Below are 56809 nucleotides of genomic sequence, written 5' to 3'. Positions count from 1 at the left end.
ACCGCCCGTGCCACCCCGGAACCGTCCCGGATCCCCGGTCCCTTCGCCCGGCGGCCGCTCACGGCCGCCGCGGGCTCAGTGCCGGTGGGTGGCGTCGGGCTGTGCCGGGTCGGCGGGGTGCTCGTACCCCGGCATGAGGACGACCGAGCCGGCGTGCCGCGCGTCGAGCCACCGGGCGAAGGCCCGCTCCGCGCTCTCCTCCGCCAGCTCCGCGAGTATCCGCTCCCGCACGGACGCGTACGGCTCCCGCCGCGCCGCCTCGATCCGCTCGACGACCAGGGTCCAGGGGCCGCCGGGGCCCTGCACGGGCCCGACCGTCTCGCCCTCGCGGGCCGCGAAGACCGCGTCCTCGATCGGCCCGGCGATCTGCCCGCGCCGGACCGGCCCGAACGGACGGACCCAGCGCGTCTCCGGCGCGGTGAACCGGTCGAGGTTGCGCAGGTAATAGCCGCGCGCCTCGTCCTCCGACGGTGCGCGGCCGGCGGCGAGCGCCCGGCACACCGCCCTCGCGGCCGGCGTCGTCATCAGGACGGCGGCCGCGACGCCGCCCGCCCGGAGAGCGGCGGCCGGAGTGAGGAACAGGCCGGCGCTCTCGGACGGACCGGCGCTCTCGGGCGGGGCCGTGAGCGGGCCTGGGGGCCCCACCGGCAGGCCGAGGCGGGCCGCCTCCTGCCCGGCCAGCGTCTCGGCCACCATGACCTGCACTACCCAGCGGCGCAGATTGCGGCCCTCGGCCGTCCCCGGGTCCGGCAGCCGGGCCGCGAGCGGGCCGCCGCGCAGCAGGCGGAGCCGCCGGTCGACCTCGGCGACCGCGATCACCTCCTCCCCCACCATCGCCGCGATCACGCCACCGGCCAGGGGAGCATCCGGGCCGCTCACGGTCCGACCTCGACCTCGATCGTGTCCGTGTAGTGCAGCCACCCGGCACAGGCGATCTTCACCAGCGCCCACCAGCGGCCGGGGCGGACGCCCGGCGGCACGCGCACCGGGAAGCACACCTCCGCCTCGTCCTCGGGCGGCACGACAACGCCGGTGTTCCACTCGGGGAACATCCCGAACGTCTGCCAGGGGCTGACGAGCTGCGCCCGCACGGAAACCGGCGACCGCGCCTCCGAGCTCAGCCGGACGACGATCTCCGCCCGTTCGCCGGGCATCAGCCGCAGGTGAGGCGGGTGACCGAGACCCTCCAGCGTCACCTCCGGCCCCGGCGACCGCCGTCCGCCCTCCCCCGGCCGGAACACGTGCAGCCGGGTCACGTCCTCGTACGTCTGGCCGCCGGACTCGGTGCGCGCGGCGAGCAGATGGAGGCCTCCCTCGGCGCCGGGAGGCGGGGTGAGCCGCACCGGCACGGTGGCGTGGCCTCCCGGAGGCAGCACGTACGGCCGGACGGCGGGCGCCACCGACCAGCCCTCGGGGGCGATGAGCGTGACCACGCCCTCCGCCCGGTCCTCCGTGAGGGCGGAGGCGATGGTCAGCGTCAGGTCGACCGGCCCCCCGACGTCCACGTCGGACGGGGACAGGTGCACGGCGACCGGCAGATCGCCCATCGGCGCGGGCCCGGTGTTGTCCAGCCAGTAGCGCGTGCGGACCGGCTGGTACGGCTCGGCCCCCGGCACCTCCGGCACCTCGCGCACCTCCCGCACGGTCCCGCCGTCCGTCCCCGCGCCGTCCGTCTTCGCGCCGTCCGCGGGCGGCCCGGGACGGAGCGGAGCGACCAGTGTGACGATCTCCATGCCGTCGAGCGCGCCGGGGGCGTCGCCGGTGACGTTCTCCAGCAGGCCGGCCCGCCGCCACGCTCCCAGGGGGAGCGTCGTGGCGACCGACAGCGGGACGGTCCGGCCGCCGGCCTCGTACACGCGGGCGGTCAGCGCGGTCACCGGGCCGGGCGTCCGGCCCGAGGCGATCGGGTTCCCGGCCGCCTTGAGCGCGGTGAGGACCAGGCCGGGGCCCGTCTCCAGGAACGACCGCGACTCCCCCGCCGGCCCGTCCTCCTCCACGGTCGCGAGTAGCGGGTGGTTGACGTCGTGGCCGAGCCGTACGAGATCCGCCGCGCGCCAGTCGCCGGGGGCGGCCGCCAGGGAGCACTCGAACGTGTGCGTCCAGTGCTGGAGCTGGAAGTTCGAGCCGTCGGGCGCGGCGCGGCGCGGCGGGTCGATCCACACGCCGGACGGCCAGCCGGTGCACGACCGCATGAGCGACACGTGCAGCGCCCCCGACGGATCGACCGCGAAGCCCGGGACACCCCGGTTGATCAGCCCGATCGTGTAGTCGTCGAGACAGGTGCCGGGCTCGGACTCCGTCACCACCTCCACGGCCGAGTCGGCGAGGTCCGCGACCAGCTCCTCGACCGCCCCCTCGCCGCAGACCACGAGGACGGGAAGGTCGCGGAGGCCGGTCAGGTCCGCGCCCGGCACCCACACCTTCTCCAGCGGCTCGTCCGCCGGCACCCACAGGCGGGCCCGGCCCTCGGCGGCGAGACGCGCGCGCAGTTCCGCGGCCTCCGCGTCGTCCAGCAGCGCGGCGACGAACGGGTTCTCCTCGGGGGTGCCGACCGCGATGCGCACGTCGGGCAGGTTGGAGTCCACGGCGAGGTCGCCGTACCGGGGGCCGGGCCCGGTGGAGCACGTCGAGGTGACGCCCTGCCGGACGAGCGCCACGGCCAGCTCCTTCAGCCCCGCGGCTTCGCCACCGGGCGGCGCGACGATCTCGGCGACGCCGATCGCCCGCGCGCCGAGGGGCCGTCCGGCGGGCGAGCGCAGCACGACGCGGGCGGTGGACGACAGCGCGAACCAGTTGTGCGCGGGGTTGTCCAGCGTCCAGGGGTGCTCCGCGGAGTCCACGTCGATCAGGCCGAACCCGCGCCCGACGACGGCGCCGGCGACCTCGCTGACCGGCAGCGCCCCCGGCACGCGTACCGGCCAGCGCAGCCGGAGCAGCACGTCGGAGCCGTGGAACTCGTCCACGTGGGTGGTGAGGTCCACCCGCGGCAGCCCGTCCCACAGGGTGATCTCCTGTGTGTAGGCGACGGGCCCGATCGTGCCGGTGACCGTGATCCGCCGGCCGGCCGGGCACTCGGCGACGGTCACCTCCGCCGGGGCCCCGGCCGACCCCGTCACCCCGCCGCTCGGCACCAGATGCCAGGGGCCCTCGCCGAAACGCGGATGCGCGGGGTGCTCGTCGTAGACGAGCAGCTCGTTGCCCGTCCGCCCCCGCTGCAGCAGCTCGCGGCCCTCGACCGTGAGGCTCGACACCGTCCCGCCGCGCTCGGGGTCGACCTCCACCGCGTGCGTGGCGTTCCCGATCCGCGTCCCCTCGCGTACCACCCAGCCGATCGGGGCGGGCTCGGCGGTGGGCAGCAGCCGGAACGTCCGGTATCCGAGCGCGGGCACGGCGGCGGCGACGAAGACCGCGTCCACGGCGGCGAGACTGCCGTCGGGGTGCCGCTCGGGATGCTCCAGCAGCAACCCGCCGCCGGACTCGAGCCGCACGCCGTACGCCCCCGGCTCGGGCAGCGTCAGCCGTACGCGGACGAGGTCGGTCCTGGGCCAGGAGGAGGGGTTCCAGACGGCGACGCCGGTCAGGCCCTCGCCGAGGCGGCGCAGCGACGCGTCGAGGATCCGGCCGCCCAGGTCCCAGGCCTCCCGCCAGCCCGTCATCAGGTCCAGGTAGACCTGGTCCGACTCCGATCCGGTGATGCCGTCGTGGTGCGCGCCGTACGCGATCTGCCGCCAGGCCTTGTCGAGGGCGGCGTGCGGGTAGGGCGCGCCGAGGGTCGCGGTGGCGACGGCGGCGAACTTCTCGGCGTCGGCGAGCCGCGTCTCGGCGTGCCGCTGGGCCTGCTTGGTGTCGATGTACGACACGTCCTTGCCGGTGTAGACCGGGTTCATGTCCCGCGTCTGCGGCGTCAGGCGGACGCCCTCCTCCCGCACGGCGGCGAAGAACTGCCGCGGCAGCCCGCAGACGAACCGGGGCGAGACGTAGCGGCGGTTCCAGTCACGCTGGATCTCCATGACCCACTTGTTGGGCGGGGTGTAGTCGGTGCCGACGGGCAGCAGCACGTTGCGGGTCGCGGCGACCTTCTTGAGCAGCGTGAACAGCTCGTAGACCGCGGCCTCGGCCTGCTCCAGCGTCGGCGCGGAGTCCATCCACCACCCGGCGCTGTAGTGGGCCGGCATGTAGTGGGTGGTCACCCCGCGCCCCGACGGCGACACCCACTCGAACTCCGAGGGGAACTGCATCACCGACGGGTCGCCCCAGCCGCCGCCGGCGAGCATCGGGCCCCACTGGTGGTACGGCCCGCGCGCCCACGAGCTGGAGGTCAGCCCCGCCTCGGCGGCCAGCCCGGGGAACTGCGGATCGTGCCCGAACGCGTCGAGCTGCCAGGCCGTCGCCGGATCGCCGCCGAGCACGTCGCGCTGGAACCCGATCCCGTGGACGATGTTGCGGATCGTCGCCTCGGGCCCGGTCAGGTTGGTGTTCGGCTCGTTGTAGGTGCCGCCCATGATCTCCAACCGGCCCTCGGCGAGCAGGCGGCGCAGGTACGCCCGGTCCTCGGGATGGGCGTTCCAGTACGGCTTCAGGTAGTCGACCTCGGCGAGCACGAACGTGTAGCCCGGCTCCCTCCTGGCGGTCTCCAGGTGAAGCCGGACGAGGTCGAACCCCGCGTGCTGGAACTCCTGCCGGTTCGCCTGCGCCGCGCCGCCCGCGTGGTCCCAGGTGGCGGTGTAGGCGGCCTGGGTGTTCCACCACACGGGGTCGTAGTGGAAGTGGGGGATCATCCAGACCGTCCAGCCCGGCTCGGACACGAGCAGCTCCCCCTCAGCCGTGCACCGCTCCCGGCCGGCGGCGGCCCGCACGGTGATCGGGACGCGTGCGCCCGGGACGGCGGCGGGCGCGGCGACCTCCACGGGGACCTCGACGACCACGGGCACCCCCACCACCATGCCGGGGGGACCTCCGTCCGCCCTGTGCTCGCCCCGCACCCCCGGGCCGGTCACCTCGACCACCGGGGACGCGTCGTCCGGCACCTCGCCGAGGACGACCCGGACCACCTGGCGCGGGCCCTCGCCGGAGGCCGGACGGACGAACAGCTCGGTGGACTCGACGGCGGTGACGCGCATGCGCACCCCTAACTGCGGCTCCCCACGGCGGCCGCTGGGGGGACAGGTGACGGTCGAGACATCCCCCGCCCGCGCGGGCCTCACCCATGTGATCTTCGCAAGGCGCGCCGCCGGGGACAGTGCCGTACGCTGACCATGATCAGCGATCAGCCGTCCCGCCCGAGAGGAGACCCGACGATGTCGGTGTGCGTGGCGATCCTGCAGGCCAAGCCCGAGCACGCGGACGAGGTGGAGGCGGCCGTGCGCGGCATCGCCGCCGCCACCCGCGACGAGAAGGGCGCCCTGGCCTTCGTGCTCCACCGGCAGGGCCCGGACAAGTTCATCATCTACGAGAAGTACGTCGACGACGACGCCCGCGAGGCCCACTTCGCCACGCCGTACGTCTCGGGTCTGGTGGCCCGGTTCGGGGAGCTGCTCGTCGCCGAGCCGCAGATCGAGTTCGCCGAGGAGCTGACGGGTTTCATCCGCTGAGGCGGGCCGCGGCCTCCCCGAGGAGGCCGGAGGCGCCCTCGGTGACGGGCTCGCCGTGCCCGAAGCAGGCGATCTCGACGTCGAGGGCCGCCTGCCGCGCGAAGGAGGCGACCGCGCCGGCCGGGTCGGCGTTGAACACGCCCAGGATGACCTGCCCGTCGGGGGTGCGCGCGATCGTGTCGCCGGTGAACAGCACCCCCGCCTCCGGCAGGTGGAGCGCGAGGCTGCCCGGAGTGTGACCGGGGACGGCGAGCACGTGCGCCGCGCCGCCGAAGTCCAGTGTGTCGCCGTCGTCCAGCTCGCGGTCGACGCGCACGGGCGGCGCGGGCACCTGCGGCATGCCCTCGTGCACCCGGTCCCACAGCTCCCGCTCCCAGCCGGACAGGATCGGCGGGGGCCCCGCGGCCTCGCCCCGGATGTACGGCGCGTCGTCGCGGTGGGCGTACACGGTGACGTCACCCCAGGACGCGACCTCGGCGGCCGAGCCGGTGTGGTCCTCGTGGAAGTGGGTCAGCACCAGCCGCCGCACGTCGGACGGGGCGTGCCCGAGCGATCGGACGGCCTGCTCGATGAGCGGCGCGGAGCCGGGCAGCCCGGAGTCGATCAGCGTGAGGCCGTCGGGATCGCGCCACAGGTAGACGTGGCCCACGGGGAAGCGCAGGAAGTAGAGGTGGGGAAGCAGTCGCACCAGGTCCATGTGGCGACGTTAGAGCGATCGCGCCTCCCGTCCGCGTGATCTTCGCTCGCAGCGGATCCGCCCGCGGCGGAAGCCGGGCCGCGCGACGTGAAAGTTTCCTCGCGCGTGGCTGGTGGCGAGTGTCCGGGAGTCGTGTCGATTGACCCGAATTCCCGCCGATTCCTACGGTCGGCAGGAATTTCGAGGGAGGAACCATGACATCCCGGCTGAGGCCCGTCTGGGTCACCGCGCTCGTGGCGCTGCTCGCCGCGGCGCTGAGCGTCGTCTTCACCGCCGATCGCGAAGCCGCGCGGGCGGCGGACGCACCGTACAAGGATCCCGCCCTTCCGGTGGCGGCGCGGGTGGACGACCTGCTGTCCAGGATGTCGCTGGACGACAAGGTCGGGCAGATGACCCAGGCCGACCGGTCTGCCCTGACGACGATCTCCGACGTCGCGACGTACCGGCTCGGCTCGATCCTGTCCGGCGGCGGCTCGGCGCCCTCGCCGAACACCGCCTCGTCCTGGGCCGACATGTACGACAACTTCCAGCGGCAGGCGCTGTCCACCCCGCTCGGCATTCCGATGATCTACGGGGTCGACGCCGTGCACGGCCACAACAACGTCGTGGGCGCCACGATCTTCCCGCACAACATCGGGCTGGGGGCGGCCCGCGACCCCGACCTGACGGAGCGGGTCGGGCGGGCGACGGCCGAGGAGGTGTCGGGCACCGGGATCGACTGGACCTTCGCGCCCTGCCTGTGCGTGGCCCGCGACGACCGCTGGGGCCGGACGTACGAGTCCTTCGGCGAGGACCCGCAGCTCGTCACCCAGATGACGACGATCGTGGACGGCTTCCAGAAGGCCGGGAACGCCTCCATCCTCGCCACCGCCAAGCACTACGTGGGCGACGGCGGCACCACGGGCGGCAGGGACCAGGGCAACACCGAGCTGAGCGAGGCCGACCTGCGCGCGATCCACCTCGCGCCGTTCAGGGCCGCCGTGCAGCGCGGCGTGGGCAGCGTGATGGTCAGCTACAGCAGCTGGAACGGCACCAGGATGCACGGCAACAAGTACCTGATCACGGACGTGCTGAAGGGCGAGCTCGGCTTCACCGGCTTCGTGGTGACCGACTGGGCGGGCATCGACCAGCTCGACGGCCAGACCGGCTTCACCGCGAGCGAGATCACCACCTCGATCAACGCGGGCGTCGACATGGTCATGGTGCCGACCGACTACAAGAAATTCGTCTCGCTGCTCAAGCAGGAGGTGCAGGCCGGGCGCATCGCGATGTCGCGGATCGACGACGCCAACCGGCGCATCCTGACCGAGAAGTTCAAGCTGGGACTGTTCGAGAAGCCGCTGACCGACCGCTCCTACACCTCCACCGTGGGCAGCGCGGCGCACCGCGCCGTGGCCCGCGAGGCCGTACGCAAGTCGCTGGTCCTGCTGAAGAACGCGGGCAACGTGCTCCCGCTCGGCAAGAGCGGCGGCAAGATCTTCGTGGCCGGCAAGAGCGCCGACGACATCGGCAACCAGAGCGGCGGCTGGACGATCAGCTGGCAGGGCTCGTCCGGGAGCACCACCACCGGCACCACCATCCTGCAGGGCATCCGCGACGCCGTCGGCTCCGGCACGCAGGTCACCTACAACCGCGACGGCAGCGGCATCGACTCGTCCTACCGCGCGGCGATCGCCGTCGTGGGCGAGACGCCGTACGCGGAGGGACGGGGCGACCGGACCGGGTCGATGGGCCTGGACTCGACCGACCTGGCCACGCTGCAGCGGCTCAAGGCGTCCGGCGTGCCGCTGGTGGTCGTGCTCGTCTCCGGCCGGCCGCTGGACATCGCCGGTCAGCTCGACCAGTGGAACGCGCTGGTGGCGGCCTGGCTGCCGGGCACCGAGGGCCGCGGCGTGGCCGACGTGCTGTTCGGCGATCACGCCCCCACGGCGAAGCTGCCGATGACCTGGATGCGCAGCGCCGACCAGCAGCCGATCAACGCGGGAGACGGCAAGCAGGCGCTGTTCGAGTACAGCTTCGGGCTGACGTACACAAGCTCCAGCCCGTCCCCGTCGCCCTCTCCGTCCCCCAGCCCGTCGCCTTCGCCCTCCCCGTCCCCGTCACCCTCGCCGTCGCCCAGCCCGTCGCCCAGCCCGTCGCCCAGCGCCAGCCCTTCGGCGCCGTCCGGCGGGTGCGTGGTGACGTACAAGGTGAACGACTGGGGCAGCGGGTTCACCGCGGACGTGACGATCACCAACAGGTCGTCGAGCCCGGTCGACGGGTGGAGGCTCCAGTGGACCTACGCCGGCAACCAGAAGGTCACCGGCTACTGGAACTCGACGGTCACCCAGTCGGGCCAGCAGGTCACCGCGTCCAACGCCACCTGGAACGGGACCATCGGCGCGGGCGGCGGCACGGCGAGCTTCGGCTTCCAGGGGTCCTACAGCGGCGCCAACGCCGCCCCCGCCGCGTTCACGCTCAACGGGACGGCCTGCGCCACCGGATGACGGCGCCCCGAGGGGGCGGGGACGCCGCGGCTCAGAACGTCTGGACCAGCGCCACCCCCGCCCCCGCGGCGAACAGCACTATGCCGACGGCGAGGAAGATGCCGCCGAGGAGCGTTCCACTGCCCGCCGCGCTGTCGATCCGGATCCGCGTCGGCTTGGCCGGGTCGTACAGCACCAGGACCTCCTCACCCGGCCGGGCGGGCGGCGGGTTGCTCCCGTAGGTGGTCTCGGCCTCGACCTGCTGGCCGTACATCGTGGTGAAGCGGATCGTGGGGTAGTAAACGGTCCCGTCGTCGGACCGGCTCGCCCGCAGCCCCACGACCAGGCCGGAGGTGCGCTGCGCCCGGCGGCGGAACTCCCTCGCGTTCATCGTGATACCGCCGCCGATGAGGCCGAAGAGGAGTCCGATGCCCGAAAGGATCAGGGTGATGAGAGCGGTTTGTGACACGATCGGACTTTAGGGCCCCGCGCTTGCGATGGGCTTGCACCGTTCCCAAACCGCGACCGTCCCGCACCGCGACGGCGCGCGTACGGATCAGGGACGCATCCGCATGAGCGTCTCGGCCACGTCGACGACCGGCTCACCGAGGTCGAAGCGGCTGAACAGATGGATCTGCTCGCCGGCGTCGATCTCCAGCAGCTCGGTCGTGAGGCCGTAGCGGCGGTGGGAGTCCACCCGGATGCGGTCCACATCGTTCCAGGAGATGCGTTCCCGCCCGGCGATCCCCGAGACGACCAGCCCGTCCTCCCCCGCCGCGAGCCGCACCGGCGCGACCAGGTCGCGGCCGGTCAGCAGGCCGATCCCCAGGGCCGCCACGCCGGCGAGGAAGAGCTGCGCGCCGTCGCCGGCGACCGCCAGCACACCGCACAGCACGGTGCCCCCGGCCTTCAGCGCAACGATCCCGCGCGGCACCCGCCATTCGTGCCGCGGCTCCTCAACTCCCGCCATCGAGGCAGCGTAACCAATGTGAGGTCCTTTCGCGGCTCCTTCTCCGCCGCTCGCGCCCCGCGGCGGCGGCCCGGCCCCCCGGCCGCCGCCGTCTCCCCCTACGGTGTCTCGTCCTCCACGCGCATCGCCTGCTCCTCCGCCGTGTAGCCGCCGAGGTCGGGCCCCACGTCCTCGGCGATCAGGTCCTTCTCGGTGTCCACACCCATGCCGCCGTCCGGATCGACGAGCCGGCCGGCCCGGCCGGGTTCGCCGGTGCCGTACCTGCCCGGCTGGGCCGGGTCGACGGTCGCGTAGTCCGCCGCGTCGCCCGATCCGTATCCGCCGGCCTCGTCTCCGGTGCCGGTCCCGTACCCCTCGTACGGCTGGTCGCCACCCTCGCCGAGGACGTCGGCCTGGGCGCCGGAGGAGTAGGCGAGCTCGTCCTCGGAGGAGTCGAGCAGCTCGTCGTCGGCCTCCCCGGTCTTCTCCTCGCCGCGGCCCTCGGGCCCGGCCTGCGTGCCGAACCGGACGTCCAGGTCCGGTTCCTCGCGGGACAGGCGCAGGTCGTGGGACTCGCCCTCGCGCATCTCCGTGGTCGTGGTGCCGTACTCGTCGAGGCCCAGGGGCCGGTCGCCGGGCAGCGGCATCTCCTGCGGATCCTCGGCCCACTGCTGCCCGGGCGTGCCCTCCTGCAGGTCCGGAATGCCTTCGTCCTCGAACCGCGAACGCGGGTCGGGCTGTGGTCTGTTCTCTCTCATAACGGCCCCATGCCCCGCCGTGCGGCCCTTAGGCAGGTCAGGTGACGGGGACGATCTCGGCGCGCCGCAGCAGGCCGTCCTCGACATCGAGGACGCCGATGGTGCCGTGCGGCTGGCGGCGGCGGTCGGTGGGCGAGCCGGGGTTGAACACCCGCACCCCGTCGCCGGTCACGTCCATGGGGATGTGCGAGTGGCCGAAGACGACCAGATCGGCGTCCGGGAACCGGCGCCGCATCCGCCCGGTCCGCCCGGCGGCCTGTCCGCTGTCGTGGATCATCGCCACCCGGAGTCCGCCGAGGTCGAGTTCGAGCGTCTCGGGGGCGCCCCAGGCCGCGACGTCCGGGCCGTCGTTGTTGCCGAGCACCGCGTGGACCCGGGCGTACGCGGACAGTTCCACCAGGACGTCCGCGGTGCAGACGTCGCCGGCGTGCAGGATAAGGTCCGCCCTCCGCAGGTGCTCGGCGACCGCGGGCGGGCAGGACTTCCAGCGCCGCGGCGCGTGGGTGTCCGCCAGCACGACGACCTTCACCGTTCCATCTTCCCCCAGGAGAAGAGGTGCCAAATCACGTTTTCGGGGAATAGAGATCAGGTCCCGCACGACCCTCACGCCCTGCACCCCTACACCGGTCTCCCCCGGCCGGTCCCGCTCGGGAGGAACGATGAGCAGGCAGATCGCCGACGGCTTCCAGGCCCCCACCCTGTCCGAGCTCGAGGCACGCGTACGCGGGCTGGAGACCCAGGTCGCCCACCTCACCGAGCTGGTCAAGACGTTGTCCGGGCAGAACCGGGAGAGCCGCTGACGGCGCCTCCGCCCGGACGCATGCCGCCCGGAACGACGACGTCCCCGCCAGGGAGAACCTGACGGGGACGCCGGCGTGGGCCTCTCCTGACGGCGACGGTTACGCGCGACGCGCGGAGGCGGCGACGGCCCGGATCTTCCGGTTCGCGCCCCGGCCCGCCGCGTGCCCGCTCACGTGCCCGTCGCCGGACCCGTTCGCGGACTTGCCGGCGGATCCGATCACGGACCCCTTCTCGGATCCGTTCACAGATCCGTTCACAGACCCCTTTTCGGATCCGTTCGCGGGCCCGCTCCCGGACGCCTGACCGGACCGGTTCGCCGGCGCACCGGCCTCCCGGGCCTCGGCGGCGCGGGAGTCCCGCGCGCGCCCGTCCGTGCCCGTGCCCGTGCCCGCCGGGACGGACATGGCCCGTCCGTAGGACTCGCGCCCGGTGCTCACCGCCATCACGCCCAGCCAGGCGAGGGTCGCGACCGCGATCGCCACCACCGCTGCGAGCACCAGCACCGCCACCGCCGCCAGGGAGACCACGGCTCCCAGCAGCTCCACCATTGAGATTCCTCCAGAGGTCGACCCCGATTACGGCACTCCGGCGGCCGGTGGAAGACCACCCGCCACATGAGGGAACGGAAATTGCCGGATATTGGTGCCTTGCCCCGTTTGGATGACCCTCATACCTTACTGATCGGCCACCGGGGGCCTGCCCATGGGCAGGCCGTCGAGTCTGCGCAGGATCACGCCCTCCCGCAGCGCCCACGGGCAGATCTCCAGCACCGGCAGCTCGAACAGGTCCATCGCGGCGTCCGCGACGACCGCGCCGGCGAGAAGCTGCGCGGCCCGCCCGGCTGACACGCCCGGAAGCTCCGCCCTGCGGGCCGCCGGCATCGCCGCCAGCCGGGCCGTCCACTCGACCAGGTCCTCGTGCGCCAGCGTCCGCTTGACGTACGGGCCCTCGCCCGACGAGGCCGCCCCCGCGATGCGCGCGAGCTGGCGGAAGGTCTTGGACGTGGCGACCGCGTGGTCGGGCCTGCCGTACCTGGCGACCGCCCCGGCGGTCCGCCCGATCTCGGTGCGCACGTGCCGGCGCAGCGCGCGGAGCTCCTCCGGGCCGGGCGGGTCGGCGGTGAACCAGTCGCGGGTGAGCCGTCCCGCCCCGAGCGGGAGAGAGACCGTGACGTCGGGCTCCTCGTCGATGCCGGAGGCGATCTCCAGCGAGCCGCCCCCGATGTCGGTCACCAGCAGCCGCCCGGAGGACCAGCCGAACCAGCGGCGCACGGCCAGGAACGTCAGCCTGGCCTCGTCGTCCCCCGACAGCACCTGGATGTCCACCCGCGTGTCGGCCTTGATCTGGGCCAGCACGTCCTCGCCGTTCACCGCGTCACGCACCGCCGAGGTGGCGAAGGCGACCAGGTCCTCCACGCCCTTGTCCTCGGCGATGCGGGCCGCTTCACGCACGAAGGCCCCGAGCCGCGCCGCGCCCTCCTCGCTGAGCCTGTCGCCGTCGACGAGATGCTCGGCCAGCCGCAGCTCCTCCTTGTGGGAGAACGCGGGGAGGGGCCGGGCACCCTGATGCGCGTCCATCACCAGCAGGTGCACCGTGTTGGAACCGACGTCCAGGACTCCGAGTCGCATGCTCCCGACGGTACCGCCCGCCCGGGCAAGATCCTCGCCTCCCGGCCTCACTCGGGTCCTCACTGGGGCCTCAGTGGGGGCCTCAGCGGGGGCCTCACTCGGGCGCGACGTCCACGAGCACCTTGCCGACCACGCCCGACTCGACCGCGTCGTGGGCGTCCGCCGTACGCTCCAGCGGGTAGTGGTGGAGGGGCAGCCCGGCCTCCTCCCCCACCCGCAGCGCGCCCGCCTCGACCACCGCGCGCACGTCGGCCACGGCGGCGTCCTTGGCGGCCTCGGGCACCGTGTAGACGAGGACGAACTGGTAGCGGACGTTGCGGGTGAACAGCTCGCGGACCGGCAGCGTGACCTCGTCTCCCCCGTTGTTCGCGTACACCGCGACCACTCCCTGCGGCGCGGTGACCGCCGCGTCGAGCGCGGCGTTGGGCGCGGGCGCGACCTCCACGACGATGTCGGCGCCGCCGGGCGCGACGCCGCGGATCTCCGCCACCGGATCGCCGGTGCGGTAGTTCACGACGTGGTGCGCCCCTGCGGCCCGGGCCAGCGCCGCCTTCTCCGGCCCGCTGACGGTGGTCACCACGGTCGCCCCGGCCCAGCGGGCGAGCTGGATCGCGGCGTTGCCCACGGCGCCGGCGCCGCCCGCGACCAGGACGGTCCTGCCGTCGAGGGCCCCGGGGGCGAGCCGGTCCGGCCCGCCGTCGGCCACGGTCAGGCAGCGGTGCGCGGTCAGCGCGGGGATGCCGAGACTCGCGCCGAGGTCGAGGGAGGCCCCGTCCGGCAGCGGCACGACCTGCCGCTCGGGCAGCACGACGTACTCCTGGGCGGTGCCGTCCGGCCTCCCCCAGGCGGCCTCCCACACCCATACGCGGTCCCCCGGGGACACCCCCGTCACGCCCGGTCCGGCGGCGTCCACGATCCCGGCGCCGTCCTGGTCGGGCACGACCTCGGGATGGCTCAGCGTGCCGCGCCGCGCCTTCCAGTCGGTGGGATTGACCCCGGACCGCACCACCCGTACGCGGACTTCTCCGGGTCCCGGCTCGGGCACCGGCCGTTCGGCCACGCGCAGGACTCCGCTGTCACCGGTCTCGGAATACACGATCGCTCTCATACGAGCGGTAAGCGCCCGGTCCGCGCGGCTATTCCGGTTCGGCCCTTTCCTCCGGGGTAGTTGCAGGCCGATCGGGCGAGGGAGTGCGATGGCATGAGCGTCAGGCAGAGGTATGGGGGCCTGTCCGGCGGACGACCCGGTGACAGGCTCGGCGGCGCCGGGGGCGGCTGGTCGCGGGACTGGTCGGGAAGCTGGGCCGGAGGCTGGGCCGGGGGCCGCTTCGGCCGGCGGTTCGGGCGCAGGGGCAGGCGCCTGCGGGCCACTGCCAGGGACGCCTTCGGGTGGCAGCAGCTGCGGCCCGGCCAGCAGGAGGCGATGGAGCTCCTGCTCGCGGGGCGCGACGTGCTGCTGGTGATGCCGACCGGCGGCGGCAAGTCGGCCGTCTACCAGGTGCCCGGGTTGCTCCTGGAGGGCCCGACGGTCATCGTGTCCCCGCTCATCGCCCTGCAGCGCGACCAGGTCATGGGCCTGCTCAAGGCGGGGGCCGCGGGCGCGGTCGCGGTCAACTCGACCGGCTCGGTCGAGGCGGGCCTCGACCAGGTCAGCGCGGGCGACGCCGAGTACGTGTTCCTGTCGCCGGAGCAGCTCGCCAAGCCCGAGGTGGTCGAGCGGCTGGCCGCGGCCCGGCCGTCGCTGATCGCCGTGGACGAGGCACACTGCGTGTCCGCCTGGGGCCACGACTTCCGGCCGGAGTACCTGCGGCTCGGCAAGGTCATCGAGCGTCTCGGGCATCCTCCGGTGATCGCGATGACGGCCACGGCCGCGCCGACCGTGCGCGAGGAGATCATCGAATCGCTCGGCCTGACCGGGGCGCAGCAGATCGTCCGGGGATTCGACCGGCCCAACCTCAACCTCGAGGTCCAGCGGTTCACCGACGACGACGACAAGCGCACGAGCCTGGCCGACCACGCCGCCGGGCTGGACGGCGTCGGGCTGGTCTACGTGGCGACCCGGCGCCAGGCCGAGGAGTACGCGGAACTGCTGAAGGAGCGGGGCCGCCGGGCGGAGGCGTACCACGCGGGGATGAAGTCGAAGGATCGCCGCCGCATCCACGAGCGGTTCCAGGACGACGACCTCGACACCGTCGTGGCGACCTCGGCGTTCGGGATGGGCATCGACAAGCACGACGTGCGCTACGTGCTGCATGCCGCGCCCCCCGAGTCGCTCGACGCGTACTACCAGGAGATCGGCCGGGCGGGCCGGGACGGGAACCCGGCCGACGCCGTGCTGTTCTACCGGACCGAGGACCTGGGGCTGCGCAAGTTCTTCTCCGGGGGCCGGGCGGACGAGAACCTGATGCGGCGGATCGCGACGCTGGTCCACGAGCACGGCGGCGAGGTGGCCGCCGCCGACCTGCGCGAGCTCCTCGACATCGGGGCGGCCAGACTGACCTCGCACGTCAACCTGCTGGAGCGGGCCGGCGCCTTCGAGGTCTCCCACGGCGGCGCCCTGCGCTACGCGCCGGACGGCCCGTCGCCGGACGAGGCCGCCGCCCGCGCGGCGGAGATCGACGACATCCGGCACCGGATGGAGGACTCCCGGCTGGAGATGATGCGCGGCTACGCGGAGACGACCGGCTGCCGGCGCCGGTTCCTGCTGGAGTACTTCGGCGAGCCGTACGAGCGGTCGTGCGGCGACTGCGACACCTGCCGCTCCGGGACCGTGACCCCGCCGGAGGCCGGCGAGGGGCCGTTCCCCATGCACGCGGACGTACGGCACGCGGAGTGGGGGCACGGGATAGTGATGAGCCGTGAGCAGGACCGGATCACGGTGCTGTTCGACTCCGTGGGCTACAAGACGCTGGCGCTCGGCGTGGTCGACGAGCTGCTCGAGGTGGTCTGACGGACCTCGCGGTTCGCCAGACCCGCTGGGCAATCATTACCGATCGCGGCCTTGATCCCACTTGCAGTGGTTTCACCACCTGTTGAGACTCGAAGACGGAGGTCGTGAGTTCGGGGGTGGGACCGGTGCGTGAGGGAGTCAGTACCAGGGAGACGTGGCCGTTCGAGTGCCTGCACTGCCTGCGGGTCTGGGAGGAGGAGTACGTCGTCCACCGCAGGGACGACGAGCACGGCAACGACGTCGTCGTGTGGACCCGGGAGGGTGTGGCCGTGCAGCCGCCCTGGTCGGGGATGACCTGCCCCGGGTGCGGCTGCGGGACCGTGACCACGTTCCCCACCGGCTACCTGGCGCACCATCCGGAGATCGCGCTCGGCCGTCCGGCTCTGGAGATGCCCGTGGAGGAGGAGTCCTCCCGAGGCGGATGGTGGTTCACGTCGCACGGCCTGATCACGCTCGTGCTCCTGCTGCCGGCCGGTCTCGGCCTGTACGAGAGGATCACGGCGCGCTGAGCCGCCCCGCCCAGGAGTTCGCGGACGTCACCCGAGGATTCCGAGGCCGCGCGGGAGGGTGCCGATGTCCGGGTAGGGCGTTGTCCACAGGTGGCACGAGGGGACCCGGCGGATCCGGCAGAATGAGAGCCCTCCCGGAAGAAGGCGGATCAGGATCGTGACGACGTCCATTCAGCAGCGGATCGCCGAAGAGCTCGGCGTGCGCGAGAGCCAGGTCACCGCGGCCGTCGACCTGCTCGACGGTGGGGCGACGGTGCCGTTCATCGCCCGCTACCGCAAGGAAGCCACCGGTGCGCTCGACGACGCTCAGCTGCGCACGCTGGAGGAGCGGCTGCGTTACCTGCGCGAGCTGGAGGAGCGGCGGGCGGCCATCCTCGACTCGATCCGCTCCCAGGGCAAGCTCGACGAGGCCCTGGAAGCGCGGATCATGGAGGCCGACTCCAAGGCCCGGCTGGAGGACATCTACCTGCCCTTCAAGCCCAAGCGCCGGACCAAGGCGCAGATCGCCAGGGAGGCGGGGCTGGAGCCGCTGGCGGACGCGCTGCTGGCCGACCCGTCGCTGGACCCCCAGGCGACCGCGGAGGGATACGTACGCGAGGGCGTGGCCGACGCCGCCGCGGCGCTGGAGGGCGCCAGGGCCATCCTGGTCGAGCGCTTCGCCGAGGACGCCGACCTCATCGGCGATCTGCGGGAGCGGATGTGGTCCCGAGGCCGGCTCGTCTCCCAGGTACGGGAGGACAAGCAGGAGTCCGGGGCCAAGTTCTCCGACTACTTCGACTTCTCCGAGCCCTTCACCCGGCTGCCCTCGCACCGCATCCTCGCGATGTTCCGGGGCGAGAAGGAGGAGGTGCTCACGCTCACCCTCGATCCGGAGGCCGAGGAGCCGAACGACTACGAGGCGCGGATCGCGCGGCGTTTCGGCATCTCCGACCAGGGCCGCCCGGCCGACAAGTGGCTGCTCGACACCGTGCGCTGGGCCTGGCGGACGCGCGTCCTCGTCCATCTGGGCATCGACCTGCGCACCCGGCTGTGGCAGGCGGCCGAGGAGGAGGCCGTGCGGGTGTTCGCGGCCAACCTGCGCGACCTGCTGCTCGCCGCTCCCGCCGGGGCGAGGCCGACGATGGGCCTCGACCCGGGCCTGCGCACCGGGGTGAAGGTCGCGGTCGTGGACGGCACCGGCAAGGTCGTGGCCACCGAGACGATCTACCCGCACGAGCCCAGGCGGCAGTGGGACCAGTCGCTCGCGGTGCTGGCCCGGCTGGCCGCCGAGCACAAGGTGGAGCTGGTCGCGATCGGCAACGGCACCGCGTCGCGGGAGACCGACAAGCTCGCCGCCGAGCTGGTCAAGCACATGCCGAACCTCACGAAGATCATGGTTTCGGAGGCCGGGGCCTCGGTGTACTCCGCGTCGGCCTACGCCTCGCAGGAACTGCCCGGTCTCGACGTCTCGCTGCGCGGCGCGGTATCGATCGCCCGGCGGCTGCAGGACCCGCTGGCCGAGCTGGTCAAGATCGACCCCAAGTCCATCGGCGTGGGCCAGTACCAGCACGACGTGTCCGAGGTGAAGCTGTCGCGCTCGCTCGACGCGGTCGTGGAGGACTGTGTGAACGCGGTGGGCGTGGACGTCAACACCGCGTCCGCCCCGCTGCTGACCCGGGTTTCCGGCATCAGCGCCGGACTGGCGGAGAACATCGTCGCGCACCGGGACGCCAACGGGCCGTTCCGCTCCCGGACCGGCCTGAAGGGCGTGCCGCGGCTCGGACCGAAGGCGTTCGAGCAGTGCGCGGGCTTCCTGCGCATCCCGGGCGGCGACGACCCGCTCGACGCCTCCAGCGTCCACCCGGAGGCGTATCCGGTTGTGCGCCGCATCCTCGACTTCAGCAAGAGCGACCTGCGCACGCTGATCGGCAACACCTCGGCGCTCCGCACGCTGAAGCCGTCCGACTTCGTCGACGACACCTTCGGCCTGCCGACCGTCACCGACATCCTCAAGGAACTGGAGAAGCCGGGCCGCGACCCCCGTCCGGCGTTCAAGACCGCCACCTTCAAGGACGGCGTCGAGAAGCCCTCCGACCTGTCTCCCGGCATGATCCTGGAGGGCGTCGTCACCAACGTCGCCGCGTTCGGCGCGTTCGTCGACATCGGCGTGCACCAGGACGGCCTGGTCCACGTGTCCGCGATGTCGAACTCGTTCGTGAAGGACCCACGCGAAGTGGTCAAGCCCGGCGACATCGTCCGGGTCAAGGTGCTCGACGTCGATCTCCAGCGCAAGCGCATCTCGCTCACGCTGCGCCTGGATGACGAGACGACGGGCAACGGCCGCAGGGGCGGGCCGGACGGCGAGGCCCGGGGCGACCGGCAGGGCGGCCGGCGCGGCCAGCCGCGCCAGAACGCTCCCCGTCAGAACCAGGGTGGCCAGAACCAGGGTGGCCAGAACCAGGGAAGCAGGGGCGGGTCGGGCCGCGGCAACGGGCGGGGCTCGGGCGGCGCGCCGCAGGGCGGCGCCATGGCCGAGGCCCTGCGCCGGGCTGGCCTTGCCGACCCCGGCTCCGGCGACCGCCGCTCCCGCTGACGCGCCCCTTCCGGCCCGCCCGCCCGCTCGCCCTCTCGGGCGGGCCGCCGCGGCCCGCGCCCGGTATCGCCGCGGCGAGCAGGTGGCCGGGGCGCGCCGCCGGGGGCCGCGGCCTGGACGCGTGCCGTACCGACGCGGTGCCGCCGCACCCGCTGGACGCCCTCGTCTGGGGCGTAGGGCAAGCCCCGGCTGTGTGAGGTGAGCGCCGCCCGGGCGACCGCCGGGGACGATGACGGTCGCAGGTGCTGTGGAGGTCGAGGGCGAGCACGGGCCCCCCGTCCCCGGCCGGCCGCCACGGCGCCGAAGCGAAACCCGCCGACGGCCCGGGCTCCGGGAGAGAACGAACGCGGCAGCGAAATGCCCCGCGAGGCCGTGGACGCGGGGCACAGGGTGATCAGGCTCGACGGACGGTCGTTTTCGTCACTGCTGTTGTTGTTGCTGTTGCTGTTGCTGTTGCTGTTGCTGTTGCTGTTGCTGTTGCTGTTGCTGTTGCTGTTGCTGTTGCTGTTGCTGCTGCTGTTGCTGCTGCTGTTGCTGCTGTTGTTGCTGCTGCTGTTGCTGCTGTTGCTGCTGTTGTTGCTGCTGTTGTTGCTGCTGTTGCTGCTGTTGCTGCTGTTGTTGTTGCTGCTGTTGTTGCTGTTGTTGCTGTTGCTGCTCCGGACGGAGGCGCTCACGATCGCGCCTGCGGCATTCGCCGCCCGGACAGTCCCCCGTCGTCGACGACGGCCGGATGACGTGTTCGGTCGTGCCGGAGGCGCTGACGGGCTGCGTCTGCATCGTGACAGGGACGACGAGGGCCGAAGCCGTCATGACGGCAGCAGCCATTGCGTTCTTGAACATGGGTATTCCTCCGTTGGCTCCGTGGTGAGAAGGCGGACGACGTCCGAATGCACGGAGCTCGAATCGATCCATCGAACCTTGGATCTGGACCCTGATTTCACGCTAGAGGCACCAAACGCCCCAGTCACCCATCAGGGAGCAAACAAGCACTGGTGACACCAGAAAGCGCGGAGCACTGTATTCGCCCAATTGAAACGTCGTTTGGTCCCTCGTACCGGGGCGAACTCCAGCTGCCGATCCGCTCAGAGACCCGCGCCGTGGCCGTCGGCGGCCGGAGCGAGCAGGTCCTCCAGAACGGCGGCGAGGGCGGCGACCCCGGCGAGGCAGTCGGCCTCCTCGGCGTGCTCGTACGGCGAGTGCGAGACACCCGTGGGGTTGCGGACGAACAGCATGGCCGCCGGGACCTCCCCTGCGAGGATGCCGGCGTCGTGCCCCGCCCCCGTGGGCAGCACGGGCGCGCCGCCGAGGACGCGCGCGACGCGGTCACGCAGTGGCGCGTCGAAGTCCACGACCGCCGTGTAGGACTCCCGGGTCACCTCGGCCTCCCCGGCCGCCCGGGCCGTCTCCTCGACGAGGCTGTCCAGCAGGGCGGCGTCGGGAGCCCGGCAGTCGAGCCACGCGGTGACCAGCGACGCGATCGCGTTGGTGCCGTTGGGCTCGACCCTGACCCTGCCGAAGGTGGCCAGCGCCCCCAGGCGCTCGGCGCCGGCGCGTGCGGCCAGCACGGCCGCCGCGTAAGCCGGCATGGGGTCGCGCCGGTCCTCCAGCCGGGTGGTCCCGGCGTGGTTGGCCTGCCCATGGAAGTCGAAACGCCAGCGGCCGTGCGGCCAGATCGCGGAGGCGACGCCGACCGGGTGCGGCGTGCCGGCGAGGTGGCGGCCCTGCTCCACGTGCAGTTCCACGAACGCGCCGATCCGCGCGAGGCGCTCGTCGTCGCGCCCGGCGGCCCCAGGGTCACATCCCGCCCGTTCCATCGCCGCCGACAGGGTGACGCCGTCCGCGTCACGCAGCGCCCCAGCCGTCTCGGGGCGGACGGCGCCGGTCATCAGCCGCGACCCCAGACAGGCCAGGCCGAACCTGGCGCCTTCCTCCTCGGTGAAGTTCACCACCGCCAGCGGCCGCTCCGGCCGCAGGCCGCGCGCCCGCAGCGCGTCGAGCGCGGCGAACGCCCCCACGACCCCCAGCGGGCCGTCGTACGCCCCGCCGTCGGGCACCGAGTCCAGGTGGGAGCCGGTCACCACGGCGTCCCCGGCCGCGGGATCGCCCAGCCAGGCCCACTGGTTGCCGTTGCGGTCGATCTCGTACGTCAGGCCTCTCTCGCTCGCCTGCCCGGCGAACCAGGCCCGGCACTCGGCGTCCGCCGCCGTCCAGGCGTGCCTGCGGTACCCGCCCGTCGCGTCGTACCGGCCGACGGGCAGCAGGTCACGCCACATGCGGCGGAAGCCGTCCGCCACCTCCTCGGGCAGGACCCGCGCCGCTCCCTCAGGCGTCGGCGTCCGCATCGGCCCGCCCCTCCCCGATCTCGACCGGCTGGGTCATCGGGACGCGTACGCCCCGCTCGCGGGCGACCTCGGCGGCCCGGTCGTACCCGGCGTCCACGTGCCGGATCACCCCCATGCCGGGGTCGTTCGTCAGCACCCGGCGGATCTTCTCCCCCGCCAGCGGCGTGCCGTCGGCGACGGTGACCTGTCCGGCGTGGATGGAACGGCCGATGCCGACCCCGCCGCCATGGTGGATCGACACCCAGGACGCGCCGGAGGCCACGTTGACCATGGCGTTGAGCAGCGGCCAGTCGGCGATGGCGTCGGAGCCGTCGAGCATGCCCTCCGTCTCCCGGTAGGGCGATGCGACCGAGCCGCAGTCGAGATGATCGCGGCCGATCACGATGGGAGCGGAGATCTCCCCGGAGGCGACGAGGTCGTTGAACCGCTCGCCGGCCCGGTCGCGCTCGCCGTATCCCAGCCAGCAGATCCGCGCGGGCAGGCCCTGGAAGCGCACCCGCTCCCCCGCCATCCTGATCCACCGGGCCAGCGGCTTGTTGTCCGGGAAGAGATCGAGGATCGCGCGGTCGGTCGTCGCGATGTCGGCCGGGTCGCCGGACAGCGCCGCCCACCGGAACGGGCCCTTCCCCTCACAGAACAGCGGCCGGATGTAGGCGGGCACGAACCCGGGGAAGTCGAACGCCCGCGCGTACCCGGCGAGGCTCGCCTCGCCCCTGATCGAGTTTCCGTAGTCGAACACCTCCGCGCCGGCGTCCTGGAAGCCGACCATCGCCTCGACGTGCCGGGCCATCGACTCGCGGGCCCGGTGGGTGAACCCCTCGGGGTCCTTGCGCGCGAGCGCGGCCATGTCCTCGAAGGCGACGCCGAGCGGCAGGTAGGCCAGCGGGTCGTGCGCGCTCGTCTGGTCGGTCACGACGTCGATCTCCGCGCCCCGGGCCAGCAGGGCGGGCACGGCCTCGGCGGCGTTGGCCACGACCCCGATCGACAGCGGGCGGCGCGCGTCCCTGGCCTCGTACGCCAGGCGCAGCGCCTCGTCCAGGCTCTCGGCCCGCACGTCGAGGTAGCGGTGGCCGATGCGGCGCTCGACGCCGCGCGGGTCGCAGTCGACGCAGATCGCCACGCCGCCGTTCATCGTGACCGCGAGCGGCTGCGCACCGCCCATGCCGCCGAGCCCGGCGGTCAGGGTGATCGTCCCGGCGAGGCTGCCGCCGAACCGCTTGGCCGCGACCGCCGCGAACGTCTCGTACGTCCCCTGCAGGATTCCCTGGGTGCCGATGTAGATCCACGAGCCGGCCGTCATCTGGCCGTACATCGTGAGCCCGAGCCGCTCCAGCCGCCGGAACTCCGGCCAGGTCGCCCAGTCGCCGACGAGGTTGGAGTTGGCGATCAGCACCCGGGGAGCCCACTCGTGCGTGGTCATCACGCCGACCGGCCGGCCCGACTGGACCAGCAGCGTCTCGTCGGCCCGCAGGGTGGTGAGCTCGCGCACGATGGCGTCGTACGACGGCCAGTCGCGGGCCGCCTTGCCGCTGCCGCCGTAGACGACGAGCCGTTCCGGGTGCTCGGCGACCTCGGGGTCGAGGTTGTTCATCAGCATGCGCAGCGCGGCCTCCTGCTGCCAGCCGCGCGTGTTGAGCGTGGTGCCGCGCGGAGCCCGGACGGGTGCGCGGTCGGGAGCCCGGTCGAGGGCTTGGTTGGAGGCCCGGTTGAGGGCACTGTTGGGGGCGCTGTTGGGGGCCCGGTTGGGGGCGCTGTCACCGTCGTCAGCCACGAGTCCTCCTCCCACCCGCGCCCGGCGCGCATGGTCCCATTCAATGAGTTCTCTTCATCCTGAGTGAATGAATAGATTCAGTCAATGAGGAACACCCCGCGGGCCGCGGCCGACGCCTCGAACGCCTCCAGGCGGGCCTGCGCCCCGGGCAGCTCGTCGCACATGGCCTCCAGCAGCACCCGGCCGAGCATCATCGGCGCGCAGGCCGTGTCGAACACCAGACGCGTGCCCACGGCGGCGGTGAGCAGGACGTGCGACAGGCCGGCGAGAGACGGCACCCGCCGGTCGGCGACCGTGACGACGCTCAGTCCGGCCGCGCGGGCGGCGCGCAGGGCGTCCACCAGTTCGGCCGGGTAGCGGGGCAGGGCGAAGCACAGCAGGGCCGTCGCTCCGGCCGCCGCCGCCTGTTCGACGCGGTCGGTCAGGAGCGACCCCGCCTCGTGCAGGGGCCGTACGTCGGGGTGGATCTTCGCCGCGAAGTAGGCGAACCCGGCGGCCTGGGCCGCGGCGGCCCGCAGGCCCAGCACCGGAAGCGGCCGCGAGGCGGCGAGGAGGCGGGCGGCCTCGGCGACGGGTCCGGGGTCGTCCAGCGACCGGGCCAGGGCGCGCAGGTTCTCGATCTCCGCCAGCACGGCCCGCCGATACTCGCCCCCCGGGCCCGTCGCCCAGTCGAGGCCGGGACCGTGCTCCGCGGGCGCCTCCTCCGGGGCGGCATCCCGCGGCACGGCATCCTCGGGCGCGGAATCCTCAGGAACGGAATCCAGGGACGCGGGATCCTCGGCAACGGGATCCTCGGGCACGGGACGTGCGCGCGCGCCAGGTCGCGGCGACGAGCGATGAGAGCCCTCCGCCGTGGCGCGGAGCGTCTGCGCGGGACCCCGCCCTCCGCCGCCATCCTGCCCTCCGCCGCCGTTCTGCTCTGCCGCGTCTCGCCCTGCCGCGTCCTGCCCGCCCTCGCCGCCGTCGGGGAGCCGGGGGCCGACCGCGGGCGCGGAAACGCGGGCGTCCGGCGCGGCGTCCTCCCCGTCCCGGCTCCGGCCGCGCGGCACGCCCAGCTCACGGAATTTGCGCCGCAGGCCGGGGTATCCGCTGTAACCCAGTGCCATGGCGAAGCGGGTCACCGACGGCTGGCTGACCCCGGCCAGCTCGGCCACTTCGATGCTCGACAGGAACGGCGCCTCGGCGGCGTGCCGTGCGAGGCAGTGGGCGATCCTGCGCTGCACGGGAGTGAGCCGGTGCCCCTCGAACAGCCGCAACAGACGGGACGCGGTCTCGCCGTCACTGCCGCGAAGGTCACCGAGGTCACCGAGGACGTCACGGTCGCCGAAGACGTCACGGTCATCGAGGTCGTCGCGGTGGCCGCCCGAGCCGTGGTCCGCGTTGTGGCCGGTGCTCATCTCCCCCGCCTCACCGGCCCACGCCTGGCCGGTCGGTCTGCATGCTTTCATTCAGAAGGCAGTCTCCTCTGACCGGTTGTCCACAGGCAAGGCGCCGTCGGCGCGCACCCGTCCGGCGATTGCCTAGTCTGATCGGCAGAACCCAGCAAGGGAGATTGCCGTTGAAGACCGGTGGTTTGAGAAGTAGTGACCTGGGCCGTCGCGTGGGGCTCGTCGCGGGAGCGGCCGCCCTGGCGGCGGCGGTGTGGGCGGTTCGGAACGTCCCCGCCGCGCTGGGGGCGCGGCCCTCGGGCGAGCGAGCGGGCCGGGTGCGGCGCTCGAAACAGTTCCGTGACGGGGCGTTCCGCAACACGACACCCAGCCCCGTGCTTCCGCCGGGGACCAGGCAGCAGGTCGCCCGCGAGTTCCTCCGCCGGACGCCGCGCAAGCCGCGCCTCCCCGTGCCCCTCATGACCCCGGGCCCGTCCCGGGGTGGCGACCTCGACGCCGTCTGGTACGGCCACTCCTCTGTGCTGATCGAGATCGAGGGGCGGCGGGTGCTGTTCGACCCGGTGTGGAGCGAGCGGTGTTCTCCCGCGTCGTTCACCGGGCCGCGCCGCCTGCACCCTCCGCCGGTGCCGCTGTACGAGCTGCCCGAGCTCGACGCGATCGTCATCTCGCACGACCACTACGACCACCTCGACATGGACACGGTGCGCATGCTGGTCCGCACGCAGACCGCGCCGTTCCTGGTGCCGCTCGGGGTCGGCGCCCATCTCGAGCGGTGGCGGGTGCCCGCGTCCCGCATCATCGAGCTCGACTGGAACGAGGAGGCCACGGTGTCCGGCCTCCGGTTCGTGGCGACCCCCGGCCGTCACTTCTCCGGCCGCGCGTTCCGCCGGGACCAGACCCTCTGGGCCTCGTGGGTCGTCGCGGGCGAGCGCCGGCGGGTCTTCTACACCGGCGACTCCGGCTACTTCGACGGATACGCCGCGATCGGCGAGACGTACGGGCCGTTCGACCTGTCGGTGGTGCAGATCGGCGCCTACAGCAAGGGCTGGCCGGACATCCACATGACGCCCGAGGAGGCGATCCTCACCCACCTCGACGTGCGGGCCCGGGTGCTGCTGCCCGTCCACTGGGGCACGTTCTCGCTCGCCCCGCACGCCTGGAACGACCCGGTCGACCAGCTGTGGCGGGAGGCGAAGGCACGCGACGTGCGCCTCGTGGTGCCGCGGCCGGGCGAGCGCGTCACGGTCGACGATCCGCCGCCCGTGGACGGCTGGTGGCAGACGATCATGTGATGAGCCGGATGCCGGGTCTGCGGGACGAGCGCGCTCCCCGGCCCGGCGGCGTCCGGCCGCGCACCCGTGACGGGGGTCAGTTCATGTGGGCCGTGCCGGGAGGCTCGGCCGCCGGGCGGCGCAGCGCGTCGGCGCGGGTCGGATACATGGTGAGCCGCGAGTTGAGGCCGAGCAGCGAGAACAGGTGACGCATCTGCGGGCTCATCCCGCAGACGGCGCCGTCTCCGTCCTCGGGCGGGTTGCGGACGCAGGCGTCGATGAGCACCCGCATGCCGGCGCTGTCGATGAAGCGCAGCCTCTCCAGGTCGAACAGGATGCGCGTCGCGGGACGGGCCAGCAGGGGGGTCACCTGCTCGCGCAGCGCGGGGACCGTGAGCACGTCGAGCTCACCGCTGAGGGTGATGAGGGTGAAGGGGGGCGACTGCGCCACCGACACCTGGAAGTCGTGCAAGGATCCCACCTCCGTTGGTGAGATGACCCCACCCGGAACTCCTTCCGGAACCGCCCATATTACGCGTGGCAGGCGAATAATCCCATATGCCCGACGAAAACTGTGTGCAGGTTTCACTTCCGCCCCCCGGGTAGTCGCGGTCCATGGGCATTCGAGCAACGGCGGTCGTCTGCCTCGCGCTCGTCGCCGCGGGGTGCGCGTCCGCGGACGACGCGTCGGTCACCGCGACGGCGGAGCGCTTCCTGTCCGCGGCCGGGCAGGGCCGGGGAGGCCAGGCATGCCTGCTCCTGGCCCCCGAGGCGGCGCGCTCGCTGGACGACTGCGAGAAACAGATCGTGTCGGCCGACCTGGGCACGGGCGCCGTACGCGGCGTCGACGTGTGGGGAGACGAGGCGCGGGTGCGGGTGGACGGCGACACGCTCTTCCTGCACCGGTTCCCCGAGGGCTGGCGGGTGCGGGCCGCGGGCTGCGAACCCCGCCCGGATCAGTCGAACACAGAGCAGCCGTACGAATGTGAGGTGGAGGCGTGAACGGCGCGCGGACGCTCTACGCGGTGCTGCTGGTCACGGTCACGCTGGTGCTCGCCTACGTGATCGTCGTCGGCCTGGCGGGGAGGTAGCGGCGGTGAGGCGTTTCGTCAGGGACAACGCGCTCGCGCTGTGCTTCCTGCTGCTGTTCCTGCTGAGCCTCGCCGGGCAGTCGGCGGCGGGCGCGGCGGCGTTCAGCGAGGAGCGGGTGGCGGGCGGCGGCTCCCCCGTGACGTGGGCCGAATACGTCACCTCGTCGGCCTTCGCCGTGGACGTCGCCGAGAACTGGCAGTCGGAGTACCTGCAGTTCTTCCTCTACATCCTCATCACCGTCTGGCTCGTGCAGCGCGGCTCGCCGGAGTCGAAGAAGCGGGGCGAGGAGGGCCTTGAGTCCGACGCCGAGCAGAAGGTCGGCCGGCACGCCGAGCCCGGCTCCCCCGCGTGGGCGGCGGCGGACGACTGGCGGCGGACGGTCTTCAGCCACTCGCTGGGCGTCGCGATGGGACTGCTCTTCCTGCTGTCCTGGCTGGCCCAGTCCGTCGCCGGCCTAGCGGCGTACAACAACGAGCAGCTCGCCCGGCTGGAGGACCCGGTCGGCTGGGGCGGCTACGTGACCTCCGCCGACTTCTGGAACCGCACGCTGCAGAACTGGCAGTCGGAGTTCCTCGCGGTCGCCTCCATGGTCCTGCTCGCGATCTTCCTGCGCGAGCGGGGCTCACCGCAGTCGAAGAGGGTCGGCGACCCGCACTCCAGGACGTCGTCCAGCGGCTGACGGGCCGCCCTCGCGGCCAGATGACAATCTCCGGCAAAGCTCCAAATGTCCACGTTTGTCGCATTCCATGGCTTGGGTACGCCCAGCGCCAATCGTGGGGAGGAGCACCGAGATGACGTTCAATCCGCTGCGGGAGCGGGGGATACCGCTGGACCGGCAGCTGCGCAACTGGCGCGAGCTGAATGTCACGCCGATCGACCCCGACCGCGCCGATCCTTACACCCGGTGCCGGATCATCACGATGAACGGCATCGAGATCGAAGCGATCATGTTCAGCCATCATCTCGCCCGGCACCACCCCGATCTGGAGGTCAGGCAGCGGCTGGCGGAGGTGCGCTACATCGAGGCGCAGCAGCAGCGGACGGTGAACTGGCTGCTGCCGGGGCTGGCCTCGGTGCTGGAGACGACGATCGCCTACGAACAGGTGGCGGTGGACCTGACCGCCTGGGTCGCCCGGATGGAGCCCGACCCCTATCTCAAGCAGGCCTACCAGTTCGGCGTGCTGGAGGACTTCGATCACCTGTACCGCTACGCCAACCTGTACGAGATGATCGAGCACCGCAAGGCCGAGAAGATCGTCGACCGGCTGACCGAGGTGATGCCGGGCCGGCCGACGAAGATGCACCACCGCCACCCGGCCGACAACGTCCGCGAGCACTACGACCGCGAGACCGCGCAGGCGATCTCCAAGCTGCACGCGCTGACCGTCATGTCCGCCGAGCAGCAGACGATGAACTTCTACATGAACGTCGGCCCGACCTACATGGAGCCGATCGCGCGGCAGCTGTACCAGGAGATCGGGCTGATCGAGGAAGAGCACGTCACGCATTACGAGTCGCTGCTCGACCCGGGCGAGACATGGTGGGAGCAGCTGCTCAACCACGAGTACAACGAGTGCTACCTCTACTACTCCTTCATGGAGACCGAGTCCGACCCGAAGGTCAAGACGATCTGGGAGCTGCATCTCAACATGGAGCTGGAGCACCTGCGTATCGCCGCGGAGCTGTTCCGCCGGCACGACGGGCGCGACCCGGAGCAGCTGCTGGCCCCGGCGCTGCCCAAGCCGGTGACGTTCGAGCCGAACAAGGACTACCTGCGGGAGCTGATCGCTACGCAGATCGACTACACCACCCTGGGCACCGGCTACGTCCAGGAGGCCCACGAGCGGTTCCAGCGCTGGCAGGAGCAGCTGATGGGCGGGGAGGAACCGCCCAGCGAGCGTGTCATCGACGAGAACCGCGCCAAGTCGGGCGACGAGTACCGCCTGGAGTTGGAGGGCACCCACCCTCTCTACAGCCTGCGGACCCACTGACCGGGCGAGCCCCCGGCTCGGCTCCGTACGTACGCGGACCCGAGCCGGGGCTCGCGGGCCCGCCTACCTGCGCAGCGCCTGCCGGATCAGGTCCCGCGCCCGATCCATGATCGCCGCGGGCGGGCCCAGGAGCAGGTTCCTGGTCATCGTCTCCACGCCCGGGTGCGGGCGGGTCGGCGCCATCGCCTCGGCGGCCCGGACACCGAGGGCCATCGCCCGCCGCTCGGCCGCCGTCGTCTCGGCCCGGAGCCGGGTGAACTCGTACCGCTCCTCGGCCCGGGCGTGCGCGAGCACGGCGATCCGCAACCTGTCCAGCTCGGCCATGAAGCCGGGATGCTCCGGTCCCATCTCGTCCAGCCTGCTGAGCATCTCCTTGGCCTCGCGCTCCTCCTTGAGCCGGTCGGCCACCACGCCGGTCCCCCCGTCCACCCGCAGCCGGGTGTAGGGGTGGACGATCTCCTCCTCCGCCGTCTCGTGGACGGCGAGCATGCGCACCAGCCGCCGGAACGGCTCACGGCGCTCGCCCGGCGGGGCGTGCTCCACCTCGTCGAACATGTCCCTGATCAGCGCGTGCTGGTGGACGAGCAGGTCGACGACGTCGCCTTCTTTCATCAGTTCCGGTATCGGGTGCTGCACGTCGGTCATGTCCCTCTCCCCTCGGATGCGGCGCCCGGCCTTCCCTCGGGAAGGCCGGGCGCCGGACGAAACGGGACCACGGTCGAGCCTTGACCGCACCTGGCGGACACCCGGCTATCTACCCCTGACCTGTGGTGATCAGCAGCCGATCGGGCTCGATCCGAGCGCGACGTCGTCGTACCAGATGGTGTCGGAGTCGCTGCCGTAGCTCTCCCAGCCGAGGCGCAGCGTCGTGGGCCGCGGCGCGGTGGAGCGGCGCAGCCACTGCGCGTCCACGTCCTGTGTGGGCGTGCCGTCCACTGTCAGGCCCCTGATCTCCTGGTCGTCCAGGTACGTGCGCATCGCCTGCTTCGTGGTGTCGATCTGGAAGCGCAGGCAGACCCAGCGGTTGACGGGCAGCGGGCTGCTCTGCGCGACCCCGTTGGGGCTCTGCTCGGGCAGCGTGGCGTCGTCGGACTCCCGGTTCCACTGGAGAGCGCCGCCCTGGCCGCCGATCCGCAGGTCCTTGCCGCCGTCCCTGGAGTCCGCCATCGTGATCATGGCGACGTGGTTCGCCGGCAGCGCGGTCGTGTGCCGCACCCACATGCGCCCGTAGACCACCGGCGAGATGGCGGAGACGTTCTTGGTGGTCGCGGCGAAGGCGTGGTTGCAGTAGTTGCCGCCGCCGTTGATCCGCAGCGATTTCCCTCCGCTGTGCGCGGTGGTGGAGTCGATCGTGGCGGTGCCGCTGCCCGAGCAGTTCGGGGTGACCACCTGCCACTCACCCGACGGCGTGCCCGACTGGTCCTCGAAGCCGGAGCAGACCACCAGGCCGGTGCCCGAGCAGCCGGACGGCGTGGGCGTCACCGACGGGCTCGGACTTGCCGAGGGGGACGGCGAGGGGGACGGCGACGGCGAGTGGTCCACCGTCGGGGACGGCGTCGGTGACGGGGACGGCGTCGGAGACGGGGACGGCGAGTGGTCGATGGTCGGGGACGGCGTCGGCGAGGGCGACGGGGAGACCCCGCCGCCGTCACACGGCACGCCGTTCAGCGACCAGTCGGACGGCGTCGTGAGGCTGCCCGACCAGGTGCCCTGGAAGCCGAAGTCGGCCGTCTGCCCGGTGGCCAGCGAGCCGTTCCAGGTCTCGTTCCTGGCGGTGGCGGCCGAGCCCGACAGGGTCACCTTCGCGCCCCAGGAGTTGGTGATCTGCTGGCCGCTGCCGGCCGTCCAGCTCAGCGCCCAGGAGCTGACCGCCGAGCCGAGGTTGGTGAGCCGCACCGACGCGGTGTAGCCGCCCGGCCACTGGTTGGTCGTGTAGTCCACCTTGCAGACGGGGGCCGCGGAGGCGGTGCCGGGCACCAGCACGACCACGAGGCCGGCGACCAGCGCGGCCAGCGCCGCGACCAGGCGCGCCGCCGGAGAGCCCGGCAGGCCCCGGCGGCCGGGGCGAACCCCTCGGACAGGACGGAACTGCTTCATGCGTACCTCGATTTCTGCGCATCCGCTCGTTCGGCGCGCAGCCCGGCTCCGCGCCGCGCCCGCCGGGACAGGCACGGACGGGCGGGTGGTCTCGGGCAGGCGCTCGCGCTCGGGCCACGGCCCTGGGACAGACGGGTCGCGACGCTGCGGCCCCCGGACGCAGATGTTTTCTCCGGGTCGCCTGACCGGTCAACGGACGCGCCCGGCCCCGGGGCGGGCCCAGCCCGTGGTCGGCGGAACCCGGCGCAGCTCACGGGCACCGCCGCCGCCGGAGACGACCGGAGGCGGCCACCGCCCGAACTGAATCTTTCACCGGTGCGCGCCCCCGCGCGGCACGCCTCCCGCCTGTCGCGCCCCGACCGGTGCCCGGGGGCGCCGGCTCTCGTAGTCTTCGCACTGACACGCACGAACGCAAAGGACATCCCCCAATGGCAGATGCAGGGTCCTGGGTCGTCGTCGGGCTCGACAACGGCGGCACCAGCAACAACGCGACCGTTCTCGACGCCTCCGGGCGGTTCCTCGTGGACCGGATGGTGGAGACCCCCAGCCTCGTACGGGAGGGTCCCGAGGTCGCGGTCGAGCAGCTCCTCCTCGCCCTCGACAACGTGCTGGAGCTGACCGGCACGCCGCGCTCCACGGTGCGAGCGGTGGGACTGGACACCCCGGGCCCGGCCAGCGCCGACGGCGTGATCTCCTCGAAGGGCGCGACCAACTTCGTCGACCCCGGGTGGTTCGGCTTCGACTTCCGGGGGGCCCTGGAGTCCCGGCTGGGGCTGCCGGTGGTCTACAACAACGACGGCAACGCCGCGGCCCTCTACTCCCATCACGTGCGCTTCGGGCCCGACGCCTGGCAGCACTCGTCGGTCTCGGCGATCGTCGGCACCGGCCTCGGCGGCGGCGTCGTCCAGTCGGGGCACGTGGTGAAGGGCGCGGCGGGGATGGCCGGCGAGCTCGGGCACGTCCACATCCCCCTGCAGGGCCTGCTGGAGGAGGACCAGCCGCTGCCCACGTGCAACTGCGGTTTCGTCGGGGACGCCGAGAGCGTCGCCTCGCTGACCGGCATCGAGAAGAACCTGCTGCCCTACTGGCTGACCCGCTTCCCCGGTCACGAGCTCCACGGGGCCGGGTCCGCCGGGAAGGCCGCCAAGCTGCTGCGCGGCTACGCCGAGAACGGCGACCCGCTCGCGCTCAAGGTCTTCGAACAGCAGGCGATGGCCATCGGCAGGCTTTTCACCATCGCGGCCAACTTCACCGACCCGGACGCGTACTTCCTGGGCGGCGGAGTGGTGGAGGCGGCCCCGCACTTCCGCGAGTGGTTCCTCGAGAAGGTCCGCGAGCACACCCTGCTGCGCGAGGAGCAGCGCCGGGTGGCCACCGTGACGCTGGTGGAGGACCTCGACATGGCCGGCGCGCGGGGCGCGGCGCTCGCCGCCCTCGCCGAGATCGTCGGCCGCTGACACGGCCGTCCGTCCCGCGGCCCGGCCGCGGCGTGTGTCCTGGACGGATCACACGCCCGGCCGGGGTCCGGTGAACGGAACGTCCAGGGCGAGTTGCGAATCTCGTACAAAACGGCACGATGCGGACTCGTGAACGACACAGACCTGCTCAACGGCCGCCGCTTCGTCATGATCAGCTCCACAGCCAGCGAGGTGAACGCCGACGCGCCCACCGAGTTCGCGTACGAGGAGTCGGGCGGCGTGATCTGGGGGCACTACACGGGCGACACCGTCGTCCACGGCCGGTTCGTCGGCACGCGGGACGCCGACCGCGTCGAGATCTCCTACGTCCACCTGCTGAAGACCGGCGAGCGCGCGAGCGGCCGCGGCGCGAGCCGCATCGAGACGGCCGAGGACGGCCGGCTGCGCCTGGTGGAGGAGTTCCAGTTCGAGGACGACGACACCACCCACGTCAGCATCTGCGCCGAAGTGGTCTGAGACCTACGATTCGTCGCGCAGCGCGGCGCGGCCCTCGGCCGCGCCGACGAACCGCATCTTGCCGAGCGGCAGCCCCTGTCCGTGTCCCTGTCCGTGTCCCTGTCCGTGTCCCTGTCCCTGTCCCTGTCCCTGCTCGGGCTCCGGCGCAGGGGCGGAGCCGGGCCGCCGCGAGGTCCCCCGGCCCCGCTCCCGCTCGCGATCGCTCGGCAGCACGTACGGCCGCCTGAGCACCTCGTCCAGGATGAACACGGTCTCGGTCGCCTTGACGGCCGGGATGTTGGCCAGGCGTTCGGTGACCATCGCGTGCACCTCGGCCACGTCTGCCATCCTGACCTGGATCATCGCGTCGTGCTGCCCGGTGGTGATGGCGCAGTACTCCACCTCCGGCATCTGCGCGAGCTGGGCGCGGAACTGCCGCCACATCTGCTGGCGCACGGTCACGAAGATCAGCGCGACGATGCCGAGGCCGGCCCGCTGGTGGTCGATCTCCGCCGTGAACCGCCTGATCACGCCGTCGGCGCGCAGCGCCTCGAACCGCGTGTACGCGTTGGCCCGGGAGATCCCCACCCGCTCGGCGAGTGCGGAGACCGAGACCCGCCCGTTCTCCCTGAGCACCTCGAGGATCTTCAGGTGGGTGGCGTCCAGCTCCAGGCCGATGCCGATCCGTCCAGCGGCGCCGCCCCCGGACCCCGAGTTGCTTGACATTTCGGTCACTGGTTCATCCTCCACGGGAGATTCGTCTCGGCTCGGCCTCATGAGCTGGACTTTCTGCAGCACAATCCTGGACGATCGGCGACCAAACGTCCATACGGCCACGAGTTGGCCTGTTTTCGGAGGACACATAATGACGACCCGTTCGTGGCAGGTGAGGGCCGGCCTGCTGCCGGTTGTGCTCACCGGCGCCCTCGCCCTCGCGGCCTGCTCCGGCGGCGGCTCGTCCAGCAGCACCCAGAGCGGCGCCGCGGGCAAGACGCTCGTGATCGACACCTCGTTCGACCTCAAGACGGCGGACCCCGGGCGGACCTACGAGCCGACCGGCCTGATCGTCGACAAGGCGACCTACGACACGCTTCTCACGTTCGAGGGCTCCGACGTCACCAAGCCGGTGCCGTCGCTCGCCGAGTCGTACGAGCTGTCGCCCGACGGCAAGGAGCTCACGCTCAAGCTCCGGCAGGGCGCCACGTTCGCCGACGGCTCCCCGGTGACGGCCGACGACGTCGTGTTCTCCCTCACCCGGGTCCGCGACATGAAGGGCACGCCGTCGTTCCTGCTGGACGGCGTGGAGGTCGCCAAGACCGACGACACGACCATCACGCTGACGTCGAAGACCCCCCACCCGGCGCTGCCGTACATCCTCCCGAACCCGGCCCTCGGCATCCTCAACTCGAAGGTCGCCAAGGAGAACGGCGCGACGAACGACCCGAACGACAAGGCCGAGCAGTACCTCAACTCCGCCTCGGCCGGCTCGGGGCCGTACACCATCGAGTCGTTCAACGTGAGCAGCCAGGTCGTGCTCAAGGCGAACGCGAAGTACTGGGGCGCGAAGAAGCCGTACTACGACAAGGTGGTCATCCGCAACGTCGAGTCGGCCACGCAGAAGCTGAACGTCCAGCGCGGCGACAGCCAGGTGGCGCTGAACCTGTCCGGCGACCAGGTGACCGGTGTCTCCGGCGGCCTGCAGGTCAAGCGGACCGCCTCAGCGTACGTGTTCTTCCTGCTCGCCAACCAGGACCCGGGCGTCAGCAAGGTCACCTCCAACCCCAAGTTCGTCGAGGCGCTGCGCAAGGGCATCGACTACCAGGGCCTGCTGGAGCTGGCCGGCGAGGGCTCGACGCAGGCGTCGGGCATCATCCCGTCGATGTTCCTCGGCGCGCTCCCCGCCGACCAGGCGGCCGCGCGCGACGTCGAGGGCGCGAAGGCGGCGCTCGCGGCGAGCGGCGTGACCGACCCCAAGGTGACGCTGGAGTTCCCGAGCGAGCTGACCGTGAACGGCCTGTCCTTCCAGCCGCTGGCCGAGCGCATCCAGGCCAACCTCAAGGAGGTCGGCATCACGGTCGAGCTGGCCCCCGCGCCGGTCACCACCGCCCTGGACAACTACCGCAACGGCAAGGAGGAGCTGGGCCTGTGGTACTGGGGTCCTGACTTCCCCGACCCCAGCAACTACCTGTCTTTCGCTCCGGGCAAGCTGGTCGGCCTGCGCTCCGGCTGGAAGGCGGGCGCGGACAAGGACGTCGAGGCCGCGGCCGACAAGGCCGGCGCCGCGGTCACCGACGACGACCGCAAGCAGGCGTTCACCGACTTCCAGCAGAAGCTCAACGCGACCGGTCCGTTCATGCCGCTGATCCAGCCCGGCCAGAACATCGTGACGGCGGCCTCCGTCACCGGCGTGGAGTACCACCCCGTGTGGACGATCAATGTCGCCGACCTCGGCGCCAAGTAGCCGGCGTACGGGGAACCGGGCGGTGCGCAGCCCGCTCGCCCGGTTCCTGGTGCGGCGGATCGTCACGGCGCTGCTGCTGGCGGTGGGGATCACGCTGGTCACCTTCGTGCTGACCAACCTGGTGCCGGGCGACCCCGTTGCGGCCAACCTCGGCCAGCGGGCGCTCGGCGACCCGGCGATCGTGGCCCAGTGGCGCGCCGACCACGGTCTCGACCGGCCGCTGCCGCAGCAGTACCTCGCGCACCTCGGCGGGCTGCTGCACGGCGACCTCGGGACGAGCCAGCAGAGTCACCGCCCGGTGCTGGACGACCTCGCCCAGTCCGTGCCGGCCACGCTGGAGCTGGCCGGGGCCGCGATCGTCGTCTCGCTGATCCTCGGCGTCGGGTTCGGGGTGGTCGCGGCGCTGCGCCGCGACCGTCTCGCGGACCACGTGCTCCGGGTGCTGAGCCTGGTCGGCATCTCGGTGCCGACGTTCTGGCTCGCGCTGATGGCGTTCTACGTGTTCTTCTTCCGGCTCCAGATCACTCCGGGCAGCGGCCGCATCGACCCCGGGATGACCCCGCCGCCGCAGGTCACCGGTCTCTACACGGTCGACGCCCTGCTGTCGGGCCGGTGGGACGTGTTCTCCTCGGCCGTCGGCCACCTGGCCGCCCCGGCGCTCGTGCTGGCCCTCTACACGATCGGCCTGCTGACCCGGTTCACCCGCTCGGCCGTGCTGGAGGTGCTCGGGCAGGACTACGTCCGCGCCGCCCGCGCCAAGGGCCTGCCCGGCCGCGTGGTGCTGTTCCGGTACGTCCTGCGTCCGGCGCTGGTGCCCGTGATCACCGTGGCCGGTCTCGCGTTCGGCAGCCTGCTGTCCGGCACCGTGCTGGTGGAGGCCGTCTTCGCCTGGCCGGGAGTCGGCCAGTACGCCTACAAGAGCGCCACCACCCTCGACCTGCCCGCCGTCATGGGCGTCGGTCTCGTGGTGGGCGTGGTCTACCTCGTCATCAACCTGGTCGTCGACGTGCTGTACGGCGTCGTCGATCCGAGAGTGAGGGTCTCGTGAAGCGCGCCGGCCTGTTCGCGCGCACCCGCGTGAGCCGGCTCCCCCAGGCGTGGCGGCGGCCGCTGGCGGTCGTCGGCGTCGTCGTCGCGCTGGCCTGGATCGTGGTCGCGCTGGCCGCGCCGGTGCTCGCGCCGCACGACCCGCTGGCGCAGGAGCTGCCCCGGCTCGCGCCGCCCGGCCCGGGCCACTGGCTCGGCACCGACCAGCTCGGCCGCGACATCCTCAGCCGGGTCATGTACGGCGCGCGGGTGTCCATCCCGCTCACGCTGCTGCTCGTGGTGCTGTCGGTGCTGATCGGCGGCCTGCTCGGCGCCTGCGCGGGCTATTTCGGCCGGTGGGTGGACGAGACGATCATGCGCCTGGCCGACCTCGTGTTCGCCTTCCCCACCGTCATCCTCGCGATGGTCGTGGCCGCCGCCCTCGGCGCGAGCCTCGGCAACGCGGTGCTCGCCGTGCTCGTCGTCGCCTGGCCGGCGTACGCGCGGGTCACCCGAGGCCTCGTGCTCGGCGTACGGGAGCGGGAGTACGTGCTGAGCGGCCGGCTGCTGGGCTTCTCGGCCTGGCGCTCGCTGCGGGTGGACGTGCTGCCGAACGTCACCGGGCCGGTCCTGGTGCTCGCCACGCTCGACATCGGCACCGCGCTGCTGCTGCTGTCGGGCCTGTCGTTCCTCGGGCTCGGTGCCAAACCGCCGTCACCCGAGTGGGGCGCGATGGTGGCCGCGGGAGTGGACGTCTTCGACAGCTGGTGGGTCGCGACGTTCCCCGGGCTCGCCATCCTGACGGTCGTCCTCGCGTTCAACTTCCTCGGCGACACGCTGCGCGACGCGCTCGACCCGCGTACCGCACGGGCGATCAAGGAGCGTGCGCTGTGAGCTCCGCGCTGACGATCGAGGGGTTGCGGGTGTCCATCGGCGGCCACGACGTCCTGTACGGCGTGGACCTGACCCTGGAGGCGGGCCGCGTGCACGGTCTCGCCGGGGAGAGCGGCTCGGGCAAGACCATGACCGGTCTCGCCGTGCTCGGCCTGCTCCCCCACGGCTCCCGCGCCTCGGGACGGATCGAGTTCGGCGGGCGCGACCTGCTGGGGATGCCGGCCCGCGAGCTCAACGAGGTACGCGGCGCGAAGATCGCCATGGTCTTCCAGGACCCGTCGACCAGCCTGCACCCCATGCTGACGGTCGGGCGGCAGCTCACCGAGCACATGCGCCACCACCTGCGCCTCGGCAGGAACGAGGCACGGGAGCGGGCCGCCGCCCTGCTCGCCAAGGTGCGCATCCCGGGCCCGGAGGAGGCGCTCAAGCGCTACCCGCACCAGTTCTCCGGCGGGATGCGGCAGCGGATCGCCATCGCGGTCGCGCTGGCCTGCGAGCCCGAGGTGCTGATCGCCGACGAGCCGACGACCGCGCTCGACGTGACCGTGCAGGCCGGGATCCTCCGCCTGTTGCGCGGCCTGTGCGACGACCTCGGCCTCGCCGTCCTCCTCGTCACCCACGACCTCGGCGTGATGTCGGCGGTCGCCAACGAGGTGAGCGTGATGAAGGACGGTCTGGTCGTGGAGACCGGCCCGCGCGCTCAGGTGCTGCGCGAGCCCCGCCACCCCTACACCCGTTCGCTGCTCGACGCCCTGCCCGTGCCGCCTGCGGAGGATTCACGATGACCACCCCCCTGTTGTCCGTCGAGGACCTGGTCGTGGAGCACCGCACGCCGGGCCGCCCGGTCGTGCGGGCGGTGGCCGGGGCCGGCCTGCGCGTCGCCGCCGGCGAGGTCGTCGGCCTCGTCGGCGAGTCCGGGTGCGGCAAGTCCACCCTGGCCCGGGCGGTGTGCGGGCTGCACGGCACGGCCTCGGGACGGATCCTCGTCGGCGGGCATCCGGTGACGCCCCTCGGGCTGCGCCGCAGGGATCCGGCGCTCAGCGGCGTACAGATGGTGTTCCAGGATCCGTACTCCTCCCTGAACCCGCGCCGGCGCGTGGGCGCGCAGATCGCCGACGGCCTGCGCACCGCCGGCGACACCGCGACCAGCCCCGCCGACCTGCTCGAACGGGTCGGGCTGCCGCGCGCGTTCGCCGGCCGTTATCCGCACGAGTTCTCCGGAGGGCAGCGGCAGCGCGTCGCCATCGCGCGGGCGCTCGCCGCCCGGCCGTCGCTGCTGATCGGGGACGAGCCGATCTCCGCCCTGGACGCCTCCGCCCAGGCGCAGGTGGCCCGGCTCATGCGCGACCTCGCCGTGGAGTCCGGCGCGGGCCTGCTGTTCATCAGCCACGACCTGTCCGTCGTACGGCTGATCGCCGACCGGATCGCGGTCATGTACCTCGGCAAGATCGTGGAGACCGGGCCGACCGCGGAGGTGTGGGCCGACCCCCGGCACCCGTACACGCGGGCGCTGCTCGCCGCGATCCCGTCGCCGGACGGTGCCGGGGTGCTGCCCGCCGAGCTGCCCGGGGACGTGCCCGACCCCGCCGATCCCCCGGCGGGCTGCCGGTTCCATCCCCGCTGCCCGTTCGCGATGGACGTGTGCCGGGAGCGGGAGCCCGACTTCGGCCCGGTGGCCTGCTGGCTGCACGAGCCGGAGCCGTCCGCCCTGTCATGATCGACCCGCTCGTGCTGGAGCACGTACGCGCCGGGATGGCCGGTGCGGGCATCGACGCCCTCGTGCTGCGCCCCTCCCCCGACTTCCGGTACCTGCGGGCGGACCCGCTGGCGGCGGCGGGCGGCGAGGAGGGCTACATCGTGGTGGCGCTCGACGGGCCGCCCGCGCCGGCCGGCGATCCCGCGCGGGCCGCGGCCCTCGTGCCGCCGGCGGCCCGCCGTGTGGCCGTGGATCCCCAGATGCACGCCGCCGAGCTGTTCGCGCTGCGCCTCGACGCGGAGCTCGTGCTGGCCTCGGTCGTGCTGGCGCCGCTGCGCCTGCGCAAACGCGCGGCCGAGGTGGCCGCGTTGCGGCACGCCGCCGCGGCGGCCGACGCCGTGCTACTCGCCGCCCGCGAGCTCGCGTGGTTCGGCGCCACCGAGCGGGCGATGGCCCGCAGGCTCCGGACGATGCTCGCCGAGACGGGCTGCGAAGGGGCGCCCTCCGTGCTCGTCGCCGCGGGCGAGCACTCCGCCGACGCGCGCCACCGGCCGTGCGAACGGGTGATCAACCCCGGCGACGCGCTGCTCGTCTCGGTCGGCGGACGCTGGAACGGCTACTGCGCCGAGGTCGCCCGGGTCTTCGCGGTCGCTGAGCCGCCGGAGGACTTCGACGCCATGTACTCGGTCGTCCTCGCCGCCCAGGAAGCCGCCGTCGACCGCGTACGCCCCGGGGTGGCGTGCGCCGAGGCCGCCGCGGCCGCCCGCGAGGTCGTCGACGGCAGCGGCTACGGCGACTACACCGCCGCGCGGACGGGCCGGGGCATCGGGCTGAGCCCGGCCGAGGCGCCCTGGCTGGCGGCCGGGGAGACGTTCTCGGCCGGGATGGCCGTCTGCCTGGAGCCCGCCGTCTACCTGCCCGACCTCTTCGGCGCCCGGGTCTGCGACGTGGTCGTGTGCGGCGAGGACGGGCCGGAGGTGCTCAGCACCGGCTCCCGCGCGCTGCACGTCCTCGACCGGTAGACCGGCCGCGGCCGGAAGAAGATTCTGGAAATCGGCACGCCTCCATGTGTCGAGGATGTGGTGCCGGCTCCGTCCCAGGGACACAGTGGCCACGACGGGCCGCGCGACGGAGAGGGAGAACCACCGTGAAGTACCTGCTGCTGAAGCACTACCGGGGCGCGCCGGCTTCGGTCAACGACGTGCCGATGGACCAGTGGACGCCGGAGGAGGTCGACGCGCACGTGCAGTACATGCGCGACTTCGCGGCCCGGCTGGTGGAGACGGGTGAGTTCGTCGGCGAACAGGCACTGGCGCCCGAGGGCGCGTTCGTGCGGTACGACGGCGAGGGGCGCCCGCCGGTGACCGACGGTCCGTTCGCCGAGACCAAGGACCTCATCGCCGGCTGGATGATCATCGACGTGGAGTCGTGGGACCGCGCGGTCCAGCTGGCCGGGGAGCTGTCCGCCGCTCCCGGCGCCGGGGGCAAGCCGATCCACGAGTGGCTGGAGGTGCGGCCGTTCCTCACCCAGTCGCTCATGGTGACCGAGTGAACGAGTCGCTGGTGCGGGAGCTCGTGCCCGCGGTCATCGGTGTCCTCGTCCGGCGCGGAGCGGACTTCGCGTCGGCCGAGGACGCCGTGCAGGAGGCCCTGATCCGGGCGCTGGAAACCTGGCCGGACGATCCGCCGCGCGACCCGAGGGCATGGCTCGTCGCGGTCGCGTGGCGCAGGTTCCTCGACGCCGCCCGCGCCGAGACGTCGCGACGGGGGCGGGAGCTCGCCGTGGAGGCCGAGCCTCCCGCCGGCCCGGCGCGCGCCGCCGACGACACCCTGCGGCTCTACTTCCTGTGCGCGCACCCCACCCTGCCGCAGAGCTCGGCCGTCGCCCTGACGCTGCGCGCGGTCGGCGGCCTGACCACACGGCAGATCGCGGCGGCCCACCTCGTCCCCGAGGCGACCATGGCGCAGCGGATCAGCCGGGCCAAGCGGCGGATCGCCGGGCTGCCGCTCGACCAGCCCGGCGATCTCGGGACGGTGCTGCGCGTGCTCTACCTCGTCTTCAACGAGGGGTACGGCGGAGACGTCGACCTGGCGGCCGAGGCGATCCGCCTCACCCGCCAGCTCGCCGTCCTGACCGACGAGCCCGAGGTCGCGGGGCTGCTCGCGCTCATGCTGCTGCATCACGCGCGCCGCGCGTCCCGCACCGGCCCGGGAGGCCGCCTGGTGCCGCTCGCCGAGCAGGACCGGTCGCGCTGGGACACCGGCCTGATCACCGAGGGGGTGGCGATCCTGCAGGCCGCGCTGGCCCGCGACCGGCTGGGCGAATACCAGGCGCAGGCCGCGATCGCCGCACTGCACGCGGACGCCCGCTGCGCCGCCGAGACGGACTGGGTGCAGATCGTGGAGTGGTACGACGAACTGCTGCTCCTCACCGGCAGCCCGGTGGTGCGCCTCAACCGGGCGGTGGCGGTCGGCGAGGCCGACGGACCGCAGGCCGGCCTGGCGGCGCTGGCCGGCGTCGATCCCGATCTGCCCCGTCACGTCGCGGTGCGGGCGTACCTGCACGAACGCGCCGGTGACCTCGCGCACGCCGCCGAGCTGTACGCCGAGGCCTCCCGTGCCGCCGCCGGCGTGCCGGAGCGCGACCACCTCACGCGGGAGGCCGCACGGGTGCGGCAACTGCTGCGTCCGTGAGCGCACGCCGGGACGGCGTCGGGGATCCGCGGCCCTACACGGGCGGCGCGGGGTCGTACTGCATGTGCCGGCGCACCTCCCGGGCCCGCTCGGCCCCGGCGAGCCGCGCCACCAGATGGAGCGCCATGTCGATGCCCGCCGACACCCCGGACGAGGTGACGACGTCGCCGTCGTCGACGAAGCGCTCGCCGCGGCGGACGTCGATGCTCGGATCCAGCTCGGCGAGCTGGTCGAGGGCGCCCCAGTGCGAGGTCGCCGGGCGGCCCGCCAGCAGGCCGGCCGCGGCGAAGACGAGCGAGCCGGTGCAGACGCTGGTCATCAGGGGCACGCGTGCGCGCTGGTCCCGCACCCATCCGAGGTGTTCCGGATCCCTCAGCTGAGGGCGGGTCCCGGCGCCGCCCGGGTGCACGAGGACGTCGAGACGCCCGACGTCGGCCGCCGACCTGTCGGCGTGCAGGGTCAGCCCCTTGGACGCCCGTACGGCTCCCGCCCGCGGCGCGAACGCGACGACCTCCGCCTCCTCCGGGCGCAGCTTCGCCCACATGCCGAAGACTTCCCAGGGGCCGACCGCGTCCAGCTCCTCCACCTGGTCGAACAGCAGGATTCCTACGCGTGTCATGCCCGCCATCCTTCCGCAGGGACGCGGAGCACGAAAGCAGCGGCAAAAGTGGGCAAATAGTCGCTATCAGCACCAGCAACCACAGGAGGCTCGATAGAGGATGGAAAGGTCATTTTCTTGAGCTCCGCGGGTCAGGCCGAGATCCGCGACCGGGGGAAACGCCATCGGGGGAGGATCCATGACCACGACCGAGACGACGCCGGGCACCACGACCGGCACCGCGGCCGGCACGGCCGCGACGGGAACGACGACCACCAGGGCCCGCGCGGGCCGCGCCCGGGCGACGACCACACCGCCCACACCCACGCCCACTCCGGCTCCGCCCACCGGCCCGGGCCCGGAGATGAAGGAGGGGAACCGGCCCCAGCTGGACCTGAACCTGCCGTTCCTGCGAATCCAGCTGCGGGCGCCCGAAATGCACATGCCGCACGTGGGCATGCCGCACATCAGCGGCCGCGACGTCGGGCACGCCGTGGACATGGCCCGGACGTTCCTCCCGCCGCCGGAGCGCATCATGTACTACGGCGGGCTTGGCGCGCTGGCCGCGCTCGGCATCCTGGAATGGCCCGTGGCGGCCGCGATCGGCGCGGGAACGCTGATCGCGCAGCGCGCCAGGGGCCGTGAGCAGCGCTGGTCCCCGCTCAGCGGTCCGCAGAAGGAGACCCGCGGGACGAGCACCGCCACGCCGCCGGGAACGCCCACCGCCGGGACCCCGGGCATGCCGGAGCCCGCGGCGCAGACGGCGGCCGGGAGGAGAGCCGCCACGGCCGCGGGCGCGGCGAAGACCCCCGCGGGCACCACCCGGCGCACCAGGGCCGGCGCCAAGTAACGGAGGGAGCACGAGGGAGGAGACGGTGGGCGCCTCGCGCGGGTCCGCGAGCGGCGGCACCGCGCGACGGGCGCGCCGCTGGCCCGTCGGCCTCGCCGTCGGCGGGCGGATCGGCCTCGTCCCGTCGCCCGCCGCGGACTACGGGTCCGCGGTCACGCCGGAGAAGTGGAGGTGCCGGCGCCGGGCAGCGGAAGGCCGCGCAGCCGGGGCTTCTGGATCTTGCCCGAGCCCGTCTTCGGCAGGTCGTCCGTGATGTCGAAATACGCTGGGATCTTGTACTTCGCCAGACGAGGCCGGAGGAAGTCGCTCAGCTCGCCGGCGGTGACGCTCGCGCCGGGCCGCAGGACCACGAACGCGCGGCCGACCTCGCCCCATTTGGCGTCGGGCACGCCGAGCACGGCGACCTCGGCGATGGCCGGATGCTCGAAGATCGCCGCCTCGACCTCGGCCGGGTAGACGTTCTCCCCGCCCGAGATGTACATGTCCTTGACCCGGTCGACGACGTACAGGTGGCCCTCCTCGTCCAGGACGCCGACGTCGCCGGAGCCGAACCAGCCCTCGTCGGAGAACGCGGCGGCGGTCGCCTCCGGGTCGCGCCAGTAGCCGGGCGTCACGTTCGGCCCCTGGATCAGCACCTCGCCCGGCTGTCCCACCGCCGCGTCCGTGCCGTCGGGCTGGACGACCCGCACGTTGGCGAAGAACACCGGAACCCCGGCCGAGCCCACCTTGCGCACGCTCTGGCTGGCCTCGAGGAAGGTGGCGCCGGGAGCGGTCTCGGTGAGCCCGTATCCCTGGCAGAACACCAGGCCCCGTTCCTGGTAGGTGCGGATCAGCGCGGCGGGGATCGCCGCGCCCCCGGCCATGAGGTTGCGCAGCGACGACAGGTTCGCGCCCGCCCACCGGGGCGACCGGGCGAACGCGGCGAACATCGTGGTGACCCCGAACATCCAGGTGACCCGGTGCTTCTCCATGAGGTCGTAACACTCGTCGACGTCCCACGACGGCATGATCACCGAGCGGCCGCCCTTGAGGAAGGTCGGCAGCAGGGTCTGGTTCAGGGCGGCGACGTGGAAGAGCGGGGCGCTGATCAGGGTCGTCTCGTCGCTGGTGACGTCGACGCCGAGCAGGAGGTTGAAGCAGTTCCACACGAGGTTGCCGTGCGTGAGCATCGCGCCCTTGGGCCGCCCGGTCGTACCCGAGGTGTAGAGGATGAGCGCGGTGTCGTCCATCCGCACCGGCATGTCGATCGGGGTGGGGTCGCCCTCCGCGAGCCAGCTCTCGTAGTCCCGCTCCCCCGGCCCCGGAGCATCGAGGGCCACCACCTCCCGGAGGGCGGCCGCGGTGTCCGGCAGGGTCCGGACCACCTCGGCGCACTCGGGCGCGTAGATCAGGACCTCGGCGCCCGAGTGGCCCAGCATGTACCCGATCTCGGGCGCGGCCAGCCGGAAGTTCAGCGGCACGAAGATCGCCCCGAGCAGGTGCGTGGCGAACATCGTCTCGACGAAGGCGACGTGGTTGCGGCCGAGGTAGGCGACCCGATCGCCGGCCCGCACCCCCGCCGCGCGCAACCGCGACGCCAGCCGTGTCGTCCGCTCGTGGACCTCGGCATAGGTGACGTGCCGGTCGCCGAAGACGAACGCGGTCCGGTCCGGTGTCATCCGGGCCCGGCGGGCGGGCCACCCTCCCAGTCCGGCGTTGCGCATTGGTGTTCGACCTCCTGACAGCTGGGGAGCGGGCTGAGGCGCCCAGATCGAGCAGGCGAGGCCGACCTGGTGGTCCTCGGTGGGAAAACGGCGTCAGGCGTAGTGCCGGTAGATCGCGCGGGCGACACAGGCCGGCTTGGCCGCGCCGTCGATCTCGACGGTGAAGTCCAGGTGCATCTGGACACCGTCGCCGGGGACGTCCTCGACGGAGACGACGGCGGCGGCCAGGCGGATCCTGGCGCCGACCCTGACCGGGCTGGGGAAGCGGACCTTCTCCAGGCCGTAGTTGATGCTCATCTTCACGCCCTGGATGTCCAGCAGCTCGGTGAACATCGGGATGAGCAGGGACAGGGTCAGGTACCCGTGGGCGATGGTGCCGCCGAACGGGCCGTCCTTGGCCTTGTCGGGGTCGACGTGGATCCATTGGTGGTCGCCGGTGGCGTCGGCGAAGGTGTTCACCCGCTCCTGGGTGATCTCCAACCAGCCGCTGTGGCCGAGGTCCTTGCCGGCCAGCGCCCTGATCTCGTCGAGCCCGTACGCCGTGGTGGTCATGCGTCCGTCGTCCTCTCCTGCGCGCCGAGCCCGAGCAGGCGTACGGCGTTGTCCTTCAGAATCCTGGGGCGGACCTCGGGCTTGATCTCGAGCTTGTCGAAGTCGGCGAGCCAGCGGTCCGGGGTGATCACCGGGTAGTCGGAACCGAAGAGCACCTTGTCCTTCAGCAGGGTGTTGGCGTACCGCACGAGCTGCGGCGGGAAGTACTTCGGCGACCATCCCGACAGGTCGATGTAGACGTACGGCTTGTGCGTGGCCACCGCGAGCGCCTCGTCCTGCCAGGGGAACGACGGATGGGCCAGGATGATCCGCAACTCCGGGAAGTCCACGGCCACGTCGTCCACCAGCATAGGGTTGCCGTACTTGAGCCGGATCCCGCCCCCGCCGGGGACGCCCGCGCCGATGCCGGTCTGTCCGGTGTGGAACAACGCCGGGACGCCCAGCTCCTCGATCGCCTCGTACAACGGGTACGCCACGGGGTCGTTGGGGGCGATGCCCTGGATGCTCGGGTGGAACTTGAACCCGCGCACGCCGTGCTCCTGGACCAGCCGCCGCGCCTCGCGCGCGCCCGCCCGGCCCTTCCACGGATCGACGCTGGCGAACGGGATCAGCACGTCGGCGTGCTCCGCGCAGCTCTCCGCGACCTCCTCGTTGGAGATGCGCGGGTGCCCGGTGGCGTGCTCGGCGTCGACGGTGAACACCACCGCGGCCATCTTCCGCTCCCGGTAGTACGCGGCCATCTCCGGGATGGTGGGCTGGCGGTGCCCGTGGGCCTTGAAGTAGTCCTCCGAGGCGCCGAACAGCTCGGGGCTCAGCGAGCCGTGCCCGTCCTTGGAGATCTCCGCGTGGGTGTGGACGTCGATCGCGACCAGATCGGCGACGTTCATGACGGCCATGTCAGGCTCCCTGCGCGTCCGAGGCGGGGGCCTTCGGCGCGGGGATGCCGTACGTCTCCGGCTCGGCGCCGACACCCGACTGCCAGGAGGCGGCGATGCTCTCGGCCGTCCACCCTCCGTCGGCGAACGCGACGGCCTTCTCCGCGGGGTGCGACCACAGCGCGAGGCGGTCGCCGCCGATCCCGATCGCCTGGCCGGTAACCCCCGCGGAGGCGTCCGAGGCGAGGAACACGACGAGCCCCGCCACGTCCTCGACCGTGCCCAGCCCCTCGTCCTTGCGCAGCCACTCGGGGAACGGCTTCCCGGTCCGCTCGGACTCCTCGATGATCGGCGCGAACACGGGGATCGTCTTGGTCATCTCCGTGGCCGCCACCGGGACGACCGCGTTCACCGTGATGTTCGCCCTGCCCAGCTCCATCGCCCAGGTCCTGGCCATCGCCACGATGCCGGCCTTGGCCGCCGCGTAGTTGGTCTGCCCGAAGTTCCCGCGCTGGCCCGCCGGCGAGGAGATCAGGATCAGCCGGCCGCCGGTCCCCTGCTCACGCATCCGGATCGCCGCCGCCCGCGCGCAGGTGAACGTGCCGCGCAGGTGCACGTCGATCACCGCGTCGAAGTCGTCGTCCGACATCTTCCAGAGCACCCGGTCGCGCAGGATGCCCGCGTTGGTGACCATCACGTCGAGCCGGCCGAACTCCTTCACGGCCGTGTCGACCAGCCGCTCGGCCACCTCGGCGGATCCGACCGGGGCGACGACGCTCGTCGCCCGGCCGCCGTTGCCGGTGATGGCGTCGACGACCTGCGCCGCCGCTTCGGCGTCCACGTCGTTGACGACCACCGCCGCTCCGGACGCGGCCAGTGCCTCGGCGTACGCGCGGCCGAGCCCTCGGCCCGCACCTGTGACGACGGCGACCTTGCCGGAAAGATCCATGGGACTCCCCCTGAGTTGTACGGCGATTGATTCGGAATATATGCACTCTTATGACGATCGTCAAAGATTTGCCCAACATCCGTGCGGTACGGATCCGCATGACGGAAGCGGTGCGGGGAAACGATCGTGGTCAGGCCAGGACGACGTCCTCCAGCCACTGACCGATGCGCTTGACGACCTCGTCGTCGAAGGTGCGGGCGTCGACGTTGTCGGCGTGGATCTCGATCACCGGGAACCCGGCCGCCTCCAGTGCCCTGGCGGTGAAGTAGCTGCCGCGGGGGTCGTCGGAGACCAGGTGGACCACGCCGTCGATGCCGTGCAGGCGGGCCTCCTTCACGTACCACTCGCTCGACCACGGCGGGGTGTAGAGCTGGTCGCCGAAGGCGGCGAAGCGTGCCGCCAGCGCCCGCATGGGGTCGTCGCCGTAGCGGATGTACCCGTCGGCGGCGATGGCCAGGTACATCGACCAGACGAACACCGCGCCGTACTGCTCCTGGAAGCGCTGGTAGAAGCCCATGTCGTACCAGAGGCCACGGCCGATCCACATCAGCCGGGCCCGCTCATCCGGGCACGCGGCCTGGCCCGTGTCGACCCGCTCGCGCACCTCCTCGTAGAAGCGCCTGGCGATGTCCCTGGCCCACTCGGTGCCGCGGTGCCACTGCGGGAGCATGACGCTGGGGATGCTGTCGACGACGCCGAGCGGCGCGGGCCGGGTGCGGGCGATGAGGTCGCGGGTCTTCCTGTTCCACTCCTCCTGCTCGTTGACCAGGGCCATCACCTCGCGGAAGCGGGACTCGCTGAACCGCCTGCCGGTGGTGGTCTCCAGGAACCTGACGAGGTTCTCCAGCTCCGCGGTGAGCAGGTCCAGCCTGGCCGGGCCGACGGCCTGCTCCCAGCGGTGCGGCATCAGCTCCCACCAGTTGACGGGGACCTCGTTCTCGGCGGCGTTCTCCAGCGGATAGAAGGTGACCCCGGGCTCGTGGCCCCAGATGTCGAAGACCTTGCGGGTGATGTCACCGGTGGCGTCCCCGACGACGATGTCCGGTTTCGGCAGGCCACCCCAGGGGCCGGCCTCCGGTTCGGGATCGAAGGCGGAGCCGAGGGTGACCGAGTTGTACTGCTCGGAGTAGTCGGGGTAGCCGCGCTGCCGCACCAGCTCCAGGTAGTGCCCCGAGCGCTGCTTTGCGGCGACCAGGGACGCCCACCACTGGCTGACGGCGTACGGGATGTCCATCGTGCGGAAGATCTCGTGCGGGACGTCGGCGTTGAGCAGGGCGAACGGCTCGCCGGCGGCGACCCGCCGCCGCAGGTCGGCGAACCATTCGCGCTGGTGCCTGCCCGCCTCGGCCGCCGTGGCGAGGGATTTCACACTGCGCATGGGTGTTCCTTCCGCAGGGCGGTCAGGTCGGCGCGCCCGTAGTCCTGGCGTTCCAGCAGCACGGCGGGGATGTCGAGCGCCGCGCGCTGCGCGGGGAAGTCCCAGGCCGGGGCCTCGTCGCCGATCCTGGAATAGGCGACGAAGAGCTCGGCCCGGCAGTCCCGTACGGCCCTCGCCGCATGGGCGGCGCGCTCGCTCACCGTGGCCCGGTGGGCGGTCGGGCCGCCGTGGTGGTAGTGCTCGGCCAGCGCGTCCAGGCCCGCCGCGCCGACCGGCTCCCTGAGGAAGAGGTCGCCGAAGGAGTGGTCCTCGCCGACGATCACGTAGCCCTCGGACTCGACGGCCTCGTACACGTGCGGCGTGTCGTGGTCGCTGCCGCTCAGGAAGACGCGCCGCCCGGCGTGTTCCGGGAGCTGTCCCGCCTCGGACAGCAGCCGTTCCAGCAGCGCGATGTGCTCGTGAACGGGCAGGGCCGCGTTGGCCGCCGCGAGGAACTGGCGTCCCGTCAAGCGGGCGGGCACGGCCCGGCGCAGCTCGGCGACGGCGGTCAGCAGGCGGCGGCGCTCGTCGTGCGCCGCCACCGCTCCGGCCAGGTCGAGGCGGCGGCCGGTCCAGGCCTCCAGCCTGGCCGCGAACTCGCCGATCCTGCGGCGGTTGTACCGCGCGGTCGTGCGGTGCGGCAGGTGCAGGATGTCCACCAGGTACACCTCGGGCAGTCCGGTGCCCGGCTCGACCCGGCGCAGCTCGCGCAGCGCGTAGAACAGCCGCAGGGACGCCTCGCAGTCGTGCGAGACCACGATGCGGTCCAGGTCGCCGAAGGACCCGGCGAGCAGCCGGGTGAGCACCGAGCGGGCCGCCGGGTCCACCCCGCGGCCCAGGTAGCGGTCTCCGAGCTCGGAGCCGGAGTCCGGGTCGCCCGTGAGGCGGACCGCGCGCATCCCCGCGGCGGTCAGCAGTTCGACCGGCACGTCCGCCCCGACGTAGCCGGCGACCGGCGCCCGGTCGCCGGTCGCGCCCGTCGAGGCCGCCGGAGGTGCGGCCGGAGGCGCGCCGCGCCGGGCGTAGGCCTCCTCCAGCGCGGCCAGCGCCGTGGGCATGTCAGATCACTCCCTCTTCGGCCAGGGCCTTGAGCTCGTCGTCGGAGTAGCCGAGCAGGCCGCCGTAGATCTCGGCGTTGTGCTCGCCGAGGCCGGGCGCCGGCCGGTCGAGCCCCGCCTGCGAGGCGGAGAAGCGGATCGGCACGCCGGTCCCGTACAGGTCCCCCTGGCGGCCGTGACTCGGATGCTCCAGCGGCACGACCTCCTCGCGGTCCAGCACGAGCGGGTCGCGCACGGCGTCTCCGGGCTCGCGCACCTCGGCCGCGGGGACCCCGTGCCGGGCGAGCAGATCGAGGATCACGGCGAGCGGGCGGTCCCCCGCCCACGAGGCCACCAGCTCGTGCAGCTCTGCGGCGTTGGCCACGCGCGCGTCCCGCGTGGCGTAGCGCGGGTCCGCGGCCAGATCGTCGCGTCCCATCGCCGTGAACAGGCCGCGGGCGAACGCGTCGGTGGGGCCGCACAGCGCGAACCAGCCGTCCGCGGCGGGGAACGTTCCGAACGGCGCCAGCCTGGGCACGGTCGTCCCCGTGCGCATGGGCAGGCCCAGCTTCTCGTAGGCGTCGAACGGCTCGCACGCGACCAGCGAGGTCAGCGCGCCCAGCATGGACACGTCCACGTGCTGGCCCTGGCCGGTCGCGTCGGCCCGCAGGACCGCGGCGAGCGTGCCGATCACCGCGTACAGCGGCGCGACCAGGTCGCCCACCGGCAGCCCGAAGCGGACCGGCGGCTCGCCGGGCGCGCCGGCGGTCATCATCACGCCGCTGAGCGCCTGGACGATCGTGTCCATCGCCTTGCCCGAGCCGGGACCGCCCTGCGCGCCGAAGCCGCTGATCGACGTGCAGACGATGCGCGGGTTGATCGCGGCGGCCCAGTCGTGACCGATGCCGAGCCGCGCCGTGACGCCGGCGCTGTAGTTGTCGATCATGATGTCCGCCTCCCTGACCAGACCGGCCAGGATGTCGCGGGCCTTGGGGTGCTTGAGGTTGAGCGTGACGCTCTGCTTGTTGCGGCCCCGCAGGAGCATCGACACGGACATGTCGTCGTCCCCGTGGCGCGCCAGCGTCAGCCCGTCCGCACCGAGATAGGGCGCGTTGTTGCGGGAGCTGTCGCCGCCGGTCAGCGGGTTCTCCACCTTGATCACGCGGGCGCCGAGCCCGGCCAGCAGCAGGGTCGCGTACGGTCCGGACAGTGCGGTGGTCAGATCGATCACCGTGCGGCCGGCGAGCGGACGGTCAGTCACGCAGCACCACCTCGTTTCCCTCCCAGTGGAACTCCGTCTTCAGACCCGCCTGCCGGGTGATGTGCTCGATGTACGACACGACGCGCCGCCCCTCCTCGTCGTCGCCGAGCGGCACCGGACGGCCCGCGTCGTCGATCCAGCAGGGCACGATGCCCGCCGAGACGAGGCCGGCCGAGCCTTGGCCGTCCCGGTCGAACCGGCAGACCGCGATCGCTGTGTTCCGGCTCTCGGGGTGGAAGGGGTAGTACGGCATGCCGGGGTCGGGCGCGAAGCCGTACAGCTCGACCCTGCGGCGCGCCCACTCGGCCCGTTCGCCCGCGTCGCCCGTGGTGGGCGTCAACGCGTGGGTGACGGTCACGAAGTTGCCCAGGCCGTGGTAGATCGGCCTGCCGCGGTACATCTCGACGCCGCGCATGATGTGGGCGTGGTGGGCGAACACGGCGTGCGCGCCGGCGTCGATCGCGGCGTGCGCCACGGGCCGCTCGTACATCGCCAGCACGGCGGGCGTGTGCCCGACGCCCTTGTGCATCGACACCGTCACGATGTCGACCTCGGCGGCCAGGGCCGCCACGTCCTCGGCCATCCGCTCCAAAGTGGCGGGGTCGGCGAAGGTGTAGACGGCGGGCGGCCCGCCGGGGCTGGCGTGGTCGAGTTCGTAATGGGTCAGCACCTTGACGTACGCGCAGCCGGGCTTGCGGCTGGTCGCCCAGGACTCGCGGGGACCGACGCAGTTGTAGCTGAGCACCCCTACCCGCAGTCCGTCGCGCTCCACGACGGCGGGACGGCGGGCCTCCTCCAGGGTCAGACCGGCGCCCGCCGTGGCCATTCCGGCCTCGGTCGCGTACTTGATCGTGTCGGCCACCCCCTGGTCGCCGACGTCGTAGACGTGGTTGCCCGCGAGCGTCACCACGTGGAAGCCGGCTTCGGCGACCGCGGAGAGCGCGGCGGGATCGGCGGGCGGGGCGGGAACGTCGGTGCTCACCTGGGCGGTGGACGTGCTGTGGGGCACCTCGATGTGGCCGATGACCACATCGCCCCGGCCCAGCGTCTCCCGGGCCGGGGCGAAGAAGGACGCGGGGTCGGGCTCGTCGACGACGAGGTCGCCGACGGCCATTACCGTGAAGCTCAAAAGGTGGACTCCTCCTCCAGCAGTCGTTCATCGGGGGTCTGCGCCGCGCGCCCGAAGCGCGACAGGAAGGCTTTCAGCCGGGGCGAGGCGGGGTTGTCGAAGATCTCCTCGGGAGTGCCGGTCTCGACGATCCGACCCTTCTCCATGAAGACGCACCGATCGGCCACCTCGCGGGCGAAGCTCATCTCGTGCGTCACAATGATCATGGTCATGCCGCCGCGGGCCAGGTCGAGCACCACGCTCAGCACCTCGTCCACCAGCTCGGGGTCCAGCGCGCTGGTGGGCTCGTCGAACAGCATGATCCGCGGGTTGGTGGCCAGGGCCCTGGCGATGGCGACGCGCTGCTGCTGGCCCCCGGAGAGCATCCGGGGATGGGCGTCCGCCTTGTCGGCGAGCCCCACCCGCTCCAGCAGCCGCAGCGCCTCCCGCCGCGCCTCCTCCGGCCTCCGGCCGTGGATGAGCACCTGCGCCTCGACGACGTTGCGCAGCACGGTCCAGTGCGCGAACAGGTTGAACTGCTGGAAGACCATGCCCATGCGGCCGCGCTGCGCGGCCACGCGCCGATCCGGCAGGGGGCGCAGGTGGCCTCGGTGGAACTCGTAGCCGAGCAGCTCCCCGTCGAGGTACATGGCCCCGCCGTCGATGCCCTGCAGCTGGTGGACGCACCGGACCAGCGTGGACTTGCCCGAGCCGGACGGGCCGATCACGGTGACGACCTCGCCCTCGTGCACGTCCAGGCTCACCCCGTCGAGCGCCGCGTGGTCGCCGAACTGTTTGCGCACGTCACGGATGCGCAGGACCGGCGTGTCGCTCACCGCTGCCCCTTTCCGAAGTGCTGCTCCAGGCGCCGCTGGCCGAGCGACAGGCTGATGACCACCACCAGGTACCAGGCGCACGCGACGATCAACAGCGGCACGACCTCGTAGGTCCTGTTGTAGATCACCTGCACCGAGTAGAGCAGGTCGGTCATCGCGATCACGCTGACCAGCGAGGTGCCCTTGAGCACGGTGATGAACTGGCTGCCGGTGGGCGGGACGATCACCCGCATCGCCTGCGGGAGCACGACCTTGACGAAGCTCTGCCTGGCGGTGAACCCCATCGCACTGGCCGCGTCGCGCTGGCCGCCGTCCACCGCCGTGATGCCGGCCCTGACGATCTCGGCCATGTACGCGGCCTCGTGCAGGGTGAGTCCGATGACGGCCGCGGTCAGCGAGCTGATCACGGAGTTGGTCGGCCACGAAACGAAGGTCGGGCCGAACGGCACGCCCAACGAGATCCGCGGCAGCAAGTAGCTCAGGTTGAACCAGAAGATCAGCTGGACCAGGGGCGGGATGCTGCGGAAGACCGTGACGTAGGCGGTGCACGCCCAGACCACCGGCCGGAAGCCGCTCATCCTGCCCACCTCGAGGAGCACCCCGAGAACGCTGCCCAGCACCATCGCGATGACGGTGAGCAGCAGCGACATGCCCAGGCCGCGCAGGATGTTCGGGTCGAACAGGTACCTGCCGACCACCGGCCAGCCGAATTTCGGATTGGTGACGACGAACCAGGCGAACTGCGCGACGAGCACGAGCAGCACGACTCCGGCCACCCAGCGCAGGGGCCGGATGCGCGGACGGGCGGCGGCGACGTCCACGGCCTGTGGGGCCACGGGTGGTGCCACGCTCATTGCGTCGCCGCGGTGTTCATCTTGGGCTCGGGCACCGCCACCTTCTGGAGCCCGTACTTGTCCATGATCTTCTTGTACTCGCCGTTCTTGAAGATCTCCTTGAACGCGTCGAACATGACCGGGCCGAGACCGCTGGACTTGGGCACGAGCATCGCCAGCTGGTCGACGCCGGCGCCCTGCTCGTCGGTCTGTGTGACGTAGGTGAAGGCGTCCTTCTCCTTGGAGAGCACGTCGAGCGCGGCGCTCTCGGTCATGCCGGCCGCGTCGGCCCGGCCGGACTTGGCGGCGAGAATTGTGCCGTTGGTGTCGGCGAAGCCGATGAACTCCATCGCCGGCTTGCCCTGCTTGGCGCACCATTCGGTCAGGCGCTTGGCCTGGTCCTCCACGATGCTGCCGGCGGTGCCGGCGACGCGCTTGCCGCAGAGGTCGGCCGAGCTCTTGATGGCCGAGGAGCCGGCCTTGGGGATCAGGTAGGAGGTCCGGGTGACCATCCACACGAGCGCGTCGAACTGCTTCTCACGCTCGGCGCTGTCCTTGACCGGGCCGTTGAAGGCGTCGTATCGGGAGGCGAGCATGCCGGACAGCGCCGCGGGCAGGCCGCTGACGATCGAGATCTCGGTGCGGACCCCGAGCACCTTGCCGAGGGCGTCCTGCAACTCCTTGTCGATGCCCGTGACGGTCTTGCCGTCGTTGGCGACGATCCGATAGGGCGGGTGGGAATCCCCGGCAAATCGGATGACGCCCGCTTCCTTGATGCTGTCGGGCAGGGCGTCGTACAGAGCCGTCGCGCCGGCCGGCCGCTCCGTCTCACCGTCGCCTCCACCGCAGGCTGCGACACTGGCGAGGGCCAAAGCCGCCGCACCCGCGAGGATGGTCCTGGGCATTCTCATGGTGGTCCTTCCGCGACCAGTTAATGCTGCACTTCACTTTGCGGTCGTGGGGATAAGTGTCACACCTAAGGATGCACACCTGTCAAGAGGCGGTTGTGCAGCGGAGACGTGCGGGGCGGCCGGAGCGCCGCCCCGTCGCCGGGGAGCGGTCAGGCGAGCGCGAGGATGGAGCTGGTCCGGTGATGGGCGACCAGCTCGGCCAGCTCGGGTTCGAACTCCGCGACGATCTGCTTGACGCGGAACTCGGCGAGCGGCCCGAGGGTGTCGTAGATCTCCACGAAGAGATCTCGGGCCGCGGCACGCGGCCAGTCGGCGGGCAGCAGCTCAGCGGGCAGGTCGGGGTCGTGGTTGGGGAAGGTCCGCCAGGTGTCCATGATCCCCGTACGCGCCACCAGCGCCTCGGACGCGCCCACCACGCCCCTGCGGACCCGCTCCAGAAGTGGCGAGTGCTGCGCCACGAACTCCTCGTAGGTGCGCCGGAGCTGGTCGAAGTCCCAGGCCTCCCGGGGGGCGCGCATGCCCGGCAGATCGAGGGCCTCGGCACGGAAGATCGTCGACATGGGGATCTCCAGCTCGGCGAGCACGGCCGCCGCGCTGTCGGCGTCGGCGGTCGGCGAGACCCACAACCCGTCGTAGAGCGGGGCGAAGCCGAGCCAGCGCAGCCGGGCGCGCAGCGCGTGGCGCAGGTCGCGCTGCTCCTCGGAGATGGAGAACGCCGCCATCACCCATCTGCCGTCCCACGCGCCCTGCTCCAGGCCGAAGGACATGATCCGCTGCCGCCCTTCCAGCATCACGGCGGCGGCCCGATCCGTCAGGCGATAGTAGGTGCGCCGCCCGGCCTTGGACGACTCCAGCAGGTCTCGCTTGGTCAGGCGGCTGAGCGCGGCCCGGGCCGCCACGGCGGAGACGCCGAACTCCTCGGTCAGCCGCACCAGGGCCGCGGACGGCAGCTGCTCTGGCCGGCCGATCCAGTAGTCCCCGAGAAGCGTCGTGATCAGGTGCTGCGGAGGTGCGCCCACCTGGAAGCGCGGGAAATCGAGGTCCTCTGCCTCGGACCTTTCACCATCATTCACAACAGGAGTATATGGACAACGCTTGAACGTGCGCTCGTTATCAAGATGTCATGCTTTTGAGCGACATGAAGCCGTCCGGACCGGATCTCGGCCGTGGCGGCCGCGGCGGGCGAGGAAGATCACGGGACACGACGCAGGTCGCCTCCGGCGAGGAGATTCAGCCGCTCGCGGTCCGTCGTCTCGTCGAAGCTCGTGTGCCGGCGAGTCGCCGGCGACTCCAGGGCGGACACCTGCGCGAAGGTGTGGTGCGCGGCCAGCCCGGCGAGCTCCGGGTCGAACTCGGCGAGGATCTCGCGGAACCGCCGCTCCGCCGGCTCCCCGAGCGAGTCGTAGATCCGCACGCACAGCCGCCTGGCCTCGTCGCGCGGCCAGCCGGCCGGGAGCAGCTCGGCCGGAAGATCGGGGTCGAGCGTGGGGAACACCCGCCAATCGGTCATGATCGCGGTTCTCAGCCGCAGCGCCGCGGCGGGGCGCGGGACGGACACCGCCAGCCGCTCGGCGACCGGCCGGTGGGCGTCGATGAAGCGCAGGTAGCGTTCGCGCAGCCCGGCGATGTCGAAGGCGCGGTCCAGCACCGGGTCGATGGCGTCGCCGGCGACCTCGCGGGCCCGGAACACGGCCGCCCCGCGCACGCCCAGCCTCCGCACGAGTTCGACGACGTCGTCCGTCTTGTCGTGCGGGGACACCCACACCGCGTCGAAGATCATGCCGAAGTGCAGCAGCCGCAGCCCGTCGCGGAGCGCGCGGCGGGTGTCCCGCTGGTCCTCCGGCACCGAGAACGTGACGACCGTCCACTGCCCGTCCCACTCCGGCGTGGTGGCGCCGAACGTCAGCAGCCGGCGCATGTGCGCGACGATCACGTCGTATGCCCGGGGCGGCAGTCCGTACGCGGTGGTGCGGCCGTTGCGGGAGCTGGCCAGCAGCCCCCGCGAGGCGACGCGCCGCAGGGCGGCGCGGGCGCTGGTCGCGGTGATGCCGAACTCCTCCAGCAGCCGGACCAGCGCCGCCGACGGGATGTGCTCCTGCCGCCAGAACCAGTAGTCGCCCAGCAGCGTGGTCAGCAGCCGCTGGGGTTCCGCTCCTTGCCGGGCCCTGGGCAGGGAGCCGGGTTCCGGCGACGCGGCGACCCGGCGTCCCTCCATCGTCAGACTCCTCAGCCGGTGTAGGTGCCCCAGGCGGCCACGTCCCGGAAACGGGCGCCGCTCACCAGGCTCGACCTGCGTGGATTTTACGTCACCCGGCCCGCGTCC

The 56809-nt window shown here is 72.4% G+C and carries 53 protein-coding genes; 22 read left to right on the top strand and 31 right to left on the bottom strand.

Annotated elements, in window-relative coordinates; all coding sequences use genetic code 11:
• Positions 1-75: 75 nt before the first annotated feature.
• Together ACWEQG_RS30110 and ACWEQG_RS30105 are read right to left on the bottom strand one after the other, a co-directional pair.
• Entirely contained in the window at positions 76-879 is an 804-nt protein-coding gene (locus ACWEQG_RS30110; protein WP_452289862.1) for a peptidylprolyl isomerase, read from the bottom strand.
• A complete protein-coding gene (locus ACWEQG_RS30105) occupies positions 876-5120 on the bottom strand; it encodes a glycoside hydrolase family 38 N-terminal domain-containing protein (protein ID WP_452289860.1) in 4245 nt (1414 codons plus the stop codon). Before ACWEQG_RS30105 ends, ACWEQG_RS30110 begins: the two co-directional genes overlap by 4 nt.
• 177 nt (positions 5121-5297) lie before the next feature.
• Here ACWEQG_RS30105 and ACWEQG_RS30100 point away from each other — a divergent pair, with 177 nt between their 5' ends.
• On the top strand, positions 5298-5591 hold the full coding sequence (locus tag ACWEQG_RS30100) for a putative quinol monooxygenase (RefSeq protein ID WP_452289858.1): 294 nt from the start codon (positions 5298-5300) through the stop codon (positions 5589-5591).
• Here the strand turns inward: ACWEQG_RS30100 and ACWEQG_RS30095 are convergent.
• Positions 5581-6288, bottom strand: coding sequence for an MBL fold metallo-hydrolase (locus ACWEQG_RS30095; RefSeq protein WP_452289857.1), 708 nt, complete (start codon positions 6286-6288; stop codon positions 5581-5583). The two genes, ACWEQG_RS30100 and ACWEQG_RS30095, sit on opposite strands and share 11 nt — an antisense overlap.
• A 194-nt stretch (positions 6289-6482) precedes the next feature.
• Here ACWEQG_RS30095 and ACWEQG_RS30090 point away from each other — a divergent pair, with 194 nt between their 5' ends.
• The gene (locus ACWEQG_RS30090; RefSeq protein WP_452289855.1) at positions 6483-8774 is read left to right on the top strand and encodes a glycoside hydrolase family 3 N-terminal domain-containing protein; all 2292 of its coding nucleotides are present in this window, start codon (positions 6483-6485) and stop codon (positions 8772-8774) included.
• Positions 8775-8805: 31 nt separating this feature from the next.
• Here ACWEQG_RS30090 and ACWEQG_RS30085 read toward each other — a convergent pair whose 3' ends face one another.
• From ACWEQG_RS30085 to ACWEQG_RS30070, 4 genes are all read right to left on the bottom strand, one after another.
• A complete protein-coding gene (locus ACWEQG_RS30085; protein WP_452289853.1) occupies positions 8806-9222 on the bottom strand; it encodes a DUF3592 domain-containing protein in 417 nt (138 codons plus the stop codon).
• An 87-nt stretch (positions 9223-9309) separates the two neighbouring features.
• Complete coding sequence (locus ACWEQG_RS30080; RefSeq protein ID WP_363472499.1) at positions 9310-9723, bottom strand: PH domain-containing protein; 414 nt, start codon at positions 9721-9723, stop codon at positions 9310-9312.
• 98 nt (positions 9724-9821) lie between these two features.
• Positions 9822-10460: a DUF5709 domain-containing protein gene (locus tag ACWEQG_RS30075; RefSeq protein WP_452289851.1), complete on the bottom strand. Its 639-nt coding sequence runs from the start codon at positions 10458-10460 to the stop codon at positions 9822-9824.
• A gap of 37 nt (positions 10461-10497) precedes the next feature.
• Entirely contained in the window at positions 10498-10989 is a 492-nt protein-coding gene (locus ACWEQG_RS30070; RefSeq protein ID WP_452289849.1) for a metallophosphoesterase family protein, read from the bottom strand.
• A gap of 130 nt (positions 10990-11119) precedes the next feature.
• On the opposite strand from ACWEQG_RS30070, the gene ACWEQG_RS30065 reads away from it, so the two are divergent.
• Positions 11120-11260: a hypothetical protein gene (locus ACWEQG_RS30065; RefSeq protein ID WP_169984430.1), complete on the top strand. Its 141-nt coding sequence runs from the start codon at positions 11120-11122 to the stop codon at positions 11258-11260.
• Between the two features lie 99 nt (positions 11261-11359).
• Here the strand turns inward: ACWEQG_RS30065 and ACWEQG_RS30060 are convergent, their stop codons facing one another.
• The 3 genes from ACWEQG_RS30060 to ACWEQG_RS30050 all read right to left on the bottom strand — a co-directional run bounded on the left by ACWEQG_RS30060 (position 11360) and on the right by ACWEQG_RS30050 (position 13985).
• Entirely contained in the window at positions 11360-11809 is a 450-nt protein-coding gene (locus ACWEQG_RS30060; protein ID WP_452289848.1) for a hypothetical protein, read from the bottom strand.
• A 126-nt stretch (positions 11810-11935) separates the two neighbouring features.
• Positions 11936-12889, bottom strand: coding sequence for a Ppx/GppA phosphatase family protein (locus tag ACWEQG_RS30055; protein WP_452289846.1), 954 nt, complete (start codon positions 12887-12889; stop codon positions 11936-11938).
• A gap of 94 nt (positions 12890-12983) precedes the next feature.
• Positions 12984-13985 carry an NADPH:quinone reductase gene (locus ACWEQG_RS30050; RefSeq protein ID WP_452289844.1) on the bottom strand — a complete coding sequence of 334 codons (1002 nt, stop codon included), beginning with the start codon at positions 13983-13985 and terminating at the stop codon, positions 12984-12986.
• 105 nt (positions 13986-14090) lie between these two features.
• Between ACWEQG_RS30050 and ACWEQG_RS30045 the strand changes: the two genes are divergently transcribed.
• The 4 genes from ACWEQG_RS30045 (at position 14091) to ACWEQG_RS30030 (ending at position 19916) form a co-directional block, all read left to right on the top strand.
• Positions 14091-15839: a RecQ family ATP-dependent DNA helicase gene (locus tag ACWEQG_RS30045; RefSeq protein ID WP_452289843.1), complete on the top strand. Its 1749-nt coding sequence runs from the start codon at positions 14091-14093 to the stop codon at positions 15837-15839.
• Positions 15840-15964: 125 nt separating this feature from the next.
• Positions 15965-16348, top strand: a complete 384-nt coding sequence (locus ACWEQG_RS30040) for a hypothetical protein (protein WP_452289842.1) — start codon at positions 15965-15967, stop codon at positions 16346-16348.
• Between the two features lie 157 nt (positions 16349-16505).
• Entirely contained in the window at positions 16506-18920 is a 2415-nt protein-coding gene (locus ACWEQG_RS30035; protein WP_452289840.1) for a Tex family protein, read from the top strand.
• 390 nt (positions 18921-19310) lie between these two features.
• Positions 19311-19916 (top strand): hypothetical protein, encoded by a 606-nt coding sequence (locus tag ACWEQG_RS30030; protein ID WP_452289838.1) that lies wholly within the window; start codon positions 19311-19313, stop codon positions 19914-19916.
• Positions 19917-20002: 86 nt separating this feature from the next.
• Here the strand turns inward: ACWEQG_RS30030 and ACWEQG_RS30025 are convergent, their stop codons facing one another.
• From ACWEQG_RS30025 to ACWEQG_RS30015, 3 genes are all read right to left on the bottom strand, one after another.
• A complete protein-coding gene (locus ACWEQG_RS30025; RefSeq protein WP_452289836.1) occupies positions 20003-21262 on the bottom strand; it encodes an allantoate amidohydrolase in 1260 nt (419 codons plus the stop codon).
• Entirely contained in the window at positions 21243-23033 is a 1791-nt protein-coding gene (gene hutU, locus ACWEQG_RS30020) for a urocanate hydratase (RefSeq protein WP_452289834.1), read from the bottom strand. Before hutU ends, ACWEQG_RS30025 begins: the two co-directional genes overlap by 20 nt.
• 77 nt (positions 23034-23110) lie before the next feature.
• On the bottom strand, positions 23111-24481 hold the full coding sequence (locus ACWEQG_RS30015; RefSeq protein WP_452289832.1) for a hypothetical protein: 1371 nt from the start codon (positions 24479-24481) through the stop codon (positions 23111-23113).
• A gap of 125 nt (positions 24482-24606) precedes the next feature.
• On the opposite strand from ACWEQG_RS30015, the gene ACWEQG_RS30010 reads away from it, so the two are divergent.
• Positions 24607-25713 carry an MBL fold metallo-hydrolase gene (locus ACWEQG_RS30010; protein WP_452289830.1) on the top strand — a complete coding sequence of 369 codons (1107 nt, stop codon included), beginning with the start codon at positions 24607-24609 and terminating at the stop codon, positions 25711-25713.
• 76 nt (positions 25714-25789) lie between these two features.
• Here the strand turns inward: ACWEQG_RS30010 and ACWEQG_RS30005 are convergent, their stop codons facing one another.
• Positions 25790-26164 carry an STAS domain-containing protein gene (locus ACWEQG_RS30005; protein WP_452289828.1) on the bottom strand — a complete coding sequence of 125 codons (375 nt, stop codon included), beginning with the start codon at positions 26162-26164 and terminating at the stop codon, positions 25790-25792.
• Between the two features lie 143 nt (positions 26165-26307).
• Between ACWEQG_RS30005 and ACWEQG_RS30000 the strand changes: the two genes are divergently transcribed.
• The 3 genes from ACWEQG_RS30000 (at position 26308) to ACWEQG_RS29990 (ending at position 28775) form a co-directional block, all read left to right on the top strand.
• Entirely contained in the window at positions 26308-26694 is a 387-nt protein-coding gene (locus ACWEQG_RS30000; protein ID WP_452289826.1) for a hypothetical protein, read from the top strand.
• 94 nt (positions 26695-26788) lie between these two features.
• Positions 26789-27463: a DUF6766 family protein gene (locus ACWEQG_RS29995; protein ID WP_452289824.1), complete on the top strand. Its 675-nt coding sequence runs from the start codon at positions 26789-26791 to the stop codon at positions 27461-27463.
• Positions 27464-27575: 112 nt separating this feature from the next.
• Entirely contained in the window at positions 27576-28775 is a 1200-nt protein-coding gene (locus ACWEQG_RS29990; protein WP_452289823.1) for a hypothetical protein, read from the top strand.
• Positions 28776-28838: 63 nt separating this feature from the next.
• Here the strand turns inward: ACWEQG_RS29990 and ACWEQG_RS29985 are convergent, their stop codons facing one another.
• Positions 28839-29420 carry a hemerythrin domain-containing protein gene (locus ACWEQG_RS29985; protein ID WP_452289822.1) on the bottom strand — a complete coding sequence of 194 codons (582 nt, stop codon included), beginning with the start codon at positions 29418-29420 and terminating at the stop codon, positions 28839-28841.
• Positions 29421-29549: 129 nt separating this feature from the next.
• The gene (locus ACWEQG_RS29980; protein WP_452289820.1) at positions 29550-30872 is read right to left on the bottom strand and encodes a cellulose-binding domain-containing protein; all 1323 of its coding nucleotides are present in this window, start codon (positions 30870-30872) and stop codon (positions 29550-29552) included.
• A 428-nt stretch (positions 30873-31300) separates the two neighbouring features.
• On the opposite strand from ACWEQG_RS29980, the gene ACWEQG_RS29975 reads away from it, so the two are divergent.
• Positions 31301-32329: an ROK family protein gene (locus ACWEQG_RS29975; protein ID WP_452289818.1), complete on the top strand. Its 1029-nt coding sequence runs from the start codon at positions 31301-31303 to the stop codon at positions 32327-32329.
• Positions 32330-32458: 129 nt separating this feature from the next.
• Positions 32459-32806 (top strand): hypothetical protein, encoded by a 348-nt coding sequence (locus tag ACWEQG_RS29970; RefSeq protein WP_363469531.1) that lies wholly within the window; start codon positions 32459-32461, stop codon positions 32804-32806.
• A 3-nt stretch (positions 32807-32809) separates the two neighbouring features.
• On the opposite strand, the gene ACWEQG_RS29965 is transcribed toward ACWEQG_RS29970, so the two are convergent.
• On the bottom strand, positions 32810-33511 hold the full coding sequence (locus ACWEQG_RS29965; protein WP_452289977.1) for an Lrp/AsnC family transcriptional regulator: 702 nt from the start codon (positions 33509-33511) through the stop codon (positions 32810-32812).
• A gap of 139 nt (positions 33512-33650) precedes the next feature.
• Here ACWEQG_RS29965 and ACWEQG_RS29960 point away from each other — a divergent pair, with 139 nt between their 5' ends.
• The 8 genes from ACWEQG_RS29960 (at position 33651) to ACWEQG_RS29925 (ending at position 41556) form a co-directional block, all read left to right on the top strand.
• Complete coding sequence (locus ACWEQG_RS29960) at positions 33651-35246, top strand: ABC transporter substrate-binding protein (protein WP_452289816.1); 1596 nt, start codon at positions 33651-33653, stop codon at positions 35244-35246.
• Between the two features lie 22 nt (positions 35247-35268).
• On the top strand, positions 35269-36294 hold the full coding sequence (locus ACWEQG_RS29955; protein WP_363469535.1) for an ABC transporter permease: 1026 nt from the start codon (positions 35269-35271) through the stop codon (positions 36292-36294).
• Positions 36291-37166 (top strand): ABC transporter permease, encoded by an 876-nt coding sequence (locus ACWEQG_RS29950; protein WP_346229757.1) that lies wholly within the window; start codon positions 36291-36293, stop codon positions 37164-37166. Before ACWEQG_RS29955 ends, ACWEQG_RS29950 begins: the two co-directional genes overlap by 4 nt.
• On the top strand, positions 37163-37951 hold the full coding sequence (locus ACWEQG_RS29945; RefSeq protein ID WP_452289814.1) for an ABC transporter ATP-binding protein: 789 nt from the start codon (positions 37163-37165) through the stop codon (positions 37949-37951). The genes ACWEQG_RS29950 and ACWEQG_RS29945 overlap by 4 nt, the downstream gene beginning before the upstream one ends.
• Entirely contained in the window at positions 37948-38883 is a 936-nt protein-coding gene (locus tag ACWEQG_RS29940) for an ABC transporter ATP-binding protein (RefSeq protein ID WP_452289812.1), read from the top strand. The genes ACWEQG_RS29945 and ACWEQG_RS29940 overlap by 4 nt, the downstream gene beginning before the upstream one ends.
• The gene (locus ACWEQG_RS29935; protein ID WP_452289810.1) at positions 38880-39884 is read left to right on the top strand and encodes a M24 family metallopeptidase; all 1005 of its coding nucleotides are present in this window, start codon (positions 38880-38882) and stop codon (positions 39882-39884) included. The genes ACWEQG_RS29940 and ACWEQG_RS29935 overlap by 4 nt, the downstream gene beginning before the upstream one ends.
• Before the next feature lie 125 nt (positions 39885-40009).
• A complete protein-coding gene (locus ACWEQG_RS29930) occupies positions 40010-40414 on the top strand; it encodes a YciI family protein (RefSeq protein ID WP_363469543.1) in 405 nt (134 codons plus the stop codon).
• A complete protein-coding gene (locus tag ACWEQG_RS29925) occupies positions 40411-41556 on the top strand; it encodes an RNA polymerase sigma factor (protein ID WP_452289808.1) in 1146 nt (381 codons plus the stop codon). The genes ACWEQG_RS29930 and ACWEQG_RS29925 overlap by 4 nt, the downstream gene beginning before the upstream one ends.
• Before the next feature lie 34 nt (positions 41557-41590).
• Here ACWEQG_RS29925 and ACWEQG_RS29920 read toward each other — a convergent pair whose 3' ends face one another.
• The gene (locus ACWEQG_RS29920) at positions 41591-42175 is read right to left on the bottom strand and encodes a DJ-1/PfpI family protein (RefSeq protein ID WP_452289806.1); all 585 of its coding nucleotides are present in this window, start codon (positions 42173-42175) and stop codon (positions 41591-41593) included.
• A gap of 178 nt (positions 42176-42353) precedes the next feature.
• Between ACWEQG_RS29920 and ACWEQG_RS29915 the strand changes: the two genes are divergently transcribed.
• The gene (locus ACWEQG_RS29915; protein ID WP_452289804.1) at positions 42354-43004 is read left to right on the top strand and encodes a hypothetical protein; all 651 of its coding nucleotides are present in this window, start codon (positions 42354-42356) and stop codon (positions 43002-43004) included.
• Between the two features lie 152 nt (positions 43005-43156).
• On the opposite strand, the gene ACWEQG_RS29910 is transcribed toward ACWEQG_RS29915, so the two are convergent.
• From ACWEQG_RS29910 to ACWEQG_RS29850, 13 genes are all read right to left on the bottom strand, one after another.
• Positions 43157-44707, bottom strand: coding sequence for an acyl-CoA synthetase (locus ACWEQG_RS29910; RefSeq protein WP_452289802.1), 1551 nt, complete (start codon positions 44705-44707; stop codon positions 43157-43159).
• 93 nt (positions 44708-44800) lie between these two features.
• Positions 44801-45259, bottom strand: a complete 459-nt coding sequence (locus ACWEQG_RS29905) for a MaoC family dehydratase (protein WP_452289800.1) — start codon at positions 45257-45259, stop codon at positions 44801-44803.
• Positions 45256-46146, bottom strand: coding sequence for an amidohydrolase family protein (locus ACWEQG_RS29900; RefSeq protein ID WP_452289975.1), 891 nt, complete (start codon positions 46144-46146; stop codon positions 45256-45258). The genes ACWEQG_RS29905 and ACWEQG_RS29900 overlap by 4 nt, the downstream gene beginning before the upstream one ends.
• Positions 46147-46156: 10 nt before the next feature.
• Positions 46157-47083, bottom strand: coding sequence for an SDR family oxidoreductase (locus tag ACWEQG_RS29895; protein ID WP_452289799.1), 927 nt, complete (start codon positions 47081-47083; stop codon positions 46157-46159).
• Between the two features lie 130 nt (positions 47084-47213).
• Positions 47214-48461, bottom strand: coding sequence for a 2-hydroxyacyl-CoA dehydratase (locus ACWEQG_RS29890; RefSeq protein WP_452289797.1), 1248 nt, complete (start codon positions 48459-48461; stop codon positions 47214-47216).
• Complete coding sequence (locus ACWEQG_RS29885; protein WP_452289795.1) at positions 48449-49558, bottom strand: 2-hydroxyacyl-CoA dehydratase; 1110 nt, start codon at positions 49556-49558, stop codon at positions 48449-48451. The genes ACWEQG_RS29890 and ACWEQG_RS29885 overlap by 13 nt, the downstream gene beginning before the upstream one ends.
• A gap of 1 nt (position 49559) precedes the next feature.
• A complete protein-coding gene (locus tag ACWEQG_RS29880) occupies positions 49560-50798 on the bottom strand; it encodes a CaiB/BaiF CoA transferase family protein (protein ID WP_452289793.1) in 1239 nt (412 codons plus the stop codon).
• Complete coding sequence (locus ACWEQG_RS29875; protein ID WP_452289791.1) at positions 50791-51927, bottom strand: CapA family protein; 1137 nt, start codon at positions 51925-51927, stop codon at positions 50791-50793. The genes ACWEQG_RS29880 and ACWEQG_RS29875 overlap by 8 nt, the downstream gene beginning before the upstream one ends.
• Positions 51924-52742, bottom strand: a complete 819-nt coding sequence (locus tag ACWEQG_RS29870) for an amino acid ABC transporter ATP-binding protein (protein ID WP_452289789.1) — start codon at positions 52740-52742, stop codon at positions 51924-51926. Before ACWEQG_RS29870 ends, ACWEQG_RS29875 begins: the two co-directional genes overlap by 4 nt.
• Positions 52739-53590, bottom strand: a complete 852-nt coding sequence (locus ACWEQG_RS29865; protein ID WP_452289787.1) for an amino acid ABC transporter permease — start codon at positions 53588-53590, stop codon at positions 52739-52741. The genes ACWEQG_RS29870 and ACWEQG_RS29865 overlap by 4 nt, the downstream gene beginning before the upstream one ends.
• Positions 53591-53592: 2 nt before the next feature.
• On the bottom strand, positions 53593-54486 hold the full coding sequence (locus ACWEQG_RS29860; RefSeq protein ID WP_363473437.1) for a transporter substrate-binding domain-containing protein: 894 nt from the start codon (positions 54484-54486) through the stop codon (positions 53593-53595).
• A 149-nt stretch (positions 54487-54635) separates the two neighbouring features.
• Positions 54636-55559 (bottom strand): PaaX family transcriptional regulator, encoded by a 924-nt coding sequence (locus ACWEQG_RS29855; RefSeq protein ID WP_452289785.1) that lies wholly within the window; start codon positions 55557-55559, stop codon positions 54636-54638.
• A gap of 119 nt (positions 55560-55678) precedes the next feature.
• The gene (locus ACWEQG_RS29850; protein ID WP_452289783.1) at positions 55679-56701 is read right to left on the bottom strand and encodes a PaaX family transcriptional regulator; all 1023 of its coding nucleotides are present in this window, start codon (positions 56699-56701) and stop codon (positions 55679-55681) included.
• Between the last annotated feature and the right edge of the window lie 108 nt (positions 56702-56809).

Source organism: Microbispora sp. NPDC004025 (genome assembly GCF_053604425.1).
This window is presented reverse-complemented; position numbering and strand designations above follow the sequence as displayed.

Excerpts from the sequence above, each read along its gene's own strand:
- ACWEQG_RS29960 (WP_452289816.1), top strand. The coding sequence starts at position 33,651 with ATGACGACCCGTTCGTGGCAGGTGAGGGCCGGCCTGCTGCCGGTTGTG.
- ACWEQG_RS30100 (WP_452289858.1), top strand. The coding sequence starts at position 5,298 with ATGTCGGTGTGCGTGGCGATCCTGCAGGCCAAGCCCGAGCACGCGGAC.
- ACWEQG_RS29885 (WP_452289795.1), bottom strand. The coding sequence starts at position 49,558 with ATGCCCACGGCGCTGGCCGCGCTGGAGGAGGCCTACGCCCGGCGCGGC.
- ACWEQG_RS29935 (WP_452289810.1), top strand. The coding sequence starts at position 38,880 with ATGATCGACCCGCTCGTGCTGGAGCACGTACGCGCCGGGATGGCCGGT.
- ACWEQG_RS30015 (WP_452289832.1), bottom strand. The coding sequence starts at position 24,481 with ATGAAAGCATGCAGACCGACCGGCCAGGCGTGGGCCGGTGAGGCGGGG.
- ACWEQG_RS30075 (WP_452289851.1), bottom strand. The coding sequence starts at position 10,460 with ATGAGAGAGAACAGACCACAGCCCGACCCGCGTTCGCGGTTCGAGGAC.
- ACWEQG_RS29940 (WP_452289812.1), top strand. The coding sequence starts at position 37,948 with ATGACCACCCCCCTGTTGTCCGTCGAGGACCTGGTCGTGGAGCACCGC.
- ACWEQG_RS30105 (WP_452289860.1), bottom strand. The coding sequence starts at position 5,120 with ATGCGCGTCACCGCCGTCGAGTCCACCGAGCTGTTCGTCCGTCCGGCC.
- ACWEQG_RS29965 (WP_452289977.1), bottom strand. The coding sequence starts at position 33,511 with ATGTCAAGCAACTCGGGGTCCGGGGGCGGCGCCGCTGGACGGATCGGC.
- ACWEQG_RS30080 (WP_363472499.1), bottom strand. The coding sequence starts at position 9,723 with ATGGCGGGAGTTGAGGAGCCGCGGCACGAATGGCGGGTGCCGCGCGGG.
- ACWEQG_RS29860 (WP_363473437.1), bottom strand. The coding sequence starts at position 54,486 with ATGAGAATGCCCAGGACCATCCTCGCGGGTGCGGCGGCTTTGGCCCTC.
- ACWEQG_RS29990 (WP_452289823.1), top strand. The coding sequence starts at position 27,576 with ATGACGTTCAATCCGCTGCGGGAGCGGGGGATACCGCTGGACCGGCAG.
- ACWEQG_RS29975 (WP_452289818.1), top strand. The coding sequence starts at position 31,301 with ATGGCAGATGCAGGGTCCTGGGTCGTCGTCGGGCTCGACAACGGCGGC.
- ACWEQG_RS30060 (WP_452289848.1), bottom strand. The coding sequence starts at position 11,809 with ATGGTGGAGCTGCTGGGAGCCGTGGTCTCCCTGGCGGCGGTGGCGGTG.
- ACWEQG_RS29915 (WP_452289804.1), top strand. The coding sequence starts at position 42,354 with ATGACCACGACCGAGACGACGCCGGGCACCACGACCGGCACCGCGGCC.
- ACWEQG_RS29910 (WP_452289802.1), bottom strand. The coding sequence starts at position 44,707 with ATGCGCAACGCCGGACTGGGAGGGTGGCCCGCCCGCCGGGCCCGGATG.
- ACWEQG_RS29985 (WP_452289822.1), bottom strand. The coding sequence starts at position 29,420 with ATGACCGACGTGCAGCACCCGATACCGGAACTGATGAAAGAAGGCGAC.
- ACWEQG_RS30045 (WP_452289843.1), top strand. The coding sequence starts at position 14,091 with ATGAGCGTCAGGCAGAGGTATGGGGGCCTGTCCGGCGGACGACCCGGT.
- ACWEQG_RS30000 (WP_452289826.1), top strand. The coding sequence starts at position 26,308 with ATGGGCATTCGAGCAACGGCGGTCGTCTGCCTCGCGCTCGTCGCCGCG.
- ACWEQG_RS29850 (WP_452289783.1), bottom strand. The coding sequence starts at position 56,701 with ATGGAGGGACGCCGGGTCGCCGCGTCGCCGGAACCCGGCTCCCTGCCC.
- ACWEQG_RS30065 (WP_169984430.1), top strand. The coding sequence starts at position 11,120 with ATGAGCAGGCAGATCGCCGACGGCTTCCAGGCCCCCACCCTGTCCGAG.
- ACWEQG_RS30090 (WP_452289855.1), top strand. The coding sequence starts at position 6,483 with ATGACATCCCGGCTGAGGCCCGTCTGGGTCACCGCGCTCGTGGCGCTG.
- ACWEQG_RS30055 (WP_452289846.1), bottom strand. The coding sequence starts at position 12,889 with ATGCGACTCGGAGTCCTGGACGTCGGTTCCAACACGGTGCACCTGCTG.
- ACWEQG_RS29920 (WP_452289806.1), bottom strand. The coding sequence starts at position 42,175 with ATGACACGCGTAGGAATCCTGCTGTTCGACCAGGTGGAGGAGCTGGAC.
- ACWEQG_RS30025 (WP_452289836.1), bottom strand. The coding sequence starts at position 21,262 with ATGCGGACGCCGACGCCTGAGGGAGCGGCGCGGGTCCTGCCCGAGGAG.
- ACWEQG_RS29890 (WP_452289797.1), bottom strand. The coding sequence starts at position 48,461 with ATGCGCAGTGTGAAATCCCTCGCCACGGCGGCCGAGGCGGGCAGGCAC.
- ACWEQG_RS29895 (WP_452289799.1), bottom strand. The coding sequence starts at position 47,083 with ATGGATCTTTCCGGCAAGGTCGCCGTCGTCACAGGTGCGGGCCGAGGG.
- ACWEQG_RS29980 (WP_452289820.1), bottom strand. The coding sequence starts at position 30,872 with ATGAAGCAGTTCCGTCCTGTCCGAGGGGTTCGCCCCGGCCGCCGGGGC.
- ACWEQG_RS29900 (WP_452289975.1), bottom strand. The coding sequence starts at position 46,146 with ATGAACGTCGCCGATCTGGTCGCGATCGACGTCCACACCCACGCGGAG.
- ACWEQG_RS29905 (WP_452289800.1), bottom strand. The coding sequence starts at position 45,259 with ATGACCACCACGGCGTACGGGCTCGACGAGATCAGGGCGCTGGCCGGC.
- ACWEQG_RS30095 (WP_452289857.1), bottom strand. The coding sequence starts at position 6,288 with ATGGACCTGGTGCGACTGCTTCCCCACCTCTACTTCCTGCGCTTCCCC.